General features: G+C 67.8%; 55 protein-coding genes and 1 tRNA gene. 36 read left to right on the forward strand and 20 right to left on the reverse strand.

Features of this window, described 5'->3' with window-relative positions; genetic code table 11:
- Positions 1-256: 256 nt before the first annotated feature.
- A complete protein-coding gene (gene mnmD / locus IP78_RS06045; protein WP_054110805.1) occupies positions 257-2,017 on the forward strand; it encodes a tRNA (5-methylaminomethyl-2-thiouridine)(34)-methyltransferase MnmD in 1,761 nt (586 codons plus the stop codon).
- A 31-nt stretch (positions 2,018-2,048) separates the two neighbouring features.
- Complete coding sequence (locus IP78_RS06050) at positions 2,049-2,444, forward strand: DUF6491 family protein (RefSeq protein ID WP_054110806.1); 396 nt, start codon at positions 2,049-2,051, stop codon at positions 2,442-2,444.
- A gap of 4 nt (positions 2,445-2,448) precedes the next feature.
- Here the strand turns inward: IP78_RS06050 and scpA are convergent, their stop codons facing one another.
- From scpA to IP78_RS06080, 6 genes are all read right to left on the reverse strand, one after another.
- A complete protein-coding gene (gene scpA, locus IP78_RS06055; RefSeq protein WP_054110807.1) occupies positions 2,449-4,593 on the reverse strand; it encodes a methylmalonyl-CoA mutase in 2,145 nt (714 codons plus the stop codon).
- Between the two features lie 156 nt (positions 4,594-4,749).
- A complete protein-coding gene (locus IP78_RS06060) occupies positions 4,750-6,138 on the reverse strand; it encodes a methylmalonyl-CoA mutase family protein (protein WP_054110808.1) in 1,389 nt (462 codons plus the stop codon).
- A 67-nt stretch (positions 6,139-6,205) separates the two neighbouring features.
- On the reverse strand, positions 6,206-7,558 hold the full coding sequence (locus IP78_RS06065; protein ID WP_054110809.1) for an amidohydrolase family protein: 1,353 nt from the start codon (positions 7,556-7,558) through the stop codon (positions 6,206-6,208).
- A complete protein-coding gene (locus tag IP78_RS06070) occupies positions 7,558-9,039 on the reverse strand; it encodes an amidohydrolase (protein WP_054110810.1) in 1,482 nt (493 codons plus the stop codon). The genes IP78_RS06065 and IP78_RS06070 overlap by 1 nt, the downstream gene beginning before the upstream one ends.
- Positions 9,040-9,208: 169 nt before the next feature.
- A tRNA-Ala gene (locus tag IP78_RS06075) sits at positions 9,209-9,284 on the reverse strand.
- 162 nt (positions 9,285-9,446) lie between these two features.
- Entirely contained in the window at positions 9,447-9,902 is a 456-nt protein-coding gene (locus tag IP78_RS06080; protein ID WP_029418175.1) for a TIGR02300 family protein, read from the reverse strand.
- A gap of 151 nt (positions 9,903-10,053) precedes the next feature.
- Between IP78_RS06080 and aroA the strand changes: the two genes are divergently transcribed.
- The 5 genes from aroA to mscL all read left to right on the forward strand — a co-directional run bounded on the left by aroA (position 10,054) and on the right by mscL (position 14,853).
- Positions 10,054-11,349 (forward strand): 3-phosphoshikimate 1-carboxyvinyltransferase, encoded by a 1,296-nt coding sequence (aroA, locus tag IP78_RS06085; protein ID WP_054110850.1) that lies wholly within the window; start codon positions 10,054-10,056, stop codon positions 11,347-11,349.
- On the forward strand, positions 11,346-11,990 hold the full coding sequence (gene cmk, locus IP78_RS06090; protein ID WP_054110811.1) for a (d)CMP kinase: 645 nt from the start codon (positions 11,346-11,348) through the stop codon (positions 11,988-11,990). The genes aroA and cmk overlap by 4 nt, the downstream gene beginning before the upstream one ends.
- 146 nt (positions 11,991-12,136) lie before the next feature.
- Positions 12,137-13,840 (forward strand): 30S ribosomal protein S1, encoded by a 1,704-nt coding sequence (gene rpsA, locus IP78_RS06095; protein WP_054110851.1) that lies wholly within the window; start codon positions 12,137-12,139, stop codon positions 13,838-13,840.
- A 247-nt stretch (positions 13,841-14,087) separates the two neighbouring features.
- Positions 14,088-14,378 carry an integration host factor subunit beta gene (locus IP78_RS06100; protein ID WP_054110812.1) on the forward strand — a complete coding sequence of 97 codons (291 nt, stop codon included), beginning with the start codon at positions 14,088-14,090 and terminating at the stop codon, positions 14,376-14,378.
- Between the two features lie 52 nt (positions 14,379-14,430).
- Positions 14,431-14,853 carry a large-conductance mechanosensitive channel protein MscL gene (gene mscL, locus IP78_RS06105; protein ID WP_054110813.1) on the forward strand — a complete coding sequence of 141 codons (423 nt, stop codon included), beginning with the start codon at positions 14,431-14,433 and terminating at the stop codon, positions 14,851-14,853.
- Here the strand turns inward: mscL and IP78_RS06110 are convergent.
- Together IP78_RS06110 and IP78_RS06115 are read right to left on the reverse strand one after the other, a co-directional pair.
- Positions 14,850-15,971: a GNAT family N-acetyltransferase gene (locus IP78_RS06110; RefSeq protein WP_054110814.1), complete on the reverse strand. Its 1,122-nt coding sequence runs from the start codon at positions 15,969-15,971 to the stop codon at positions 14,850-14,852. The genes mscL and IP78_RS06110 overlap by 4 nt on opposite strands.
- Positions 15,972-16,086: 115 nt before the next feature.
- Positions 16,087-16,869 carry a methyltransferase domain-containing protein gene (locus IP78_RS06115; protein WP_054110815.1) on the reverse strand — a complete coding sequence of 261 codons (783 nt, stop codon included), beginning with the start codon at positions 16,867-16,869 and terminating at the stop codon, positions 16,087-16,089.
- Between the two features lie 97 nt (positions 16,870-16,966).
- On the opposite strand from IP78_RS06115, the gene IP78_RS06120 reads away from it, so the two are divergent.
- The 4 genes from IP78_RS06120 to IP78_RS06135 are packed head-to-tail and all read left to right on the forward strand — an operon-like array spanning position 16,967 to position 19,973.
- On the forward strand, positions 16,967-17,590 hold the full coding sequence (locus tag IP78_RS06120; RefSeq protein WP_054110816.1) for a hypothetical protein: 624 nt from the start codon (positions 16,967-16,969) through the stop codon (positions 17,588-17,590).
- Between the two features lie 2 nt (positions 17,591-17,592).
- A complete protein-coding gene (locus IP78_RS06125; RefSeq protein WP_054110817.1) occupies positions 17,593-17,895 on the forward strand; it encodes a transcriptional regulator in 303 nt (100 codons plus the stop codon).
- Between the two features lie 45 nt (positions 17,896-17,940).
- A complete protein-coding gene (locus IP78_RS06130) occupies positions 17,941-18,720 on the forward strand; it encodes a tyrosine-protein phosphatase (RefSeq protein WP_054110818.1) in 780 nt (259 codons plus the stop codon).
- Between the two features lie 8 nt (positions 18,721-18,728).
- The gene (locus tag IP78_RS06135) at positions 18,729-19,973 is read left to right on the forward strand and encodes an anthranilate synthase component I family protein (RefSeq protein WP_231680937.1); all 1,245 of its coding nucleotides are present in this window, start codon (positions 18,729-18,731) and stop codon (positions 19,971-19,973) included.
- On the opposite strand, the gene IP78_RS06140 is transcribed toward IP78_RS06135, so the two are convergent.
- From IP78_RS06140 to IP78_RS06150, 3 genes are all read right to left on the reverse strand, one after another.
- Complete coding sequence (locus IP78_RS06140) at positions 19,970-20,521, reverse strand: TadE/TadG family type IV pilus assembly protein (RefSeq protein WP_054110820.1); 552 nt, start codon at positions 20,519-20,521, stop codon at positions 19,970-19,972. The genes IP78_RS06135 and IP78_RS06140 overlap by 4 nt on opposite strands.
- Positions 20,521-20,988, reverse strand: coding sequence for a TadE/TadG family type IV pilus assembly protein (locus IP78_RS06145; RefSeq protein ID WP_231680938.1), 468 nt, complete (start codon positions 20,986-20,988; stop codon positions 20,521-20,523). Before IP78_RS06145 ends, IP78_RS06140 begins: the two co-directional genes overlap by 1 nt.
- Positions 20,989-21,066: 78 nt before the next feature.
- A complete protein-coding gene (locus IP78_RS06150) occupies positions 21,067-21,471 on the reverse strand; it encodes a pilus assembly protein N-terminal domain-containing protein (RefSeq protein ID WP_054110822.1) in 405 nt (134 codons plus the stop codon).
- Between the two features lie 364 nt (positions 21,472-21,835).
- Here IP78_RS06150 and IP78_RS15000 point away from each other — a divergent pair, with 364 nt between their 5' ends.
- From IP78_RS15000 to IP78_RS06190, 9 genes are all read left to right on the forward strand, one after another.
- Positions 21,836-22,003 carry a Flp family type IVb pilin gene (locus IP78_RS15000; protein WP_082384880.1) on the forward strand — a complete coding sequence of 56 codons (168 nt, stop codon included), beginning with the start codon at positions 21,836-21,838 and terminating at the stop codon, positions 22,001-22,003.
- 151 nt (positions 22,004-22,154) lie between these two features.
- On the forward strand, positions 22,155-22,661 hold the full coding sequence (locus IP78_RS06155) for a prepilin peptidase (protein WP_369814671.1): 507 nt from the start codon (positions 22,155-22,157) through the stop codon (positions 22,659-22,661).
- A 135-nt stretch (positions 22,662-22,796) separates the two neighbouring features.
- A complete protein-coding gene (cpaB, locus tag IP78_RS06160) occupies positions 22,797-23,729 on the forward strand; it encodes a Flp pilus assembly protein CpaB (RefSeq protein WP_054110824.1) in 933 nt (310 codons plus the stop codon).
- A gap of 8 nt (positions 23,730-23,737) precedes the next feature.
- Positions 23,738-25,294 carry a type II and III secretion system protein family protein gene (locus IP78_RS06165; RefSeq protein WP_082384881.1) on the forward strand — a complete coding sequence of 519 codons (1,557 nt, stop codon included), beginning with the start codon at positions 23,738-23,740 and terminating at the stop codon, positions 25,292-25,294.
- An 8-nt stretch (positions 25,295-25,302) separates the two neighbouring features.
- Entirely contained in the window at positions 25,303-25,974 is a 672-nt protein-coding gene (locus IP78_RS06170; RefSeq protein ID WP_054110826.1) for a CpaD family pilus assembly protein, read from the forward strand.
- Between the two features lie 6 nt (positions 25,975-25,980).
- Positions 25,981-27,534 (forward strand): CpaE family protein, encoded by a 1,554-nt coding sequence (locus IP78_RS06175; protein ID WP_054110827.1) that lies wholly within the window; start codon positions 25,981-25,983, stop codon positions 27,532-27,534.
- Positions 27,535-27,537: 3 nt separating this feature from the next.
- Positions 27,538-29,178, forward strand: a complete 1,641-nt coding sequence (locus tag IP78_RS06180; protein ID WP_231680939.1) for a CpaF family protein — start codon at positions 27,538-27,540, stop codon at positions 29,176-29,178.
- Positions 29,179-29,183: 5 nt separating this feature from the next.
- Entirely contained in the window at positions 29,184-30,164 is a 981-nt protein-coding gene (locus IP78_RS06185; RefSeq protein ID WP_054110828.1) for a type II secretion system F family protein, read from the forward strand.
- Positions 30,165-30,174: 10 nt separating this feature from the next.
- Complete coding sequence (locus tag IP78_RS06190) at positions 30,175-31,182, forward strand: type II secretion system F family protein (RefSeq protein ID WP_082384882.1); 1,008 nt, start codon at positions 30,175-30,177, stop codon at positions 31,180-31,182.
- 4 nt (positions 31,183-31,186) lie between these two features.
- Here the strand turns inward: IP78_RS06190 and IP78_RS06195 are convergent, their stop codons facing one another.
- Genes IP78_RS06195 through IP78_RS06205 form a run of 3 tightly spaced genes read right to left on the reverse strand, consistent with a single transcriptional unit; the run spans position 31,187 to position 33,350 of the window.
- Positions 31,187-31,621: an SRPBCC domain-containing protein gene (locus IP78_RS06195; RefSeq protein WP_054110829.1), complete on the reverse strand. Its 435-nt coding sequence runs from the start codon at positions 31,619-31,621 to the stop codon at positions 31,187-31,189.
- Positions 31,622-31,676: 55 nt separating this feature from the next.
- Positions 31,677-32,966 (reverse strand): MFS transporter, encoded by a 1,290-nt coding sequence (locus IP78_RS06200; protein ID WP_054110830.1) that lies wholly within the window; start codon positions 32,964-32,966, stop codon positions 31,677-31,679.
- A 30-nt stretch (positions 32,967-32,996) separates the two neighbouring features.
- Positions 32,997-33,350: a hypothetical protein gene (locus IP78_RS06205; RefSeq protein ID WP_054110831.1), complete on the reverse strand. Its 354-nt coding sequence runs from the start codon at positions 33,348-33,350 to the stop codon at positions 32,997-32,999.
- A gap of 97 nt (positions 33,351-33,447) precedes the next feature.
- Here IP78_RS06205 and IP78_RS06210 point away from each other — a divergent pair, with 97 nt between their 5' ends.
- Entirely contained in the window at positions 33,448-34,761 is a 1,314-nt protein-coding gene (locus tag IP78_RS06210; RefSeq protein ID WP_054110832.1) for an amidohydrolase, read from the forward strand.
- Positions 34,762-34,767: 6 nt separating this feature from the next.
- Here the strand turns inward: IP78_RS06210 and IP78_RS06215 are convergent, their stop codons facing one another.
- From IP78_RS06215 to rplU, 3 genes are all read right to left on the reverse strand, one after another.
- Positions 34,768-35,301 (reverse strand): GNAT family N-acetyltransferase, encoded by a 534-nt coding sequence (locus IP78_RS06215; RefSeq protein ID WP_054110833.1) that lies wholly within the window; start codon positions 35,299-35,301, stop codon positions 34,768-34,770.
- A gap of 173 nt (positions 35,302-35,474) precedes the next feature.
- Positions 35,475-35,759, reverse strand: coding sequence for a 50S ribosomal protein L27 (gene rpmA / locus IP78_RS06220; protein WP_029418146.1), 285 nt, complete (start codon positions 35,757-35,759; stop codon positions 35,475-35,477).
- 48 nt (positions 35,760-35,807) lie between these two features.
- On the reverse strand, positions 35,808-36,311 hold the full coding sequence (gene rplU / locus IP78_RS06225) for a 50S ribosomal protein L21 (RefSeq protein ID WP_054110834.1): 504 nt from the start codon (positions 36,309-36,311) through the stop codon (positions 35,808-35,810).
- Between the two features lie 317 nt (positions 36,312-36,628).
- Here rplU and IP78_RS06230 point away from each other — a divergent pair, with 317 nt between their 5' ends.
- The 12 genes from IP78_RS06230 (at position 36,629) to ctaD (ending at position 47,302) form a co-directional block, all read left to right on the forward strand.
- Positions 36,629-37,063, forward strand: a complete 435-nt coding sequence (locus tag IP78_RS06230) for a hypothetical protein (RefSeq protein WP_054110835.1) — start codon at positions 36,629-36,631, stop codon at positions 37,061-37,063.
- Positions 37,064-37,128: 65 nt separating this feature from the next.
- Complete coding sequence (uvrC, locus tag IP78_RS06235) at positions 37,129-39,027, forward strand: excinuclease ABC subunit UvrC (protein ID WP_054110836.1); 1,899 nt, start codon at positions 37,129-37,131, stop codon at positions 39,025-39,027.
- A gap of 26 nt (positions 39,028-39,053) precedes the next feature.
- Positions 39,054-39,359, forward strand: a complete 306-nt coding sequence (locus tag IP78_RS06240) for a YdeI/OmpD-associated family protein (protein WP_054110837.1) — start codon at positions 39,054-39,056, stop codon at positions 39,357-39,359.
- Positions 39,360-39,412: 53 nt separating this feature from the next.
- A complete protein-coding gene (locus IP78_RS06245; protein ID WP_054110838.1) occupies positions 39,413-40,036 on the forward strand; it encodes a carbonic anhydrase in 624 nt (207 codons plus the stop codon).
- 35 nt (positions 40,037-40,071) lie between these two features.
- A complete protein-coding gene (locus tag IP78_RS06250) occupies positions 40,072-40,317 on the forward strand; it encodes a type II toxin-antitoxin system Phd/YefM family antitoxin (RefSeq protein ID WP_054110839.1) in 246 nt (81 codons plus the stop codon).
- Positions 40,314-40,775 carry a PIN domain-containing protein gene (locus IP78_RS06255; RefSeq protein WP_054110840.1) on the forward strand — a complete coding sequence of 154 codons (462 nt, stop codon included), beginning with the start codon at positions 40,314-40,316 and terminating at the stop codon, positions 40,773-40,775. Before IP78_RS06250 ends, IP78_RS06255 begins: the two co-directional genes overlap by 4 nt.
- A 1-nt stretch (position 40,776) precedes the next feature.
- On the forward strand, positions 40,777-41,415 hold the full coding sequence (gene pgsA, locus IP78_RS06260) for a CDP-diacylglycerol--glycerol-3-phosphate 3-phosphatidyltransferase (protein ID WP_054110841.1): 639 nt from the start codon (positions 40,777-40,779) through the stop codon (positions 41,413-41,415).
- 7 nt (positions 41,416-41,422) lie between these two features.
- Positions 41,423-42,739 carry a cyclopropane-fatty-acyl-phospholipid synthase family protein gene (locus IP78_RS06265; RefSeq protein WP_054110842.1) on the forward strand — a complete coding sequence of 439 codons (1,317 nt, stop codon included), beginning with the start codon at positions 41,423-41,425 and terminating at the stop codon, positions 42,737-42,739.
- Positions 42,740-42,782: 43 nt separating this feature from the next.
- Positions 42,783-43,442: a hypothetical protein gene (locus IP78_RS06270; RefSeq protein WP_054110843.1), complete on the forward strand. Its 660-nt coding sequence runs from the start codon at positions 42,783-42,785 to the stop codon at positions 43,440-43,442.
- Between the two features lie 9 nt (positions 43,443-43,451).
- Positions 43,452-44,423 carry a cation diffusion facilitator family transporter gene (locus tag IP78_RS06275; protein WP_054110844.1) on the forward strand — a complete coding sequence of 324 codons (972 nt, stop codon included), beginning with the start codon at positions 43,452-43,454 and terminating at the stop codon, positions 44,421-44,423.
- Positions 44,424-44,600: 177 nt separating this feature from the next.
- Positions 44,601-45,602: a cytochrome c oxidase subunit II gene (gene coxB / locus IP78_RS06280; protein ID WP_054110845.1), complete on the forward strand. Its 1,002-nt coding sequence runs from the start codon at positions 44,601-44,603 to the stop codon at positions 45,600-45,602.
- Between the two features lie 20 nt (positions 45,603-45,622).
- The gene (gene ctaD / locus IP78_RS06285; protein WP_054110846.1) at positions 45,623-47,302 is read left to right on the forward strand and encodes a cytochrome c oxidase subunit I; all 1,680 of its coding nucleotides are present in this window, start codon (positions 45,623-45,625) and stop codon (positions 47,300-47,302) included.
- 200 nt (positions 47,303-47,502) lie between these two features.
- Here ctaD and apaG read toward each other — a convergent pair whose 3' ends face one another.
- Entirely contained in the window at positions 47,503-47,907 is a 405-nt protein-coding gene (gene apaG, locus IP78_RS06290; RefSeq protein ID WP_054110847.1) for a Co2+/Mg2+ efflux protein ApaG, read from the reverse strand.
- 89 nt (positions 47,908-47,996) lie between these two features.
- Between apaG and IP78_RS06295 the strand changes: the two genes are divergently transcribed.
- On the forward strand, positions 47,997-49,019 hold the full coding sequence (locus tag IP78_RS06295; protein ID WP_054110854.1) for a 2'-deoxycytidine 5'-triphosphate deaminase: 1,023 nt from the start codon (positions 47,997-47,999) through the stop codon (positions 49,017-49,019).
- A 274-nt stretch (positions 49,020-49,293) separates the two neighbouring features.
- Here the strand turns inward: IP78_RS06295 and IP78_RS06300 are convergent, their stop codons facing one another.
- Complete coding sequence (locus IP78_RS06300; protein WP_054110855.1) at positions 49,294-50,559, reverse strand: MFS transporter; 1,266 nt, start codon at positions 50,557-50,559, stop codon at positions 49,294-49,296.
- Positions 50,560-50,585: 26 nt separating this feature from the next.
- Positions 50,586-51,068, reverse strand: coding sequence for a cupin domain-containing protein (locus IP78_RS06305; protein WP_054110848.1), 483 nt, complete (start codon positions 51,066-51,068; stop codon positions 50,586-50,588).
- 41 nt (positions 51,069-51,109) lie between these two features.
- On the opposite strand from IP78_RS06305, the gene dapE reads away from it, so the two are divergent.
- Both dapE and infC read left to right on the forward strand, forming a co-directional pair.
- On the forward strand, positions 51,110-52,300 hold the full coding sequence (gene dapE, locus IP78_RS06310; RefSeq protein WP_054110849.1) for a succinyl-diaminopimelate desuccinylase: 1,191 nt from the start codon (positions 51,110-51,112) through the stop codon (positions 52,298-52,300).
- 125 nt (positions 52,301-52,425) lie between these two features.
- Positions 52,426-52,731, forward strand: a 306-nt coding sequence (gene infC, locus IP78_RS06315) for a translation initiation factor IF-3 (protein ID WP_082384883.1), incomplete at its 3' end; no start/stop codon positions are given.

Consider the following 52,731-nt stretch of genomic DNA (forward strand, 5'->3'; position numbering starts at 1 on the left):
CACGGACGCTGCCGCGACCGCCGACGCCGCCGCTGCTGATGCCGCCGCCGCCGCTGGCGACGCCGCTGCCGCCGCTGGCGAAGCCGCTGCCCCGGCCGCCGATGGTGCCATGGCTCCGGCCGCTCCGGCCGCTGAAACGCCGGCCGCCTAAGACCTTTTGGTCTTTTGATGCTTCGACGGGTTCATGCCCGTCGGGAGAAGGGGTCGCTACGGCGGCCCCTTTTTTTTTGTCCGATCCCCGGCGTAAGGACCGGCCGTGACCGACGCGCGCGATCCCCGACTGATCTGGACCGAGGCGGGCGAACCGCGCTCGGGCCGCTTCGGTGACGTCTATTTCTCCGCCGAGGACGGTCTGGCCGAGAGCCGGGCGGTGTTCCTTGAGGGCTGCGGCCTGCCCGGGGCTTGGGACGGACGGCGACATTTCACTGTCGGTGAGCTGGGCTTCGGCACGGGCCTGAACATCGTCGCCCTGCTCGATCTCTGGTCCCGCATGCGGCCGCCGGGTGCCCGGTTGAATGTCTTCTCCATCGAGGGCTATCCGCTGTCCCGAGACGAGGCTGCCCGAGCCCTGTCGCGATGGCCGGAGCTCCGGTCGATCGTCGGTCTTCTGATTTCGCGCTGGCCCTCATCGACACCGGGGTTCCACAGGGTCGATCTGCCAGAGCTGAATGCCGTGCTCGACGTCGCCGTCGGCGACGCGGCTTGGGCGCTGGCGCAATGGCAAGGACGGGCCGACGCCTGGTTTCTCGATGGCTTCGCGCCCTCGACCAATCCGGACATGTGGTCCGACGCCGTGCTGGGCTGTGTCTCTGCCCGCTCGGCACCGGATGCCCGCCTGGCGACCTTCACGGTCGCCGGAGCCGTGCGGCGCGGGCTGGCGGAGCGGGGTTTCACGGTCGACAAGCGACCCGGCCACGGGCGCAAGCGCGAGCGACTGGAGGCGCGTCGCGCCGGTTCGCCGGTCGAGGTCTCAAGCCTGTCCAAGGTGGCCATTCTCGGCGCGGGCGTCGCGGGCGCGGCGGTTGCGCGCGCCTTCCGCGATCAGGGGATAACGCCGGTGGTGGTGGCCGATGCCGTCGGGGCCGGGGCCTCGGGCTTTCCGTCGGCGCTGGTCACGCCCCGCTTCGACTTGGGTGATGCAGAGGTCGCAACCCTGTTCGCCCAGGCGCTGGAACGGGCGGGGACGCTTTATCGCGCCATCCCGAACGCCGTCGTCGCCGAGGGCGTGATTCAGCGCCCCGCGATGGAGCGCGACGCCGCCCGGTTCGCCAAGGTGGCGGCGCAGGCCTTGTGGCAACCGGGCTCCATGACGGCCCATACCGATGGCTCGCTGAGCATGACGGAGGCTCTGACGGTGTATCCGAGGGCGATCCTCGAGGCCTGGCTGGACGGCGTGGATCCTATCCTGGGTCGCGTCAAGCGCGTGTCGGCGACGCCCTCCGGCTGGTCGATCCGTTTGGCCTCGGGCGCATCGGTCGAGGTGGACGCCGTGGTCATCGCCGCCGGGTGGGGCCTGTCGGCCCTGCTCGGCGACCTCGCGATCAGTCCTGTTCGCGGACAGGCCGACTGGATCGAGGCTGAGCCGCCGCTGGCCCAGGCCTGGGGCGGCTATGTCGCGCCGACGGCGGACGGCTTTCTGTTCGGGGCGACCCATGACCGGGGCGACACAGCGACGGATGTCCGGGCCGGCGACACCGAGCGCAATCTGGCGACGCTCGCGGGGCGGCTGCCGGACCTCGCCGAGCGGGCACGGAAGGCTCCGGTGCAGTCCCGCGCCGCCGTCCGGGCGACGACGCGGGACCGGCTGCCGCTGGCCGGAGCCGTTCCGGGGCGGACGGGCCTGTTCGTGCTGGGCGGACTGGGCTCGCGCGGCTTCTGTCTCGCGCCCCTGCTGGCCGAACATGTGGCGGCGCTTGTCCTCGGTCGGCCATCGCCCCTGCCGTTTGGCATCGGGCGACGGATCGACCCCGGCCGTCCGCTGGCCCTTGCGCAACCGCTCGGTCGAGAGGACGCTTAGGCCCTAAGGCTTAGAGCTTAGGGAGAGTGCCATGCGTCCGTCTTTCCTGTTTGTCGCGTCTGCACTGGCGCTCGCCGCCTGCGCGCCCGTGGACGGTGCCGATATCCCGCGATCCTCGGAGCCGCGCGCCTGCTTCCTCGTGCAGCAGGTCACCAGCTTCCGCTCCGACGGCCGCCAGAGAGTTTATGTCCGCACCATCGGCGATGAGGTGTTCCGTCTGGACGCCATTGCCTGTCCGGGTCTGGAAACGAACTTCCAGATCGGTCTGGAGCCTGGTCTGGGCTCGTCCAGCCGCCTTTGTCAGGGTGACACGGTCCGGCTGATCGCGCGCGGCTATACCTCCGATGTCCAGTCCTGCCCCGCCCGTGTCGGGCCGCACCTGACCGAGGCCGAGGTCGCCGCCCTGCCAGCGCGCGACCGGCCCTGAGGCATCAGGGCTTCTGGGCGTAGCCTAGCCGCTGGTTCAGCTTCTCGATCAGGTCGATGGCCGTCTCGGCGATGACCGAGCCGGGCGGATAGACGGCCGCCGCGCCCATGTCGATCAGGGGCTGGACGTCGTCCGGCGGGATGACGCCGCCGATGGTGATCATGATGTCGGGCCGCCCCAGCCGCTCCAGCTCGGCCTTCAGCTCGGGCAGGAAGGTCAGGTGGCCGGCCGCCAGCGACGAGGCACCGACAACGTGGACGTTCTTCTCGACCGCGTCCCTGGCGGCCTCGGCCGGGGTCTGGAACAGGGGCCCGGCGGTGACGTCGAAGCCGAGGTCGCCATAGGCCGTGGCGACCACCTTCTGGCCACGGTCGTGCCCGTCCTGGCCCAGCTTGGCGATCAGGATGCGCGGCGGCCCGCCGTCGTTCTCGACGAAGGCGGCGACCATGTCGCGGGCTCTGGACACGCGGGCGTCGGACCCGGCCGCCTTGCCATAGACGCCCGACACCGTCTCGACCGTGGCGACGTGGCGGCCGAAGGCGGCTTCCAGCGCGTCCGACATCTCGCCGACGGTGGCATGGGCGCGGGCGGCGCGGACGCAGAGTTCCAGCAGGTTCTCAGTTCCGCGCGCGCCTTCGGTCAGGGCGGACAGGGCGGCCTGCGTCGCTGTTTCGTCGCGTTCGGCGCGGAGCCGCTGCAGCTTCTCGATCTGGCGGGCGCGGACCTCGGCGTTGTCGACCTTCAAGACCGGGATGTCGTCGGGGATGTCCGACAGGTAGCGGTTCACCCCCACCACCGTCTGCTGGCCGGTGTCGATGCGGGCCTGGGTGCGGGCGGCGGCCTCCTCGATGCGGCGCTTGGGCAGGCCGGCTTCGATAGCCCTGGCCATGCCGCCCAGCGACGCCACCTCGGCCATGTGGGCGCGGGCGCGCTCCGCCAGATCATGCGTGAGGCGCTCGACGTAGAAGCTGCCGCCCCAAGGATCGATGACGCGGGTCAGGCCGGTCTCCAGCTGAAGCAGCAGCTGGGTGTTGCGCGCGATGCGGGCCGAGAAGTCGGTCGGCAGGGCGAGCGCTTCGTCCAGCGAGTTGGTGTGGAGAGACTGGGTCTGGCCGCCCGCCGCCGCCATGGCTTCGACCATGGTGCGGCTCACGTTGTTGAACACGTCCTGCGCCGCCAGCGACCAGCCCGAGGTCTGGCAGTGGGCGCGAAGGGACAGGGATCGGGGGTCCTTTGGCGCGAACTCGGCCTGCACGGCCTCGGCCCACAGCAGGCGGCCGGCGCGCAGCTTGGCCACCTCCATGAAGTAGTCCATGCCGACGGCCCAGAAGAAGCTCAGGCGCGGCGCGAACCGGTCCACGTCCATGCCCGCCGCCACGCCCGCGCGGATGTATTCCAGCCCGTCGGCGAGGGTGTAGGCCAGCTCCAGATCGGCGGACGCCCCCGCCTCCTGCATATGGTAGCCCGAGATGGAGATGGAGTTGAACTTGGGCGTCTCCTTTGCCGTCCACTCGAAGATGTCCGACACGATCCGCATGCTGGGCGCAGGCGGATAGATGTAGGTGTTCCTGACCATGAACTCCTTGAGGATGTCGTTCTGGATGGTGCCGGTCAGGGCCGCGTGCGCCACGCCCTGCTCCTCGGCCGCGACGACATAGAGGGCCAGGACCGGCAGGACCGCGCCGTTCATGGTCATGGACACCGACATCTGGTCCAGCGGAATGCCGTCGAACAGGGTCCGCATGTCCAGGATGGAGTCGATCGCGACGCCTGCCATGCCGACGTCGCCCGCCACGCGGGGATGGTCGGAATCGTAGCCCCGGTGGGTGGCCAGGTCGAAGGCGATCGAGAGCCCCTTCTGACCGGCGGCGAGGTTCCGCCGATAGAAGGCGTTCGACGCCTCGGCGGTGGAGAAGCCCGCGTACTGGCGGATGGTCCAGGGGTTGGACGCATACATGGTCGGATAGGGCCCGCGCACGAACGGCGCAAAGCCGGGCAGGCCGTCGGCGTGGGTCACGCCGTTCAGAGCGTCGGGGCCATAGGCGGGAGCGATGTCGATGCCCTCGGGCGTCGAGGCGGCCGGGCCGGCGGGGACGCTCAGCGGCGAGAGGTCGAGCGTGGCGCGGGTCAGGTCGGGGTGTTCAGACATCGGCCCCTCCCCACACTCCGCTCATCCCGGCGAAAGCCGGGACCCAGTTCTTAAGTGGGGCACCACGCGTCGATTGATGGCGGCGGCAGAGCCCCGCCGCCCGAGCTCCCAAAGCACTGGGTCCCGGCTTTCGCCGGGATGAGCGGAAGAAAACATTCATGCCGCCTCTCCCTCGAAGGCTTCGGCCCAGCGGACGGGGGTCATGGGGGCGCAGCGGTCGCCGTCGCCGGGCGAGGGCGGCGGCGGATCGGCGTCAACCGAGACCGGTCGGGGATCGGCATCGACGAATTTTGTCACGCCGACCAGGTGGGTGCCGCCCTCGCCGAAGGTCCTGGCGAGCGTCGACCGGCTCTGGGCCACGCGCTGCTGGATCGCGCCACCGTGGAGCGAGGCGATCAGGCCGCCTTCGCGCTCGATCCTCTGGAACTCGGCCCAGCCGGCCTCGGCCAGGTCACGGGTGCGGTGGTCGAGGAACCAGGACCCGGCGGCCGGATCGGCGACGCGGCCCAGACGCGCCTCCTCCATCAGGACCAGTTGGGTGTTCCTCGCCTGACGCCGGGCAAACGCATCGGGACAGCCCCGGGCGCGGCTGAAGCCGTCCAGCACCACGGCCTCGGCCCCGCCGACGGCTCCGGCGAACCCGGCGGCGGTCAGGCGCAGCAGATTGGGCCAGGGATCGCGGCTGCTGAGCATCCGCCGCGACGACCGCGCCTCGATGACGGCGGGCGTCTCGTGCCCGAAGGCGCGGCCGAGCGAGCGCCACATCAGCCGCAGCGCCCGGACCTTGGCCAGGCTGTCGAAATACTCGGCATCGACGCTGACGCCGAGCACCGTGCCCGCCAGCGCCCGCTCGATCGGCAAGCCTGCGTCCACGGCGGCGCGGACATAGGTCGCGGCGGCGGCCAGGGCGAAACCCAGCTCCTGGCCGTGCGACCCGCCCGCCTCGTGCGAGGCGCGGCCGGTGGCGAGGAAAAAGCGCGCCTGCGGATAGGCGCCGGCGTGGCGCGCGGCGGTGTTGGCGGCCAGCTCGATGTGGGCTGCGATGGGTCGAGGTGCGCCGCCCGCCCTGGCGAAGGTGGTCACGGGGTCCATGTGGAACAGCAACTGGGCGCGCGGCGAGCCCTTGGCGGCGACCGCGAGCGCATTGGCCGCGTCCGGTCCGTCGATCCCGGCTTCGAGCGCGACCGGGGCCAGCTCCATCGCCACGCCGTCCAGCGCGCGCGACAGAGGCTCGGAATCCGACAGGACCGCGCCCGCCAGAATGACCGACGCCGCTCCGCCCTCGAGGTCGGTCAGGACGGCGGCGTTGACCGCTTCGGGGTCATCACCCTCGACCAGGGTGCGCAGGTCCCAGGGGCGGCCGTCGGCGTCAGCGGCGCGGGGCGCGAAGACCGGCTCCACGGCATTGGCGCGGCCATACAGCGGCCGGACCGTCAGACCGTCGGCGTCGAGGTGGACCAGCCCCTCCAGCAGCCTGCCCTTTAACGCCTTTTCCGCCTCCGCGCGCCAGTCGGTCGGCGTTGGGGTGGGGAAGGGCTGGGTCAAGGCGGGCTCCGGGAAACGGCGAGGCGGCCCTTTTGCGACCGCCCGGCCGTCTCGTCCAGACCGGGCGCTAGTTCCCGTAGGCCAGCGGCATGCCGCCCGCCGGACGCCCGCCGTTGCGATAGCGGTCGCGCAACAGGATCTGGCGGCTGGTCAGGTCCTGTTCCTGGCCGTTGATGAACTGGGCCGTGACCGAACTCAGCGGCTCCAGCGGGTCGCCGTCCCAGACCACCACGTCGGCCGCCGCGCCCGGACGCAGCTCGCCGAACTGGCCGCCCATGCCGAAGATGCGGGCCGGATTGACGGTGAGCGCCGCGATTGCCGCCTCGAACGGCAGGCCGTGCGACACCGCGTTACCGGCATTGAAACGCGCCTCGCGCGCCCGGTGCACGCCGTTGCCCTTGATGGCGATGACCACACCCGCGGCGTTCAGGGCCGCCGCGTTCTCCATCCGCGCCGCCCGGGTCTCGAGGTTGCCGGGCAGGTTGTCGATGGGGTTCAGCAGCACCGGCACGCCCGCCGCCGCGATCTGCGAGGCGACCAGCCAGCCCTCGTCGGCGCCGTCCAGGATCAGGTCGATGCCCTCCTCCTCGGCCAGACGCAGGACCTGCAGGATGTCGGCCGCGCGGCGCACGGTGACGATCAGGGGCATGGAGCCGTTGGCCACGGGGATCAGAGCCTCCAGATCCGCGCGCGACAGCGACAGGTCGCGGATGCCCGCCCGGTCATAGGCGGCGCGATTGCGGGCATAGAGGCGGACCTCGGCCAGGGTCTCCTTGAACTGGACGAACTGAGCCCCGCGCGCCCCGCCCGCGATGCCGGCTCCGGCCTCGCCGAAAGGCGCGGCCATGGCCACGCGCGGACGGACCAGGATGTCGGTCCCCGACGCCAGATGGATCACCGAGGCCTGTCCCGCGAACAGGCCGGGCGACTGCAGGCCCGCCGCGCCCAGACCGGCGAAGTCCGAATCGTCGACATGGTGCGAATGACCGCCTCCGCCCCCGCCGTGGCTGGGGATCACTACCGCGCGGGTGATGCCGCCCAGCCGCGCGACCGGCAGGGTGAAGGACCACGGATCGAGCCCGTAGGACACGTCGAACGAGGCCGAGATGGAGTTGGCGCTGTTGGACAGGTCGTTCGAGCCATTGACCGAGGAAATCTCCGAGGCGCCCAGACCGGCGTCGACGGCGACCAGGCCCGGCGTCACCACCCTGCCGCGCGCATCGATGACGCGGGCGCCGGACGGAGCCGCGCCCGTGCCGACCGAGACGATGCGACCGTTCTGGATGACGACAGTGCCGTTCTCGATGACGGAAGTGCCCGTCAGGACGCGACCGCCGGTGATGGCGGTCAGCTCTTGCGCCAGGACTGGCGTGGCGACGAGCGCGGCGGCCAGCGCCGCGAGCGAGATGAGGCGGCGCATCAGCGGGCTCCCGGAGCGATGTTGGCGGCGGCGATGCCGTAACCCGGCTGGCCGAGCTCGAAGTCGGACAGGGGCTGGTAGCGCGGATCGGCGCGGTCGAAGGTCAGGGCCCCGTCGATGTAGACCTGGTCGGCGCGGGCGTAGACGCTGAACGGATTGGCGCTCCAGATCACCACGTCGGCGCGCTTGCCGGGCTCCAGCGAGCCGGTCTCGTCGGCGATGCCGAGCGAGCGGGCGGCGTTCGACGTGATCCAGCTGATGGCGCGTTCCTCGGTGATGTTCATCCCGGCGCGGCGACCGGCGGCGAGGGCCGCGGCGACTTCCTGATTGAGGCGCTGGGTCAGCTGGGCGTCGTCGGAGTGGATGACGGCGCAGGAGCCGGGCTGGGCGTCGACCAGGGCGGCGTTCTCCTCAACCGCGTCCAGAGCCTCCATCTTGAAGCCCCACCAGCCGGTCCACATGTCGGCGCAGATGCCGGCCTCGGCCAGCTGGGGAGCCAGCTTGTAGGCCTCGATGGCGTGGTGAAAGGCGGTGATGCGGAAGCCGAACTCCTCGGCGATGTCCATCATCACGGCCATCTCATCGGCGCGGTAGCAGTGGTTCTGGACCATGATCGAGCCGTCCAGCACGCCGGCCAGGGTCTCGTGCTGAAGGTTGCGGGTCGGTGGCGTTCCCTCGCCGGTCTCGCGCCAGCGGTCCCATTTATCGCGATAGTCCTGGGCCGCGATGAAGGCTGCGCGATAGCCGGCCACGTTGCCCATGCCGGTCGCCGGGCTCTGGTTGCGGTTGCCATAGACACGAGACGGGTTCTCGCCGCAGGCCATCTTCACGCCATAGGGGGCACCCGGGAACTTCATCCCCTGCATGGTGATGGACGGGACGTTTCGGACCGTCACCGAGCGCCCGCCGAACAGGTTGGCCGAACCGGGCAGGATCTGGAGGGTGGTCACGCCGCCCGCGCGGGCGGTGTTGAAGCCGGGGTCCTGGGGCCAGATGGAGTGTTCGGCCCAGACCTGGGCGGTGTTGGGGCTGGTCGCCTCATTGCCATCGCTCATGCCGGTCACGCCGGGCGAGGGATAGACGCCGAGGTGGCTGTGCACGTCGATGATGCCGGGGGTCACGAACCGGCCGCGCGCATCGACGACGCGGTGGCCGCCGGGCACTGGGGTGTTGGCTCCGCCGATCGCGGTGATGCGGCCGTCAGTGATGACGACGACGCCGTTCTCGATCCTCTGGTCCGTGCCGGTGAAGATCGTCGCGCCGACGATCGCCATATTGTCCCGGGGCAGGGGCTCATAGGTCGAGGGGAAGGGATCGGGATTGGCGGCGTAATCGAGTCCCGCTGGCAGGGCGCGCGCCTCGCGCCGGGGGGTCTCTGCGTCGCCGCCGCTGGAGCCGCCGTCCGTCGTCGCGCAGGCCGACAACGCGAGCGCGCAGGCGACCACCGCGAGGCTGGCGCTTCGCAAGGAACCTCGAAACATGAAAAGCCTCCCCTGTCGCGTCGGGCCGACGCATAACGCGGGGGATTACAAGGGCCTCAGGAGCCGTCCGTCAAAGGCCGAAACATTACTTGTCTGTAACAAAAGCGCGAACATCACGCGCGCCAAAGGCGCGGTCCAAGTCCCGGGGATCAGATCACGTTTCGGGAAATGGTGGAGCTAAGCGGAGTCGAACCGCTGACCTCTTGAATGCCATTCAAGCGCTCTACCAACTGAGCTATAGCCCCGAACCTTTCGGTCGGATCGCCGGGCGGAAAACCGTCCCCCGGCGAGGCCGCGGAACCTATGTCAGGCGATTTTGCTGATCAAGCCCGCCGCAGGGATTTATTTTCGACCCCCGCGAGGGCCGCCGGAGCGGGCGTGAAACCCGCTCCGAAACCGGGTCGCGATCAGTCGTCGTCCTTGCCCGGCTTGACCACGTCCTCGTCGAAGGCGTCGTCGTCCTCGTCCTCGAGGAAGGGCACGGAATCGTCGTCGTCGTCGGCGAGGACGTCGTCGTCATCGTCGCCCGCCTCGCCCATGCCGGGCTCCTCGGTCGGATCGACCGGCGCCTCGTCGTCGTCGTCGGGCGTCAGGATCGGCTCATGGCCCTCCTCGTCGATCTCGGGGGTGACGGTCTCTTCTTCTTCCTCGTCGCCGTCCGTCGACTTGTCGGCGACCTGATCCTCGGCCTCGTCGGCGGCGTAGCCGCCCGGACGGCCGCGACGGTTGCGCAGCTTGATGGCCTCTTCAGGGTCGAACTCGGTGGCGCACTTGGGGCAGTGGGCGGGGCGCTTGTTGAGGTCGTAGAACTTGGCCTGGCAGTTCGGGCAGACCTGCTTGGCGCCGAGTTTGGGATCAGCCACGGGGCGATGCCTTATAATGGGGGGCGGGAGAATTCGGGCGCGTCCCTTGCCACCCCTTGGGGCCGCTGTCAAAACCCCGATCCGGCTTGGCCCCGAGCGCCGCCGTCCCTCTATCCATCCGGAGCCCGAGCGGGTGAGCCACGCCCTCCATCTGACCGCGCGTCCGTCCTCCGGCTTGAAGGGCGTCGTGCGCGCGCCGGGCGACAAGTCGATGTCGCACCGGGCGATGATCCTGGGGGCGATGGCGACGGGTGTCACCGAGGTCGAGGGCCTGCTGGAAGGCGACGACGTTCTGGCCACCGCGCGGGCGGCCGAGGCGTTCGGCGCGACGGTAGAGCGCTTGGGCCAAGGGCGCTGGCGGGTCACCGGGCGAGGCGGCCTGACGTCGCCGGCGGGCGTGATCGACTGCGGCAACGCGGGGACCGGCGTGCGGCTGCTGATGGGGGCGGCGGCGGGATATGATCTGACAGCAACGTTCGACGGCGACGCCTCCTTGCGGAAACGGCCGATGGGGCGGGTGACCGATCATCTGGAACGGATGGGGGCGCGGTTCCAGTGGAGCGGGGCCAAGGGCCTGCTGCCCGCGACTGTGACCGGCGGGCGACTGAGCGCGATCGACCACGTGCAGACCGTGGCCTCGGCCCAGGTGAAGTCGGCGATCCTGCTGGCGGGCCTGAACGCCGAAGGAGTGACCTCCATCACCGAGCCTGAGAAGAGTCGCGACCATACCGAGCGGATGCTGACAGCGTTCGGGGCCGATGTGGACGTCGAAGAGCGGGGCGAGGGCTGGGTCATCCGGCTGAAGGGCCGGCAGCCGCTTACAAGCACGCCGGTCGCGGTGCCCGGCGACCCCTCCTCGGCGGCCTTTCCGCTGGCGGCCGGGCTGATCGTTCCGGGGTCGGAGGTGACGGTCGAAGGAGTGATGCTGAACCCGCTGCGCACCGGCCTATTCGACACCTGGCGCGAGATGGGGGGCGACCTGACGATCTCGAACCGCCGCGTTTCCGGCGGCGAGGTGGTTGGCGACATCACCGCGCGGCATTCGGCGTTGAATGGCGTGGTCGTGCCCGAGAGCCGCGCGGCCTCCATGATCGACGAATATCCGATCCTGGCCGCCACGGCCGCCTTCGCCCAGGGGCAGACGGTGATGCGCGGCGTCGGCGAGATGCGTGTCAAGGAAAGCGATCGCATCCGCCTGATGGTCGATGGCCTGCGCGCCTGCGGGGTGGTGGTGGAAGAAGAGCCGGAAGGCTTCATCGTCTCGAGCGGCCCCGTGCCAGGCGGGGCGACGGTGCACACCGCGCACGACCACCGCATCGCCATGAGCCATCTGGTGCTCGGGCTGGCGGCGCAAGGCGAGGTGATAGTGGACGAGCCGGAGATGATCGCGACGAGTTTTCCGGGGTTTGTCGAGATGATGCGTGGGCTGGGAGGAAGCGTCGAATGACCGATCGCTCCCTCGTCATCGCCGTCGACGGCCCGGCCGCCTCGGGTAAGGGGACGATCGCGTCGCGGTTGGCGGCGCACTACGGCCTGCCGTTCCTGGATACCGGCCTGCTCTATCGAGCGGTTGGGGTCGATCTGCTGAGCGGCGGGCGGGATCTGTCGGATGCGCTCGCGGCGGAAGAGGCCGCGCGCGCGCTGACGCCGGACCGGCTGACGGACGATGCGGCCCTGACGACGGGCGATGCGGGCGAGGCGGCCAGCCGTGTGGCGGGCATACCGGGCGTCCGGGCCGCGCTGCTAGAGCTGCAACAGGCCTTCGCGCGCCAGCCGGGCGGGGCGGTACTGGACGGGAGGGACATCGGCACGGTGATCGCGCCGGATGCCCCGGCCAAGCTGTTCGTCACGGCTTCGCCGGAGGTCCGCGCCCGGCGCCGCTGGAAGCAGCTGAACGAGCGCGGCGACGTCATCACCTATGAGGCCATGCTGGCCGACATCCTGCGCCGCGACGAACGCGACGCCGGACGGGGGGCCGCGCCCATGGTCCAGGCACCGGACGCGGTCTTGCTCGACACCACCGAGATGGATATAGAGGCCGCCTTCGATGCGGCCCGCCGTATCGTCGAGGCGGCGCGCGCTCGATAAGAGCCAATCCAACGCACCCAACCTCGGCTTCCGCGGGCGTTCTGGCTCATCCGCCTCGCCTCGGCCTGTCTACCCAAAGCCATCTCAACCTCGCGCAGGGCCGAACGGTCGTGCGCCTTCAGCCTTTCCTCCAACCCCAGAGTTTCATGACCGACACCCTTTCCCCCTCGCGCGACGATTTCGCCGCGCTTCTCGACCAGAGCCTCGGCGGCCGCGACCTTGGCGAAGGCCAGGTCGTCCACGGCCGCGTGGTCGGCGTCGAGAAGGACATCATCATCATCGACGTCGGTCTGAAGACCGAAGGCCGCATCCCGGCCCGCGAGTTCGGCATCGGCGAAGGCGCCGTGATCCCCAAGGTCGGCGATGACGTCGAGGTCTATCTGGAGCGCGTCGAGAACGCCCTGGGCGAAGCGGTCATCAGCCGCGACAAGGCCCGCCGCGAGGAAGCCTGGACCCGTCTGGAAGTCGTGTTCGCCGACGGCCAGCCGGTCAACGGCGTGATCGTGGGCCGCGTGAAGGGCGGCTTCACCGTCGATCTGGGCGGTGCCTCGGCCTTCCTGCCCGGCTCGCAGGTGGACATCCGTCCGGTCCGCGACGTCGGCCCGCTGATGGGCAAGGAACAGCCCTTCGCCATCCTGAAGATGGACCGCCCCCGCGGCAACATCGTCGTCTCGCGCCGCGCCATCCTGGAAGAGGCCCGCGCCGAGCAGCGCACCGAACTGGTCGGCCAGCTGCAGGAAGGCGAAGTCCGCGACGGCGTGGTCAAGAACATCACCGACTACGGCGCCTTCGTGGATCTGGGCGGCATCGACGGCCTGCTGCACGTCACCGACATGAGCTGGAAGCGCGTGTCGCACCCGTCGCAGGTCCTGGCCGTCGGCGACACCGTCAAGGTCCAGATCGTCAAGATCAACCCGGACACCCAGCGCATCAGCCTGGGCATGAAGCAGCTGCAAAGCGATCCGTGGGACGGCGTCGAAGCCAAGTACCCGCCAGGCGCCAAGTACACGGGCCGCATCACCAACATCACCGACTACGGCGCCTTCGTTGAGCTGGAAGCCGGGGTCGAGGGCCTGGTCCACGTCTCGGAAATGTCCTGGACCAAGAAGAACGTCCATCCGGGCAAGATCGTCTCCACCTCGCAGGAAGTGGACGTGGTCGTGCTGGACGTCGACGCCTCCAAGCGCCGCATCTCGCTGGGCCTCAAGCAGGCCCAGGACAATCCGTGGGACGCCTTCGTGGCCGCCCATCCGATCGGCTCGACCGTCGAGGGCGAGGTCAAGAACGCCACGGAGTTCGGCCTGTTCATCGGGCTCGACAACGACATCGACGGCATGGTGCACCTGTCGGACCTGGACTGGAACGTCTCGGGTGAAGAGGCCATCCAGCGCTATCGCAAGGGCGAGATGGTCAAGGCCAAGGTGCTGGACGTCGACGTCGAGAAGGAGCGCGTCTCGCTGGGCATCAAGCAGCTGGGCGGCGATCCGATCGGTGAGGGCGACACCTACAAGAAGGGCCAGATCGTCACTGTGACGGTCACCGCCATCGAGACCGGCGGCGTCGAGGTCAAGTTCGGCGACGACACCGCCCCGGTCACCAGCTTCATCCGCAAGTCGGACCTGTCGCGCGACCGCAACGAGCAGCGCACCGAGCGCTTCTCGGTCGGCGACCGCGTCGACGCCATGATCACCACCGTGGACAAGGCCACGCGCCGCATCTCGGTGTCGATCAAGGCGCTGGAGATGAAGGACGAGCAGGAGGCCATCGAGCAGTTCGGCTCGTCGGACTCCGGGGCGTCGCTGGGCGACATCCTGGGCGCGGCCCTGCGTGAGAAAGCCGGCAAGGAGTGATCCTGGCGGCTTGATCCTTTCAAGCCACTGATCCGGTGACGGAACTTGGGGCGGTCGGAGCAATCCGGCCGTCCTTTGTCTTGCGCGCCAGAATCCGTATGCGGTTTGGGCCGATTAACGCATTTTCCGGGCCCGTGAGCGCCGATCAGGCCTTTTTCGCCCGGCGAGCGAAGGCTAGGGTGGCCTTGCAACCCGGTTGAAGTTGCACCCGTATTTGCTCTCCAGAGCGGGAAGGGCGGGGGCCTGAATGATCAAATCCGAGCTGATCGAGAAACTGGCGGCCGAGAACACCCACCTGACCCACGCCGAGGTCGAGCGGGTCGTGAATGTCGTGCTGGGCCGAATGACCGGGGCCATGGCCGAAGGTGGCCGGGTCGAGCTGCGCGGCTTCGGCGCGTTTTCCGTGCGGTCGCGGCCGGCGCGCGCGGGTCGTAATCCCCGCACTGGCGAGACGGTGGATGTGCCGGCGAAGTCCGTGCCCTTCTTCAAGAGTGGGAAGGAGCTGCGCGAGCGGTTGAACGCGGGCGGCGACGCATGACCCTTAAGCAGCGAGGTTCCGCGAACCGAGCGTTAGGGTCGAGGGTGGTCTGATGGGACTGCTCGGCGAGTTCAAGGAATTCGCGGCGCGCGGCAACGTCGTCGACCTGGCGGTCGGCGTCATCATCGGCGCGGCCTTCGGCAAGATCGTCACCAGTCTGGTCGAACAGGTAGTGATGCCGCCGGTCGGCCTGGTGCTGGGCCGCGTCGATTTCTCGAACCTGAAGTGGGTGCTGGCACCCGAGGATCCGGCGACGGAGGCGATCGAGGAAGTCGCCATCCAGTACGGCGCCTTCATCAACACCGTGATCCAGTTCTTGATCGTGGCCTTCGTGGTGTTCCTGATGGTCAAGGCGATCAACAATCTGCGCCGTGCCGAGGCGGCCAAGCCCGACCCGGCGCCCGCCGCGCCCACGCCGACCGAGACGCTCCTGGCGGAAATCCGAGACGAACTGAAGGCGCGGCCCAAGGACTAGGCAGCGCGTTCCGACTGGACAGCGGTCAGCGGCACGGGTCTGAGGCACATCTGATAGTCGCCGTCGAACGGGGTCGGAGCCCAGGTGTCGACGCCCTCGACGCCCGGCTCGAAACGGACATGGCAGTGGCCCCAGCCGCCCTCGCGGCGGGCGGACGCGGCCAGCGGTCCGAGCTGGCGCAGCAGGACCTCGTTGACGACCTGGATGCGGACCTTGGCGGCGCCGAGCGCGCGGGCGTTGGCCAGAAGCGCCTGCGTCAGGGCGGGCACGGCGCGCGGTTCGTCGCGGAGGGCGACAAGGTCGAGGATTTCCAGCACCGGCGGTTCGATGATGCTGGCCTTGGCCATCATGGCCATCGCATAGCCCGTGATCGCCCTTCCGCGGTTGAAGGCGAGGACCAGGGGTTCGATCGTCCGGTCGGGATCGGCGAGGCGCCAGCGGAGGGTGGCGGGACTGCGATCGGCGATAATCCGGGCTTCGGCTTTCAGCGCGTTCCAGAAATCGCCGAAGCGTGACCGGTCATTCAGGTCTGAAAGGACCACGACGCCAGTGGGCAGAACCAGCGGGCCGTGGTCGACGAGATGGCGGTTCAGGAAGCGCTCCTGGCGCGGGTCAACGAGACGGGGCGCGTGACGGTCCACCTCGCGCCACAGCCGTCCGGCGGCACAGGTGACGGTGTCCAGCCTCCACGCCAGCTTAAGGGCATGGGTGCGGGTGGGCCAGGGCCTCAATCCATAGCGCGGAAACAGAGGGCTCGACTTGGGATTGGCGTTGAAGGTGTAGCGGGCGAACATTCCGGGCTGCTCGGCGAAGGCCCGCAACAGCATGCGGCTGTGGCCCCGCGCAGACGGCTGGACCACGATGGAATAGCCACTGGTTCCAAACAACCCGGCCTCTCCGCGCCAGAACCTCTGGACGAAGTTCCCGGTGTAGCCGCGCGGCTGCCCTTCGCCGTCGATCAGAAGCCAGCCGGCCGGGGCTTCCGCCTCGATCCGCGCGGGATGGTTCAGCAACCACCGCCACCCGGCCTCGCTGCGGCGCGGCCATCCGACGGATGCGTGGAGCGCCCTGAGGGCTGGAGCGTCCTGATCCAGCACAGGTCTAACCGAAAACGACATGGTGGGCGTTCCTGGATGGGACGAAAGGTCCCCTCTGTCCTCACCCGTGCACGAAGCGGGCCAGTTGCGTAATCCAGGGTTGTTCGGGCCCGGCCGTGTTCAGGCAGCGCCGATGTCAAGGCTTTCGGAACAGATACAGCCCAAAACCCAGATAGCTCCTGCCGAAGTCGAAGGTGGTCCGGATCTGGTCTGCGCGCAACTTCAGCGCGTCCCGACCTTCGGCCTCGGGATGGGCGTCGAGCCAGGCGCGGACCCGGGCGTCGGTGCCGCCGAAGAAGTCGTCCCAGACGCCCTGTGGGGACATCTCGGCCCAGACGCAGTCCAGACCCGCGGCCGAAGCGGCCGCCTTCCAGCCGTCGTCGCTGTCATAGACCCCCGCCGCCTCGATGATCTGGCGGAGCGGTCCCGGCGGTTCGGCCGTCCAGGTCAGATCCCCCCAAAGCAGATAACCGGGTCGCGACAGGCGGGTCGCGAGCGTTCGGAAAATGCCTTCGGCCGTCGCGACTTCAGGTCCCGCGATCCGGGTCGTGCCGAGCGCTACCATCATCTTGGCCGGCGCGAGGGCGTCGAGAACTTGAGGCGCCATGCCCTCGACCGCCGTCACCCGGTCCGCCAACCCCTCGGCGCGGACCCGCTCGCCGATGCGGGAAATCATGACCGGGTCCCGCTCGATCGCATGGACCTGATAGCCGAAGCGACGCGCCAGAGCCGCCGAGACGCCGCCGGTGCCCGCCCCGATGTCGAGCACCCGGGCCCCGGCGGCGAGGCCGCTACGCTCGGCAGCGGCGAGCACCGCCTCGATCGTGACCGGGTTGGCGATATCGAGGCCGACGTAGGCGATGTGGTGATACTCTGGAGCCATACGGCGGTTGTAGCGGCCCAGCAGCGGCCGGAACATAAAAAGTGCTTTACATTGCAAAGCAGAGAGAGCACAGAAGCGGCATCCGCGCGCAAATCACCAGCGCCGGCGGGCAAACTCTTCAAGGATCATCTCCATGAGCGACACGAGAGACGAACTGACCGACATCGCCTGGCTGAAGGGCCTGGCCGAGGAAGGCGCCAAGGCCCCGATCAAGGGGGCGTCCATCCTGTTCGCTGCGGGCCTCATCTTCGGCACGGCGAGCGTGCTTCACTGGGCGATCGCGGCCGAGATTCTAACCCTCGCGCCTGCCGCCTATATGGCCATGTGGGGCGTGACGGCCCTGGTCTTCCTGGCGACGCTGGTCGTTTTGATCGGACGGCTCAAGCGCGAAGGCGGGGTCGAGACGGCCACAAATCGCGCGTTCGGCATCGTCTGGTCCGCCCTCGGATGGGGCCTGTTCAGCCTGTTCACGTCCCTGATCGTCGCCGACCTGGCGCGCGCGGGTCGCTCCGATCTGGCTCAGTGGTCGCTGATCGTCCCCTCGATCGTCATGGCCTTCTACGGCATCGGCTGGGCGGTGACGGCGACGATGACGCGGTCAAGGCCCCTATGGATCCTGGCGCTGGCGTCGTTCGCGGCCGCGCCTGCGCTCGCGGTCCTGTCCGGGACGGAATGGCAATACCTGGCCTATGCCGGGGCGCTGTTCGGCCTGATGGCCCTGCCCGGTTTCCTGATCATGCGGTCGGCGAGGGCCTGAGCGTGCCGGACGATTTCGACATCGGCCGCATTGACGACGTGATCCACGGACGGATGCGGCTGGGCATCATGGCGACCCTGTCGGGGGTGGAGAGCGCGGACTTCGCCACGCTGAAGGCTCGGCTCCAGGCGACGGACGGGAACCTGTCGGTGCACTTGAGGAAGCTGGAAGAAGCGGGCTTCGTCACCGTGACCAAGCGGTTCGTGGGGCGAAAACCCCTGACCGAGGCAGCGATGACGGACGCCGGACGCAAGGCCTTCGTCGCCTACCTGGATGCCATGGCGGGACTGGTTCAGCCGCGCTGATCGGTCCCCCTCGCCCGGTGCCTGCGCCGCCCCTATAGGAAGCGCATGGCCAGCCGCATCCACGCCTTTGACGCGCTCGACAACTTTCGGGACTACGGCGACTACGCCACGACGGCAGGCGGCCATGTCAGACCTGGAGTTCTCTACCGATCGGCTCACCACGCGGGGGTCAGCGAGGGAGACCTGGAGCGGCTGGCGGCGCTCGACTTCGGAGTCGTGATCGACCTGCGCAGGCCTGTCGAGCGCCGTCGCCAGCCCTCGAAGCGGGCGCCCAACTTCAGCGGCGTCGTGATTGAGAGCGACCACGACGAGGTCGGGGAGGCCCCGCACATCACCTTCCTGAAGACTTCCGACCTGACGCCGGAAAGCGGCCGACAGTTCATGACGGCGACCTATCGCGAGCTGCCGTTCGCGCCGGCGCACCTGGACCTGTTCTCGCGTTACTTTCGGGCCTTGGCCGAGAGCGACAGGCCCGTGCTGATCCACTGCGCAGCGGGTAAGGACCGGACGGGCATGCTGGCGGCTCTGACGCATCATCTGCTGGGCGTGTCCGGGGATGACCTGATGGAGGATTACCTTCTCACCAATACGGCCGTAGATCTGGAGGCGCGGGCACCAGGCATCGCCGAGCAGATGAAGGCCTTCACAGGGCGGACGGCTTCCCACGATGCCGTAGTGGCCTTCATGGGCGTCGAAGCTGCCTATCTGCATGCGGCCATCGCCGCGATGGTCGAGCGATACGGGTCTATCGACGCCTATCTGGAGCGGGCGCTGGGCGTAGATGCAGGCCTGCGCGACCGGATCGTGGAGCGTTTGTCGGCGTGAGCAGTCGGGTGACGTTGAGGCAGCCGTGGGTCGAGCCGCTGTCCGTCGCAGCGGGACTGAGGGATCACGACGGGCTGCTTTGTCTCTTGTCGGATGGCGGACCAGCGGGGCGATATTCCTTCCTCGCGGTCGAGCCTGAGGATGTGCAGACCGGCCCGCTCGGACCGGAGGCGCTGGGCGACACGTTCGGCGGTCGCGCGCCTGGCCATCGGGTCGCTCTTGTCGCTTACGATTGGGGGGCGCGCCCGGCTACGGGGCCGCGCAAGACGGACTGGCCTGATCTCATCGCGGCGCGGTATTCTACGGTCCTCGTCTTCGATCATGTCGATCGTACGGTTGCCTCGGTCGGGGACCCGGCCCTCGCCAAAGCCTGGCTCCAGGGTGCGCGGCCCGCTTCTGAGTCAGAGTTGCCCGCCGAGAGCTGGGTGGCCGAAGGCAGCGGCCCTGATTACATGGCCGCCGTGGCCGATGTCGTGGCGCGCATCGGTCAGGGCGAGCTGTTTCAGGCGAACATCGCGCGCGGCTGGTCGGGGGCTTTGCGGCGGGATGCCGATCCGTTCGACCTGTTCGTCCGGCTGGCGGCCGGTGCTGCCCCTTATGGCGCGTTCTGGCGCATGGGCACGCGGGCGCTGGTTTCCAACTCGCCCGAGTTGTTTCTGACCTTCGATCCTCTTAGCCGACGGATCGAGACCAGGCCCATAAAGGGTACTCGTCCCCGCTCGGCCGATCCGACCGAGGACGCAGCATGCGCGGCCGAGCTGATCGCCAGCGAGAAGGATCGGGCGGAAAACCTGATGATCGTCGACTTGATGCGGAACGACCTGGCGCGTGTGTCTGAGGTCGGCAGCGTGAAGGTCGAGCGGCTGTTCGAGCTGGAAAGCTTCGCCACCGTGCACCACCTGGTGTCGACAGTGACAGCCCGCGCCAGGGAGGGTGTCGGGGCCGGAGAAATCCTGCTGGCGGCCTTTCCGCCGGGGTCGATCACCGGCGCGCCAAAGCATCAGGCCATGAAGGTCATCGCCGATCACGAGCCTGCCCGGGGCCCGTGGTGCGGTAGCCTTGTGCATATCGATGACGTTGGGCGGATGACAGCCTCTGTCCTGATCCGGACAGTTGCGTTGTGGCGCGACAATGACCGCTGGCGATTCCGAACCCAGGCGGGAGCCGGGATCACGGCGGGCAGCGATCCGAAAGAAGAATTGGCAGAGACCCAGGTCAAGATCGCTGCGATCCGGACGGCGTTGCTCGGCTAGCAGTCTGAACAGGGGATCCGATCGGTCAGGCGCGGCCGGAGATAATGGATCCCGCCGAAATCGGTTATGCCCGGCAGCAGTCGATCCATCGGGGAATCGTAGGCATAGCGCGTCTCGCCCATGATGATGGTCTCACCATTGGCGATCAGGCCGGCCGGAACCGTTTGTGTTCCCGAGAGCGGCGTCATCCCCCTGCCCCGGCTCCAGTCGACGCGTGCGATGCCATCAGCCCCGCGCGTGATGCTTGTCACGCGCAGCGAAAGCGGCGCTTCAGGAAAGGGCTGCATGATAAGCGATCCAACGTCGAAAATTGCGTCGATATCGGCCCGTGTGGCTGTCGGCGCGCGCGCCACCATGTCGGCAATCTGGGATGTGGTGTGCTGCGCCCGCTTCTGGGCCATGTAGGCTTGGCAGAACTCGGCCAGACCGAAATAGCAAACGATGAGCACGGGGACCACGAGGGCGAACTCGACTGCGGCGACACCGCCGACGTCCCGGACAAAGCGGGCCACGAAGGATCCCGCGAGCCTGACCGCACCACGCACCATCAGAACGGCTCGTTTCGGAATGCGGTGGTGACTGAAATCAAGGCATCGCCCGACTCCAGGCGCGTAAGGCCCCTCGACAACAGCGGCGTGACGACCGGCTGTTGATACCATACCCGAACGAGCATCAAGTCGCCGGCCGCACCCGGATCAAAGCCTGTCTGCGCGGGAACGAACTGGCCATCGACGATCGGGTCTGGCGGATTGGGGTCGCGGAACTGCGGGATCGGACGGACGTCGACGACCGAACGTGTCATGCAGTCGCCTTCGAACACATTCATCGATTGGCACATGGCAGTGCGGAACTGAGCCGCCGAGAAGACTCCGCCCTGGGCCTGACCTGTGCGGACTAGCCGGGACGCCTGCTGCACGGCCGCTTCCAGAGTTGAGTCGACAAGGAAGATGACGCCGAGTTCCAGCACCGCGAAGATCACGAAGAAGAACGGCACGGCGACGATGGCGAACTCCACCGCAGCCGCGCCCTCGCGACGGGGGCGTCGTCCAAACAGATCAATCCGGATCCTTGGTCTTGCCATCAACAAGACCGGTCAGGGGGTGGGGGAAGCCGCGTTGCCGTTGCGCAAGGACGGCGAGCAGGAAGCGGCGCAGGCCATTTCGGTGGCATGGGCCCCGCGCCAGACACGGACCGAGCCGGTCGAGCCGCCGGTGACGACCACCTCGCCCTGGTACAGGGTGCGACCCAGGGCATCGACGGCGACCACTTCGGTGACGCCATATCCCTTGCCCGTGACATACAGGGTATTGGCGTCGACCACGGTCACATCGGCGATCGCAGGGTTCCCGACGATCACCGACGTGGCCGCACCGCGCAGGCTGATCCGGCTGGAGCGGTCGATCTCGACATTGATGGACTGGGCTTGGGCAACGCCGGCGGCTCCCAGCAGGGCTACGGCGGCCAGGGCAGATAGGGTGCGGGCGGTGGGGCCAGCCATGGCGACTCCTTGTATCGTCTGCGCGACGCGCAGGGCCGAGCGCGAGGATTCACGCGAAATCTCTACAAATCCTGAAAGCGCCTGCTCGCAGAAAGCCACTGGCAACTAAGGTTAACTTTATCATAATAAAACGATGACTCGATTCTTGGCTGCTCCAGTCTGTTTGTTCTGCACTACAAGAGAGTATTGTGACGGCAGATTGGTTGTCGGCCTTATTCAAGGTGAATGCGGCAGTAACCACACCCTCTGACGCAGCCTTAACCGATACCGGTGCATGTTCACCCTGCGTTTGGGGGACAAGCGGGCGACCGGAGCCTCCCAGCCATCGTTGCTCGCTTAGCCATTTTACCTGAGAGGAAGTCATATGACCCAGTTCATCAAGAAGTTCGTCAAGGACGAGTCGGGTGCCACGGCCATTGAATACGGCCTGATCGCCGCTCTGATCGCGGTCTTGATCATCACTGCCGTTGGCCTTGTCGGCACGCGCCTTGAGGCCGTCTTCAACGCCATCGCGGATGGTCTGGCGCTCTAAGAGCCTGACCTCTTGAAGCCTCGGAGGCCGGAGCGGAAACGCTCCGGCCTTTTTCTTTTCGCCAGCGCCAGCCGCCCGGCTGAGTGTGTCGGCCAAGACCGACGTGACAAACGTGGCCTTAACTCACTCGTGGCATGGTCGGAGCATGGACATGATGACCTCGCTGCTTCTTCTGCCACTGCCGATCCTGGTCGTGATCGCGGCCCTGACCGATCTGACGCGCATGAAGATCCCGAACTGGATCTCGGCCGCCCTGACCGTGATGTTCGTCCCGGCTGCATTGGCTCTCGGCCAGACCATCCCCGAAGTCGCGCTGAGCCTTGGGGTTGGCGTCCTGGTCCTGGTCGCTGGAATGGCTCTGTTCGCGCTGCGCGTCATCGGAGGGGGCGACGCGAAACTGATGGCGGCGGCGAGTCTTTGGCTGGGGGCGAGCGCGCTCATGCCCTTCCTGATCTGGACCGCTGTCCTGGGCGGCGCGTTCAGCCTGGTCCTGATCGTCGGACGAACCGTGGCGCAGCCCTATGTGGCTGGCGCGCCAGTGTGGGTCTCGACATTGTTTCGGCCCAAGGGTGACATCCCCTACGGCGTTGCAATCTGTGGCGGCGTTCTGATGGCTTATCCCGCAGCCGATCTTTTTGCCCGGGCTTTCGCGGGCTGACGCTTTCTGACCGGCTCTGGGGTGGATAGGAGCCCGTCAGCCGTTTAGGTCCGCGTTAACCCGCGCCCGGCATGGTCGTTAATGGTAGGCCGTCCGCACCGTGAATCGTGCGTCCGGTGGTGCCGGAGACCCACGATGAAGCCCGCACGCATCGCCGTCATCTGTATTGCTGCTGTCTCGGCCATTGGCCTGGCCCTCGTGGTGCGCGCCATGGGCTCGTCCTCTGGAGAGGCTGTCGCGACGGCATCGGCGGAGCCCGCCATGCCCATGGCCAAGGTGCTAGTGGCTGCTCGGGACCTGGCTCCAGGTCAACGCCTGACGGACGCTGACCTGGAATGGAAGGATTGGCCCGCCGCCGAGGTCAACCCCGCCTTCATCACCGATGGCTCCGTTCCCGTGCCCCAACCAACCGCCGAGGGGGCCGCGGAGGCGACCGAGAGTCGCGGGGCGGAAACCGAAGGTGCCGTCGCGCGTGTCGCCCGCGCTGCCACGGAGTTGGCCACTGGCGGCGCCGAGACGGACTACTATGGCTCCGTCGTGCGTGAACCCATTCTGGCCGGAGAGCCCATCGTGGCGCGAAAGATCGTCCGCGCCGGCGACAGTGGCTACATGGCCGCCTATCTGGAACCCGGCATGCGGGCCATGTCGATCGGGGTCTCTGTCGAGACCGCTGCCGGTGGCTTCATCCTGCCCGGCGACCGGGTCGATGTTCTGGTGACTGTCGAACTGCGCGACAACGGCAACGACGGCGGCCAGGCCCGATACGCCACGTCTACGGTGCTTCAGAATGTAAAGGTTCTCGCGGTTGATCAGTCGACGCGGGCCGAGGATGACCAACAGGCCGTGGTTGGCGCGACAGCTACGCTTGAGGTTGCACCTGCCGATGCAGAGGCCCTCGCACTCGCCAAGGCTGCGGGGACCCTCTCGCTTGTGCTGCGATCCTACGCCGACACGGCAGGCCCTTCGGGCCGCGTCCAGCCCCTTCAACGCGCTCGCGCATCTGCACCAGAGTCCCGCACCGTCACGATCTATCGTGCCGGTCAGGCTGAAACGGTGACCGTCCAATGAGGACGCCGATGACCCCCTCAAGAAGGCCAATCCTCGCCTTGACCTGCGCGATCCTGACCGCGTCGTCGCCGATCGCCGCCCCTGCGCTGGCGCAGACCTCCGGAGCCAGCCAGACGGTGGCCGCAGGCTCGGGGCCTCGTCTGATCAACCTGCCGCGCGGTACCTCGTTTGCCGTCGATCTTCCGGCCGACGCCCGCGATGTGATCGTGTCGAACCCGGCCGTGGCTGAGGCCAATGTGCATTCTCCGCGCCGTATCACCGTGATCGGGATAGCGCCGGGCGAGACCGATGCGGTCTTTCTCGATTCAGCGGGGCGCTCGATCCTGACGCTGCGCGTGCGCGTCGACGCGGGCGTGTCGGCGCTTCAGGATACTCTGAGCCGCGTCGTTCCAGGCTCCCAGGTTCGGGCGGAGGCTGTCAACGACAGCATTATCCTGACCGGCATCGTGGGTAGCGCCGCGGAATCCGAACGGGTCGCATCGGTGGCTCGGGCGTTCGTTTCCGCGCCGGAAAAGGTCCTGAACCTCACCAGTATCGCGGCATCCGATCAGGTCACGCTGCGCGTCCGCATCGTCGAGGTCCAGCGAAACGCAATCAAGCAGCTGGGCTTCGATACCGAAGCGATCCTGCGTCAGGTCGGCAACACCCAGTTCCTGCTCGGACAGACGGCCAGTTTTGGTGTCAATGGCAGCTTCCTTGGCGGCCTTGGTATCGGTGCCTCGCGCGACACGACGCAGAATTTCCAGCTCGAGGGACCTTGCGGTCCTGGTTTCGAGGCCGGGACCCTGTGCCCGTTCACTGTGCGCGGGCCCGGAGATGCCGCCAACTGGGACACGGCCCAACCGGGGACGGGCCCCGGCTCCAACGGCCTGAACCGCGGCGAGGCAACGATACGCGCATTCGAGCGGGTTGGCCTGCTGCGGACGCTCGCCGAACCGAACCTGACATCCGTCAACGGGGAGTCCGCCAGCTTCCTGGCTGGTGGTGAGTTCCCCGTGCCGACGGGCCGTGACCGCGATGGCAACATCACCATCGAGTTCAAACCCTATGGCGTCAGTCTCGCCTTCCGTCCCGTCGTTTTGTCAGAGGGACGTATCTCGCTACAGATCTCAACCGAGGTGTCCGAGCTGACGCAGACCGGCGGGATCACTCTGGGAGCGGGGTCTGACAACCCTCTCAACATTGCAGGCTTGAACGTCCGCCGGGTGGAAAACACCGTCGAGATGCCGTCTGGCGGCTCAATGATGATCGCCGGTCTCCTCCAGGAGAGCACCAGACAGGCGATCGATAGCTTTCCCGGACTTGGTGCCCTGCCGGTTCTGGGGCAGCTTTTCCGGTCCCGCGACTACCTCTCCGGTGAGACCGAGCTTGTCGTCATCGTAGAGCCCTTTATCGTCACGCCGACGTCGCGGGATCAGATGCAGACGCCCGCCGACGGGCTGCGGATCGCTCATGACGCGCAGACCCTCTTCTTTGGCCAGCTGAACCAGGCCTACGGGTCTCCGGCTCCGGGTGCCTCGACCGCGCCCGCCTGGTCGGGGCCGGTCGGCTATGTGATCGAATGAGCGCGCCCATGATCCGGACCCTGACTTTCGCCGTCGCATCGGCCCTCGCCCTCTCGGCCTGCGTGGGCCTTCCCGCCGAGGGCACCGGCCCGCAGCCCCTGACGCCGATTTCACGCTTCGCCTTGGCTGTGGAGCCGGGCGTGGAGCGGATCGCCCTCGCCGTTCACGAGACCGGTCCGTCCGCCAACCAAAGCCGCGCGCTCCAGGAGTTGGCCTATCGCTTCTCGGCGGAGGGCGCGCCTGTCCTTCGGGTCGAAGCGCCGTCCGGCGACGATCCCGTGTCGAGCGAAATGGCCTGGAGCGTGCGCAACGCCCTGGAAGGCCTGGGCGTACCCGGTCATCAGGTTCAGGTCGTGACCTATGTCGCGCCGGATCCCCGGGCCCCGGTTCTGGTCGGCTTCGACACGGTGCGCGCGGCCGTCCCGCGCTGCGGAACGACCTGGACCAACCTGGCGCGGACAGGCGCGAACGCCGGGTACGCCAACTTCGGCTGCGCCGTGAACGCCAATCTGGCGGCACAGATCGCCAATCCGCGCGACATCGTAACGCCGCGCGCCATGACCCCGCCCGATGCCGGACGCCGCGCGGTCGTGCTCGATAGATACCGCCGTGGAGAACAGACGGCGGCCGCCACTGAAGCCCTGCTCGAGAACGGACGGGTTTCGGATGCCGTGGACTGACGGTCGATGACCAATGCGTTTGCCTCGCGACCCTATGACCCTCTGGACGACGAGTTCGATGCCGATCTCGACGTCGTGCAGCACGCCGCCCCGACTGTAGAGGTCGGGGACCCCAATCCGCGTGAGCCGCTGCAGTTCACGGTTCCCGGCGGTCATGATCCGAACGCGCCGGTCTCGCAGGGCGGTGCCGTGGTGGCGCACCCCGCGGGCTTGCCGATGACGCAGGGCGGCCTGCCCGCCGGCGCAGGTTACAACCCTGTGGGCGATCTGGTCGCGGGTGCGTCCGCCGCCATTCAACCGCACCCCATGTCGGCGGGTCTTCAGACCGAAGTCACGATCCCGCGCATCGCCATCCACGTCTTCGCCGAACGGCAGGACACCCTAGCCGCGTCGGAACGCGCGGGTCAGGACCGCCGCATGGCGCGCGCCACGACGCAGATCCGGGTCGGCGGTATTCCGGCCGCGGTCGATGCCTACAATCAGGAGCCGACGCCGCCCCTGATCATCGTCGAATGCATGCAGGATCCGGGCACCCTGCTGTGGCAGGTCGATCGCCTCGCCGAGGTCTGCGATGCCGGGACCAAGGTCATCGTCATCGGCGCGACTAACGACATCATCCTGTTCCGGGAACTGATGAAGCGGGGCGTCAGCGAGTATCTGGTCGCCCCGATCCAGCCGCTGCAGCTGATCGCCGCGATTGGCGGACTGTTTTCGGATCCCGCCCAGCCCTTCGTCGGCCGCTCCATCGCCTTCGTGGGCGCGCGCGGCGGATCGGGGGCGTCGTCCGTGGCGCACAACACCGCCTATGCGATGTCCGAGAAGATCGGCGCCAACACCGTCATCGTCGATTACGATCTACCGTTCGGTACGGCGGGCCTCGACTTCAACCAGGACCCGCTGAGCGGCGTGGCTGATGCACTGGGCCAGCCTGACCGTCTGGACCCTGTACTGCTGGACCGGATGATGGTCCGGTGCACGGACAAGCTGAGCCTGTTCGCCGCGCCCGCGACGCTCGACAACGACTGGGAGATCAGCGCCGAGGCCTTCGAGGAGGTCACGACCCAGATCCGGGGAACGGCACCCTTCGTGGTACTGGACCTGCCGCACATCTGGTCGGGCTGGATGCGCCGCACCCTGATCGCCGCCGACGAGGTGGTGGTGGTGGCGACGCCGGATCTGGCGTCCCTCCGCAACGCCAAGAACATGATCGATCTGATCCGCTCGGGTCGGCCGAACGACGCGCCGCCGCGGCTGGTGCTCAATCAGGTGGGCGTTCCCGGCCGGCCGGAGATCTCGGCCAAGGACTTCGGCGCGGCTTTGGGGGTGCACCCCAGCCTGTCGATCCCGTTCGACGCCAAGCTGTTCGGCGCAGCTGCGAACAACGGCCAGATGATCCTGGACATGGGGGCCAAGTCCAAGGCGGCCGAGGCGTTCCAGCTGCTGGCCCAGATCGTGTCGCGCCGAGAACTGCCCGCGCTGGCGGCGCCCGGCAAGCCACCCAAGGCGCCCAAGGGCGAGGGCAAGTCCCTGTTCTCCGGCCTGTTCAAGAAGAAGACCTGATCGGTGTTCGGCAAGCGCACAGGTTCACCCGGCGTCGCGACGGCCCCACCGCCGCCCCAGCCCGCGCCCATGCCCGAACCCGCGGCCGCCTTCGACCACGCCGCCGCCGCGCCCCAGCCCCAGCAGGGCCATCAGACCCAGGCCTTCGGGTTTTCGGCCGAGGGCATCGCGCCCCAGCCCGGCCCGGCCGCCCAGCCCCGGCCCGGCCCGGCAGCCGGAGCCTCCGCCGGCGTGGATCGGCTCGACGCCCTGGCCTCCAAGCCCAAGCCGAAGCCCCAGCCGCAGGCCTCGACCGGCCCTGGCCCCAAGGCTACGCCCGGTTTCGAGCAGCTGAAGAAGGCGCAGGCTGTCGCCGAGATCGTCCGCGAGCAGAGTGACTACTACCACGCCACCAAGACGACGATCTTCAACGCCCTGATGAATACGATCGACCTGGCCCAGCTGGCCCAGCTCGATCCCAAGGCGGCGGCCGAGGAAATCCGCGACATCGTCGCCGAGCTGGTGGCGATCAAGAACGTCTCCATGTCGGTGGCCGAGCAGGAGCATCTGGTCCAGGACATCGTCAACGACGTCCTGGGCTATGGGCCGCTGGAGCCGCTGCTGAGCCGCGACGACATCGCCGATATCATGGTCAACGGCGCGGGCCGCGTCTTCATCGAGGTGGGCGGCAAGGTCCAGCTGACCAACGTCCGCTTCCGTGACAACGCCCAGCTGATGAACATCTGCCAGCGGATCGTCAGCCAGGTCGGCCGCCGCGTGGACGAGAGCTCCCCGATCTGCGACGCCCGTCTGCCGGACGGCAGCCGCGTCAACGTCATCGCCCCGCCGCTGGCCATCGACGGCGCGACGTTGACGATCCGGAAGTTCAAGAAAGACAAGCTGACCATGCGCAACCTGGTGGAGTACAACTCCATCAGCCCGGAAGGCGCGCGGGTCCTGGGCGTCATCGGCGCCTGTCGATGCAACGTGGTTATCTCGGGCGGCACGGGCTCGGGCAAGACGACGCTGCTCAACACCATGACGGCCTTCATCGACCCGACCGAGCGGGTCATCACCTGCGAGGACGCCGCCGAACTGCAGCTGCAGCAGCCGCACGTGGTCCGTCTGGAGACTCGGCCGCCGAACCTTGAAGGCCAGGGCATGATCACCATGCGCGACCTGGTGAAGAACTGTCTGCGGATGCGTCCTGAACGGATCATCGTCGGCGAGGTGCGTGGACCGGAAGCCTTCGACCTGCTGCAGGCCATGAACACCGGCCACGACGGGTCGATGGGCACGCTGCACGCCAACAGCCCGCGCGAAGCCATCAGCCGGATGGAATCCATGATCACCATGGGCGGCTATGGTCTGCCCTCCAAGACCATCCGTGAAATGATCGTTGGATCGGTCGACGTCATCATCCAGGCGGCGCGCCTGCGCGACGGCTCGCGTCGCATCACCCACATCACCGAGGTGGTCGGGCTGGAGGGCGACGTGATCGTCACCCAGGACCTGTTCGTCTACGAGATCACCGGCGAGGACGAGAACGGCAAGATCATCGGCCGTCACCGTTCGACCGGCATCGCCCGCCCCCGCTTCTGGGACCGCGCCCGCTACTATGGGCTGGAGCGCGAACTGGCCGAGGCCCTGGACGCGGCGGAGTAGCGGCGATGCTGGAAGTCCTGGCCGCCATCCTGGCCTTCATCACCATCGGGGGCCTGGGCTGGGTCTTCGTCGGCGGCGACGACAGCTCCGCGCAGGCGGTGAAGCGCGCCGAGGCCATGGGTTTGGGCCAGACCAAGGCTGCGCGGGTCAAGGCCGCGAAGGCGGAAGCGAACACGCCGGAGGCGCGTCGCAAGGCCATCGAGAACCAGCTGAAGGAGGCCGAGCGCAAGGAACGCAAGGCCCGCATGACCATCGCGGCGCGACTGAAGCACGCCGGTCTGGGCATCAGCGTACGGACGTTCTGGATCATCAGCGGCGTTCTGGGCGTCGTGGCGGCTCTGGTGGCCCTGGTGTTCGGTCTCCACATCCTGGTGGCGCTGGGCGCGGGCGTCGCGGCGGGACTGGGCCTTCCGCGCTGGATCGTTGGCTTCGTAGCCAGCGGCCGGATGAAGAAGTTCGGGCTGGAGTTTCCAAACGCCGTTGACGTTATTGTGCGGGGCATCAAGTCGGGCTTGCCGGTTCACGACTGCTTCAAGATCATCGCCAAGGAGAGCCCCGCGCCGCTGGGCCCGGAGTTCCAGACCCTGGTCGAGGGCCTCGGCGTCGGCCTGACCCTGTCTCAAGCGCTGGAGAAGATGTACGAGCGCATCCCGACGCCGGAGCTGAAATTCTTCGCCATCGTCATCGCCATCCAGCAAAAGACCGGCGGCAATCTGGCCGAGGCCCTCGGAAACCTGTCTCATGTGCTCCGAGCCCGGAGGATGATGCGAGAGAAGGTCAAGGCCCTGTCGTCCGAGGCCCTGGCATCGGCCGGGATCATCGGCTCGCTGCCGCCCGTCGTGATGGCGCTCGTGGGTCTGACCACGCCGTCCTACATGGCGCTGATGTTCACCGATATCCGCGGGCAGATCATGCTGCTGGGCTCGGCGATCTGGATGGGCTGCGGCATCTTCGTGATGAAGCGCATGATCTCGTTCAAGATCTAGGGGGCGGGGCATGGGCATGATCGAAGCCATCGTCGAACCCCGCAACCTGCTCAGCATCGGCGTGGGCGTGCTGGTGTTCGCCACCATGATCACCCTGCTGGGGTCGATGACCGGCGGGGTCCAGCTCGACAAGCGGATGCAGGCGGTCTCGACCCGGCGAGACGAGCTGAAGCGCAAGTCGCGCGCCGCCATCGCCGGCGGCCAGGGCGGGCTGCGCCACACCGACGACGGATTCAAGAAGAAGATCGTCGAGCAGTTGAACCTGTCCAAGCTGCTGGAGGACCCAAAGGTCGCCGAGCAGATGATCCAGGCGGGCTTCCGCGGGCCCAGGCCGGTGACGACCTTCTACTTCTTCCGGTTCGCCACGCCGATCTTCTTCCTGCTATTCAGCGCATTTTATCTGTTCTTCATCAATGACTTCGGCCTGCCGCCGATCACCAAGCTGCCGATGATCATGGGCGCGACCGTGCTCGGCTTCTACGGCCCCAACGTCTATCTGCAGAACCGCATCACCAAGCGGCGCCAGTCGATCATGCTGGGCTTTCCCGATGCCCTGGACCTGCTGCTGATCTGCGTGGAATCGGGCATGTCGATCGAGGCGGCGATTGTGAAGGTCAGCCAGGAAATCGGCACGACCTCGGTCGAACTGGCCGAGGAGCTGGCGCTGCTGTCGGCTGAGCTCAGCTACCTGCCCGATCGGCGGATGGCCTATGACGGCCTGGCCAAGCGGACCAACCATCCGGGCGTGCGCGCTGTGGCGACCGCCATGGTCCAGGCTGAGCAGTACGGCACGCCGCTGGCGACCGCGTTGCGGACGATGGCCAAGGAAAACCGGGAGCTGCGTCTGTCGGCGGCGGAGAAGAAGGCTGCGGCCTTGCCGGCCCAGTTGACGGTGCCGATGATCCTCTTCTTCCTGCCGGTGCTGTTCGTCGTGATCCTGGGCCCTGCCATCATCCAGATCCAGGACCAGATGAAGACCCGCGACGGTCAGCAGGCGACTGCGCCGCAGACCGAATAGGGTGTCAGCCCGCTTCCGCGTGGGCCTTCAGGCTCTCGGCCACAGCCTCGCAGGCGGCCTTGAGATGGCGGCGGTTCTTCTCGTGAAAACCCTCTCCACGAAAGCCCCGGAAGATGAAGCCGTTGGCGACGATGCAGCTTTGCGGCTGAAGCTGCTCGATTTCGAAATAGCGAACGGCGTGGAATAGAAAGCCGCGCTTTTCGGTCAGGATCAGCTGGCTCTCCGGCGTCCACTCAGCCACGCCGAGTGTTGCGCGGCGCTCTCCCAGTGCCGGTATGGTCTCGGTGAGGGTCAGGCTGCCGCCAAAGCCGATGCGCCCCTCGACCTGGGTCTCGACCGGGTTCCAGCGGTCCCAGTAGGGAAGGTCGGCGATGAGGGCCCAGATGCGCTCCGCGCTGGTCTGGACGCCGATCCGCCGTTCGATCTTGAAGGTGCTCATCCGGCCGATTTCGCAATCCGGACAGCGGGACGCAAGCGGGGCTTTCGTCGCGTCGTCAGCGGCTGCCTTCCGGTCCGGGCTGGGAGGCGGGTGGCGTCTCCGGCGCAGGCGTATCGATCACATCGGGGTGCGGGTCGCGACGCAGCGTCGGGCTCATCAGGGCCATGACCGTCGCGATGGCGAGCAGCCCGGCATTGGCTCCGAACGGTGCGGCCTCGCCAAGGCCATAGAGCGCCACGCCGATCACAGGTGGCAGAAGGAAGCTGAGGCCCGCGAGTGACATCATCAGACCGGCCACGGCACCCTGTTCTTGCGGCCCCACCGCGAGCGAGGATCCGGCTGTGAAGCCGGGGCGGGCGAAACCGACGCCCATCGAAACCACGGCGTATCCGACCACGACCCCGAAATAGCCCGGCGCGACCATACTGAGCAGATTGCCCGCCAACGCCAGCCCGGCACCCCAGCGCATGAGGGCCAGTGGCTGCATCTTCAGCAGCGGGATCAGGCCCCATTGGACCATGAGCGTGGCAGCGGCGCCGGCGAACATGGCCACGCCGATGAAGGCCTGGGCCTGGGCGGCGGGCAGGCCCGTCTCAGCCATCTCGTCGATGATGTGGAAGCCCAGGACGGCGATATTCACGGCCTGGGCGCTCGTGACCAGAAGGCCGTAGAGCAGGAAATCGCGCACGCGTGGATCGCGCCACAACCCCTTGCCCGCATTGCCCATCCGGGCGGTCGGCAGGCGCACCACGTCGCCGGACGGCAGGCGTTTCCAGACGACGACCAGCACGACCAGGCCGATCAGGGCGAAGGCGTACATGGGTCCGGCCAGGCCAACGATAGGCAAGACGAGAAACGGTGACAGCACCGGCCCGATCACCGTGCCCAGCCCCTGGGCCGAGGCCAGCAGCGACATGGCCTGGGTGCGTTCCTCCGGGCTGGTCCTGTCGGCGACATAGGCCTGGGAGGCGATCGGCGCGGCCGAGCCCAGAACGCCATAGACGGTCCGAGCGACGGCCATGAGGACGAAGGCGGTCAGGGGGGCGAGCCATCCCTCCAGCCCGAAGGTGGCCCCAAGCCCAAATCCGGCCATGGATACGACGAAGCCGGTAAGGCCGATCAGGATGACGTTCTTGCGTCCCGCCCGATCCGACAGTCGCGCCCAGAAGGGCGAGGCCACCGTCCACATCAGAGCCGAGATGGCGAAGGCCGCGGCGACCAGGGTGTCGGCCAGGCCGAACGTCCGCCCGATGTTCGGCAGCACCGACTGCAACCCCATGTTCCCCGCCGCCGCGATCAGGCTGACGACGAACAGGATCACGAAGGCGGGCGAGGTGGGGGACATGGCCTGCCTTACCCCAATCCCGTCCTAGGGTCAGTCCTCGCCGACCACCGTCAGGGTGGGCTTGAGCCGCCGGCCATCATCCAGCCCAAGCCGCGCCTTGACCTCGAACAGGTCGGCGCCGGCGGGCACGATCAGGAGCTGCTTGGGTTCGGCGGCGTTGACGGCGACCACGGCCTTCTTGGGACAGATGTCGAAACATCCCGTCTCGATCACCGCCAGTTCGGCCTTCCTGCCCTTGCCGTCACCCGGCCGAAGATACTTCTTCAGGGCCTTTTTCAGCGACTTGTCGCCATCGGGGCCGAAGCCGCCGTCGAGCTTCTTCTGGCACTTCTTGCAGACCAGGACGACGTCCTTCCAGCGGGTCTTGGTCGTCTTGATCGCCATGTCCAACAGATCGGCTGCGTCGCCCCGATCCGCAAGTCGCTTGCGTCTGCGCAGGGCGTCTGCCCATCATCCAGCCTCGCTTTCAGGGGCCGTCTCCATGATCCGCACCGCAACCCTCGCCGCCATGCTGACGCTGGCCGCGGCGCCCGCCCTGGCTCAGGTCACCGCCGCCGAAGTCCGGACGGCGGCCGACGCCGTGAACGCCGACGTCGTCGCCTGGCGCCGCCACCTGCACCAGAACCCGGAACTCGGGCTGGCCGAGGTTCAGACGGCGGCCTTCGTTGCCGAACGCCTGCGCGGTTTCGGCTTCGACGAGGTGCGCGAAGGCGTGGGCCGCACCGGCGTCGTCGGCATCCTGCGGGGCACAGGCCAGGGGCAGCAGCGGGTCGTTGCGCTGAGAGCCGACATGGACGCCCTGCCGGTGCAAGAGGCCACCGGCCTGCCCTTCGCCTCGACGGCCACCGGGACCTATCTGGGCCAGACCGTGCCCGTGGCCCACGCCTGTGGCCACGACGCCCATGTCGCCATGCTGCTGGGCGCCGCGGAGGTGCTCAGCGGAATGAAGGACCGCTTCTCCGGCACCATCGTCTTCCTTTTCCAGCCTGCCGAGGAGGGCGTGCCGCCCGGCGAGCCGATGGGCGGGGCGCGACTGATGATCGAGGCGGGGGCGCTGGAGAACCCAGAGGTCGAGGCCATCTTCGGGCTGCATGTGGTGCCTGGGCGGCCGGGAACGATCTTCTATCGGCCGCAAGGGTTCATGGCGGCGTCGGATCGCGTGGATATCACCCTGACGGGCCGTCAGACCCACGGGGCCTGGCCGTGGCGGGGCGTCGACGTCATCGCCGTGGCGGGGCAGGTCATCTCGACGATCAATACCCTGACGGCGCGCACCGTCGATCCGACGACGACGCCGACCGTCTTCACCATCGCCACGCTCGACGCCGGTGTTCGCTACAACATCATCCCCGACACGGCGGCCATGTCCGGCACGCTTCGGACCTTCGACCGCGCCCAGCGTCAGGCGCTGGTGGACCGGGCCGGGGCCGCCATCGACCATGTGGCCGAGGCCTATGGCGCGACCGCGGACTTCCGCGTGACCGAGAACGCGGCCCTGGTGTTCAACGACCCGGCCCTGTCCGGCTGGTTGGCGCCGGTGCTGGAGGAGGCGGCCGGAGAGGGCAACGTCAACCCCGCCACCCCGCCGACGACGGTGGCGGAGGACTTCTCCTACTTCCAGAACGAGGTTCCGGGCGTCTTCTATCACCTCGGCGGAACCGCCGACGGCGTCGACCCAGCCACCGCCGCCCCCAACCACTCGCCCCAGTTCGACGTTAACGAGGATGTGCTGGTCGTGGGCGTGCGCGCCCATGTGCTGAGCGCCCTGCGGTTTCTGGAGAGCGGCGGGGCCTGACCGCAATCAGGCCAGCCAGACCATCATGCGCGTATCGACCGGCTCGCCGCGCGCCTTGCTGAAGCGCTTCCTCGTCTCGCCCGTATAGAGAAAGCCCGCCTTTTCCAGCACGCGGCCGGACGCCGGGTTGTCGGCGAAGTGGCCGGCCATGAGCGCGCGCCGCTTCCACCGCTTGCCGGCCCACACCAGAGCGCCCTCCAGCGCCTCGGTGGCGAAGCCTCGGCCCCAGAAGGGCCGACCGATCCAGTAGCCGGTCTCCGGAGCCACATCACTGTCCTCGAACATGCCGATGACGCCGACCGGGCCCTGATCCTCGTGCTCGATCAGGAAGGTGGCGGCCTTGGCCGGGTTCTGGGCCGCGACCTGGACGACGAAGGCCTCCGCGTCGCCCTGACCGAAGGGGTGGGGCATGCGGCAGGTCATGCGCGCGATGTCGGGATCGTTGGCCAGTCGCGCGATCGCAGGGATGTCCTGGGGTCCGGGCGCGCGCAGCAGGAGCCGCCGCGTCTCCACGACCGGAGAGGTTTCAATGACACACATGGGCCGCCTCGCCTGATGACGTGTCCGCCTCCTTGGGGAGGGCTCGGGCGGACTTCGAGGCGGGGAACGCAAACGGGGAGCCTGGTGATCCAGACTCCCCGCGGAATATTTCCCTTGGTCCGGATCGGCTGCTTCTTGGAGAGGAGCAACGCGATCCGAAGGCCGGTTTCGCGTTACTCGGCGGCAAGCGCCTGTTGGTCGTCGTTCGCCGGAATGATCGACACGTAACAGCGGCCGCCACGTTTGGTCTGGAACTGGACCGCACCGGTCGCCGTGGCGAACAGGGTGTGGTCGCGGCCGAGACCGACGTTGGTGCCCGGGTGGAACTTGGTGCCGCGCTGACGCACGAGGATGTTGCCGGCCAGCACGCGCTCGCCGCCGAACTTCTTCACGCCGAGGCGCTTGGACTCGGAGTCGCGACCGTTGCGCGACGAACCGCCGGATTTCTTGTGTGCCATGGGAAGTCTCCCGTTCTCTTACTGGTCTTAGGCTTCGTCGGACGAATCTTAGGCTTCGTCGGACGAAGCGGCGGTTTCGGTCTTGGCGGCGGCCTTCTTGGCCGGAGCCTTCTTGGCGGCCTTCGGAGCCTCTTCGGCGGCCGGAGCGGCTTCCACGCGCGGGGCCAGGCCGCGGGCGCGGGCGTTGATCTCGGCCTTGGTCAGCAGTTCGACCTTGCCGTCCCACTTGGCCTTCTCGCCGGCGCCTTCGATGCCGGTGATGCGCAGGACCGATTCCAGCTGGCGGTGACCGCGCGTGCGGCGATAGCCCTGGCGGCGGATCTTCTTGAAGATCTTCACCTTCTCGCCCTTGCGGGTCTCGATCAGGGTCGCGGCGACGACAGCGCCGTCGATCAGCGGGGCGCCGACGGTGACGCCCTTGTCGCCGCCCAGCATCAGGACTTCGCCGAAGTTCACGGCCGCGCCGGCCTCGCCGTCGAGCTTCTCGACCACGATGGTGTCGCCCGGTTGAACCCGGTACTGCTTGCCGCCGGTTTTGATCACCGCGTACATGTTGAGGCCTCGGCTTAACGCGAAAAAGAATGCGCCCGCCGGAGGACCCCCCGCGGGCGAAGAGCGGCGACATAGACAAGTGCCGCACCCGAGTCAACGCAAATGGCCCGGAGACAGGTTGGAGGGGCTAGTCGGAAGGTGTGCGATACGGCGTGCCCCGACGCATGTCCCGTTGCTGAAAAGCTCCGGAAATTACGAGCAGTCCCATCACCGAAACGTTAGATGCTGTGGAACGGGCGGTGATGCACTGACACGCTGGGCAACCAGACGATGTTGTCCACCGTCGCGAATGTAGGTCATGAATGACAGGACTTCAGGTGTTCGCCCTGATGGGCGCGTGGATCGTCCCGCTCCAGGCGACAGTGCAAGAGGGCTCATCGCCCCTTGAAGTGCTCGGTTATCTGCAACTGGAGACCGGCCGACGATCGGAACGTTACGAAGTTCAACACCAGTTTCAGTGCCAAAGCGGTGGACTTGATATCCGGCTCGAAGAGATCGCTGTGGCTGGAGCGCGCCGGCGCGAGGTCCGGATTATTGAGATCGGCACTCCGACGGGATCGCTTCCGCAATCGGAACTTCAGAAGGTGCAGGCCGCCCTTGACGATTACTGGCTGCTTCTAAGCACGCGCCTCCTCGCGTGTGACGACGGCAGACATGTGATCTGGCTCCAGGGCCGCAAGAGGGGAGGCACCCGGGACGAGTCGCTCTACATTGTCATCGATGGGCTTACTGTCCGTGAGCTGTCGGGCTGAGTCAGCGACGCGCTGTGTTTGCACGAGATGGCCTGTGAACCTCGCCCTCGCTATCTACGTGGGCAATGCCGACAACGCCTTCCTACAGTGACCCCCCGCTTGTCGCCGCCGACCTGATCCGCGACGAGGCCAAGCGCGCGCCCGACAAGCCGGGCGTCTACCGCATGTACGGCGAGGACGGGACCTGCCTCTACGTCGGCAAGGCCAAGTCGCTGAAGAAGCGGATCCTCCAATACGCCCAGGGCCGCTTCCACACCCAGCGCATCGGCCTGATGGTCTCGCTGACCCGCTCGATGGAGCTGGTGGTCACGGCGTCGGAGACCGAGGCCCTGCTCCTGGAATCCAACTTCATCAAGAAGCTGAAGCCCCGCTTCAACGTGGTGCTGAGGGACGACAAGTCCTTCGCCGAGCTGATGATCCGAAAGGACCACCGCGCGCCCCAGGTCCGAAAGCATCGCGGGGCCCACACGACGCCGGGCGACTACTTCGGGCCGTTCGCCTCGACCTGGGCGGTCAACCGCACCCTGACGACCCTGCAGAAGGCCTTCCTGCTGCGCTCCTGCTCCGACAGCGTCTACGAGACCCGCACCCGGCCCTGCATGCTGCACCAGATCAAGCGCTGCTCGGCGCCCTGCACCGGCCTGATCTCGCTGGAGGACTACGGCGATCTGGTCGAAGAGGCCTCGCTCTTCCTGCGCGGCAAGTCGCGCGCCGTCATCGGGCGCCTGTCCAAGGAGATGACGGAAGCCGCCGAGCGCATGGACTTCGAACAGGCGGCGCGGGTCCGCGACCGCATCCGCGCCCTGTCGGCCATCGCCATGGAGAACAGCGTCAACGCCGACGGGGTGGCTGAGGCCGACGTCTTCGCGCTCCACAGCGAGGGCGGCCAGGCCTGCGTGCAGGTGTTCTTCTATCGCGGGGGCCAGAACTGGGGCGGGCGGGCCTATTTCCCGCGCGTGGACAAGTCCGACACCGACCCGGAGATCCTGTCGGCCTTCCTCGGCCAGTTCTACGAGGACAAGCCGGTCCCGCGTCTGATCCTGGTCAACGTCGCGCCGTTCGAGAAAGAGCTGCTGGAAGAGGCCTTCTCGATGAAAGCCAAGCAGGCGGACGGCCGCCGGGTGGTCTCCATCGAGCGGCCGATGCGGGGCGACCGCAGGAGCCTTGTCGATCACGCCCTGACCAATGCGCGTGAGGCGCTCGGTCGCAAGCTCGCCGAAAGCTCGGCCCAGTCCAAGATTCTGGACGAGGTCTGCGAGGCCTTCGGGCTAGAGGCTCGGCCCGAACGCATCGAGGTCTACGACAACGCCCACATCCAGGGATCGAACGCCGTGGGCGGTATGATCGTGGCCGGGCCCGAAGGCTTCCAGAAGTCGCAGTATCGCAAGTTCAACATCAAGGGGACCGACCTGACCCCCGGCGACGACTACGGCATGATGCGCGAGGTCATGCGCCGCCGCTTCTCCCGCCTGGTCAAGGACGAGGAGGAAGGGACCGAGGAAGTCGTGCGACCCGACCTCCTGCTGATCGACGGCGGGGCGGGGCAGCTGGCCGAGGTTCAGGCGGTGCTGGCCGACCTGGGGCTGGAGGACATCACGGCCGTCGGCGTGGCCAAGGGGCCGGATCGCGACGCGGGGCTGGAGCGGTTCTTCGTGCCGGGCAAGCCGCCCTTCATGCTGCCGCTGAAGTCGCCGGCGCTCTATTACATCCAGCGGCTGCGCGACGAGGCCCACCGCTTCGCCAACGGGGCGCATGCCAAGCGCCGCGCGATGGACATCAAGAAGAACCCGCTCGACGAAATCGAAGGCGTGGGTCCCGGCAGGAAACGCGCCCTGCTGCACGCCTTCGGCTCGGCCAAGGGGGTCTCGCGCGCCTCCGTCGTCGATCTGGTCAAGGTCGAGGGTGTGAACCAGGCGCTGGCCGAACGGATCTACGGCTTCTTCCACCCCGAGACGCGGCGCTAGGGTTCGCTGATGTCGGAGCCGCGCGCATGAGCGACTTTTCCCATGGCACGGTGCACGAGGCGGGTCCCGACCTGCGCGCCGCCATTAAGGGCGATGCGGAGGCTCATGCCCTTTGGGAGGCCCTGACGCCGCTCGGCCGCAACGAATTCATCTGCTGGGTCGAGGACGCCAAACAGCCCAGGACCCGCGAGCGCCGCATCGCCCGGACGCTGGAGGAGATGCGCGAGGGCAAGAAACGCCCCTGCTGCTGGGCCGGCTGCATCCACCGCACCGACAAGGCCCCGAGCGCATGGCAGCAGGCGGTGCTGATCGACAAGACGCCGCGCGGCTGAGCCGGGGGTCGGAGGTTGGCAGGCCTCCGCCGGATGGCGTATGCCGCCCGCCCATGACTGACGCTGCCAATGACCCCCTCCTCGCGGGCTACCGCCGCTTTCGCACCGAGCATTGGCCCGAGGCCAAGGCCGAGTATGAGGCGCTGGCCGCCGGCCAGACGCCGCACACCCTGATCGTCGCCTGTTCGGACAGTCGAGCCGATCCCGCCCTGATCTTCGACGCCGCGCCGGGCCAGCTGTTCGTGGTCAGAAACGTCGCCAACTTGGTGCCGCCCTATCAGCCGGACGGCCAGCTGCACGGCGTCTCGGCGGCGCTGGAGTTTGGGGTGAAGGCGCTGAAGGTCCGCCGTATCGTCGTCATGGGCCACGCCCACTGCGGCGGCGTTGCAGCCATGCGGAACGGGGCCCCCGACGACGTTCAGGATTTCGTCGCGCCCTGGATCGAACAGGGCACGCCGGTCGTCCGCCGCGTCGCGGAAACCGCGGACCCGGCCGATGTCGAACAGGCGTCGGAGGAGGCCATCGTGCGCCTGTCGATCCGCAATCTGCGCACCTTCCCCTGGATCGCCGAGCGCGAGGCGGCGGGCGAGCTGGAGCTGACCGGCCTGCACTTCGGCATCGCCGAGGGCATCCTGCGCAAGCTGACCCCGGCCGCGCGGTTCGAACCGCTCGCCTGATTGTCGAAAGTAGTGAAATCCACTACATTGGCGGCATGGAGCGGTCGATCTCAGCCACCGAAGCCAACCGCGAGTTCTCGCGCGTCCTGAGCGAGGTCTCGGGTGGCGCGACCTATGTCGTCACGTCGCACGGCAAGCCGGTCGCCAGGATCGCGCCGGTCACGCCGTCCGCGCTGGACGAAGACGCCAGGAAACGCCGGCTGATCGCCTTTCTCGATGAGATGGCCAGGACGCCGCCCCAGAACATGGGTCCGTTCACGCGCGACGACGGCTACGAGTGAGGGTCGCCCTCGACACCAACATCCTGGTCTATGCGGTCAGCGGGGGCGACGACGCGAGAAACGCGACGGCTCGCGCCCTGCTGAGGGCCCTGCCGCTGTCGGATGTCTGTCTTCCGGCTCAGGTCGCCGGAGAATTCTACACTGTCGTCGTTCGAAAGCTGAAGCGATCGCCGGATGCCGCCATCGCCATGCTGGCCGAGTGGCGGGAAGCTTTCGACATTCGCCCGGCGACGCAGGACGACTTCAGCGCGGCTTTCGAACTGGCCCGGGACCACGAGTTTCAGGTCTGGGACGCCCTCATCGTCAATGTCGCCGCCTCCGACGGCTGTGATCTGCTGTTGTCGGAAGACATGCACGATGGTTTTCGCTATCGCGGCCTGACCATCGTCAATCCGTTTTCCGAGCCGCCCCACCGGCAGCTGAAGCCTCTTTTCGACGCGCTGCCAGAAAGCCCCTGACGTGCCCCACAGCCATCGCGCCAATCCCATCCCCAACATCCTGACCGCGCTGCGGCTGATCGCGGGCGTGGCGATGTTCCTGATTCTGGCCGGGGCGACCGGAGGACTGGGCCCGTTGTCGTCCTATCTGAGCCCGGAGGATCAGTTCGGCCTCTATCGCGCGGCCTTCTACATCTTCGTCGTGGCCGCCTCGACCGACTGGGTCGACGGCTATCTGGCCCGGCGCTGGAACGCCACCACGCGGTGGGGCGCGATCCTGGACCCCATCGCCGACAAGGTACTGGTCACGGGCGCCATCCTGGGCGTTCTGACGTCCGGCAGCGTCCCGGAGATCGCCATTCCGTGCGGCCTGATCCTGTTCCGCGAGTTCGCGGTTTCGGCGCTGCGCGAGACCGTGGCCGGACGGGTGACGCTTGAAGTGACGACGTTGGCCAAATGGAAGACCACGGTCCAGCTGGTGGCGCTGGGCGCCCAGTTGTTCGCGCTCAACTGGGACGGCTTCGGGCTGGAGTTCGACTATCTGCCTTGGTTCCAACAGTTTTCCCTCACCCTGATCTGGTTCGCCGCCATCGCCACGGTGTGGACCGGCTGGCAGTACTTCGACACCGCGCGCCGCTCGCTGGCCGAACCCCAGGACTGAGCCCGCCATGACGCAAGACCGCCGGGTCCAGGCCGCGCGCCGGATCGCCTCGCACATCGCCGAGCACCTGCAGGCCGACCTGTCGCTCCAGCTGTGGACGGGCGAGGTCCTGCCGCTGGGGCCGAACGCGCGCGACGACATCCGCATCGTCCTGACCGACCCCGGCGCGGTTCGGCGGCTGATTCTGAAGCCCAGCCTGATGACCCTGTTCGAGCTCTATGGTGCCGGGGACGTGCGCATCGAGGGCGGCAGTCCGCTGGAGGCGGCCGAGCGCTGGGACCACGGCCGCGCCGTCCACCTGCCGCGTCGCGTCGACAAGAGCCTGATCGCGCGCGAACTGCTGCCCTTCCTGATGGGCGGCCGGACCCGGAGCGTCGGCGATGCCGCCTATGACGTCGAAGGCATGGCCGGCCAGCGTCAGGACAAGGCGGCGCGCAAGGACAAGGATTTTATCCAGTTCCACTACGACGTCGGTAACGACTTCTACGGCCTCTTCCTCGATCCGGAGATGGTCTATTCCAGCGCCTACTACGCCGACGACACGACCTCGCTGGAGGAGGCCCAGACCCGCAAGCTGGACCTGATCTGCCGAAAGCTGCGCCTCAAGCCGGGGCAGAAGCTGCTCGACGTCGGCTGCGGCTGGGGCGGTCTGTCGTGCTGGGCGGCGCGGCACTACGGCGTCACAGTTCACGGCGTGACCCTGTCCGAGGAGCAGCTGGCCTTCGCCCGCGCCAAGGTCGAGCGGCTGGGCCTGTCGGACAGGATCACGCTCGAGCTGCGCGACTACCGCGACCTCGACATGTCGGACCACTTCGACGCCATCAGCCAGGTGGAGATGTTCGAGCACGTCGGCTTCGCCAACCACGACCGCCACTTCCTGGAGATGAAGCGGCTGCTCAAGCCCGGCGGCCTCTATTTCCATCAGGCCTCGGTGCGGCGCGGCGGCAGCGACCCGGCCAATATCGCGCCCCAGACCCACGCCACCCGCGCCATCAGCCGCTTCATCTTCCCGGGCGGCGAGCTGGATACCATCGGCATGACGGTGACCAACCTGGGCCGGCTCGGCTTCGAGGTGCTGGACGTCGAGGACCTGCGTGAGCACTTCCAGCGCACCACGGCGGAGTGGTCGCGCCGCCTGATGGCCCGGCGTAAGGAAGCGGTCGCGATGGTCGGCGAGGAGCGGACGCGACTGTGGCTGATCTTCTTCGCCATGTGCGCCAAGGGCTTCGAGCGGGGGTCCATCCTGGTCTACCAGACGGTCGCCCAACGCCGTCGCGCAGGACCAAGCGGTCTGCCGTTGGATCGACGCAGTCTCTATGCCTGAAAACCCCTCGACCGTTATAAAGTAACGCGCTACAGGGTCGGCGATGTCGCCGTCCGACCTTGAACAGCCGGTCCTGCTCTCGCTCGTCGGGGGTGGGCTCGCGGCGGCCTTCCTGCATGCCGCCCTGCCCACGCACTGGCTGCCGTTCGTGCTGGTCGGGCGGGCGCAGCGGTGGAGTCTGGCGCGGAATCTCGCTGCGGTGACGGCGGCGGGGCTGGCCCATGTGGCCTCGACGGTGTTCGTCGGTAGCCTGATCGTGGCGGCCGGGCTCGTGCTCGACACGGTCATAGAGGGCATTCTGCCCTGGCTTTCGGCGGGTCTGCTGTTCGTTTTCGGCGGCTTCTACCTGATCCGGGCCATGGCGCGCCGACCGGCCACGGCCGGCGGCCCCGGTATGGATCTGGCCGAGCCGACCGTGTCGCACGCGGCCGCCTTCTGGGGCCTGGTCGGGGTCATGGCCCTGTCGCCGGGCGAGGTGCTGTTGCCCATCTACATGTCGGCGGCGGGCGAGGGGGCGGCTGTGCTGGCGGTGCTGACGCTCGCCTTCGCGCTCGGCACGGTTCTGGGCATGACGGTCTTCACCCTGCTGGCTCGCGCCGGGGCCTCGATCCTGCGGCTGGAACGGTGGGCGCGCTACGAGGGGGCGGTGCTGGGCGTCGCCCTGATCGCGATCGGCCTTCTTATCGTGACGCACCAGCACTAGGCTGGAGCCATGTCGGGCGGACACGCACACGCGGACCATGCGCACCACGACCATGATCATCACGACCATGGCCATGACGACGCGCATCATGGCCACCATCATGGCCACCATCACGGGCACGGCCCGGTCGATACCGGCGACTGGCGATATGGCGTGGGTCTGGTCGTCAATCTCGCCTTCGTCGTCTGCGAGGCCATCGCGGGCTTGATCTCAGGCTCGACGGCCCTGCTAGCCGACGCGGGGCACAATCTTTCGGACGTCCTCGGGCTCGCCATGGCCGGCGGCGCGGCGGTCCTGGCCAGGCGCGCGGCGGGACCCAACCGCACCTACGGCTTCGGCAAGGCGACGGTGCTGGCGGCGCTCGCCAACGCCATCCTGCTGATCTTCGCCTGCGGGGCCATCACCTTCGAGGCTGTGCGCCGGATCGCCGAGCCCGCGCCGGTCGAGTCGGGGCTCATCATGGCCGTGGCCGGGATCGGCTTCGTCATCAACCTCGGCACGGCTCTGCTGTTCATGAAGGACCACCACGACCTCAACGCCCGGGGAGCCTATCTGCACATGATGGCCGACGCCGGGGTGTCGCTGGGCGTCGTCGTTTCCGGGGGGCTGATCCTGCTGACGGGCTGGAGCGTGATCGACCCGGCGGTCAGCCTGGTTATCGTCGGCGTGATCCTGCTCGGGACCTGGGGCCTCTTTCGCGAATCGCTGAACCTCGCGCTCGACGCGGCCCCGGCTTCGGTGAACGTCGCAGCGGTCAAGCAGGCCCTGACGGAACTGCCCGGCGTGACGGCCGTCCACGACCTGCATGTCTGGGGTCTGTCCACGACGACAACAGCCCTGACCGCCCATCTTGTTCACGACCGGGGCGATCCCAAGGCTTTGCTGGCCGAGGCCCAGGGGCTGGCCAAGGCCCGCTTCGGCATCGCTCACACCACGTTTCAGCTCGAATCCGACGTCATGCCCGACTGCCCGGATTGCTGACGCTAGGTCAGTCCGGGCCTGCGCCAAATCGCCGGTGCGGCGTCCAATCGCTTGGCAAGCGGGGGTGCGGGCGATAAGGACCGCGTGAAATCGTCGATCCCTGTCGTTTCAGGGGCGACGCCGGGTCCGCGCTTCCCCGCCAGGTCCGGTTTACTGAGCAGGATGAGGAACAATCGCATGCGTCTGGGCAAGCGCGCCCTGAACGGGATCGTCGGCGGCATCGCCACGGCCTCGCTCGCCGCCTTCTTCGCCGCGCCCGCCTGGGCGCAAGACCTGATGGGCCAGCCTACCCCGGGCAATATCGGACTGCAGCCGGCGGCCTCGCCTGTGATGCATCAGGCGACCACCTTTCATAATGCCATCCTGATGCCGATCATCGTCGGAATCTCGCTGCTGGTCTTGGGCCTGCTGGCCTGGGTCGTGTTCCGCTACAACGCCAAGGCCAATCCGACCCCGGCCAAGTGGAGCCACAACACCCTGGTGGAGATCGTCTGGACGGTGTTGCCGGTCATGATCCTGGTCGGCATCTCCCTGTTCTCGTTCCGCCTGCTGTTCGCCTATCATAACATGCCAACGCCGGACCTGACGGTGAAGGCGACCGGCAACCAGTGGAACTGGGCCTATGAGTACCCGGACCAGGGCGTGCCGGAATACATCTCCAACATGCTGCCGGAAGCCGAGGCCCAGGCCCAGGGCGTGCCCTATCGCCTGGCCGTAGATGAGCCCATCGTCGTGCCAGTGGGCAAGACGGTGCGTGTCCTCGTGACCGCCGCCGACGTGATCCACGCCTTCGCCCTGCCGGCGTTCGGGCTGAAGACCGACGCAATCCCGGGCCGGGTCAACGAGACCTGGTTCCGTGCCGAGCGTACGGGCATCTTCTACGGCCAGTGTTCGGAACTGTGCGGCGTCGATCACGCCTTCATGCCGATCCAGATCAATGTCGTGACCGAGGCCGAGTTCGCCGACTGGGTCGCTTCCAAGGGCGGATCGATGACCCCGGCCACCGCCGCCGAGGCTCCGGGCGGAACGGCCGCTCAAGTCGCCGCCGGCACGACCGGCGCCCCGACCGAGGCTCCGGCCGCCGCCGACGCGGCCCAGCCGGCCGTCGCCGAAGCCCCGAACCCCGCCGCGCCCAGCGCTGGAGCGGCCTCCGCTCCAGACGCCGCGCCCGCGCAGTAATCGTCAGACCGAAAACGATCATGGCCACCGACATCACCGCCGACACCCACATCGCTCCCGGGCATGACGCCCATGCGGAGCACGACCACAAGCCGGGCTTCTTCACCCGCTGGTTCCTGTCCACCAACCATAAGGACATCGGGACGCTGTATCTGATCTTCGCCATTATGGCGGGTATCGTTGGCGGGATCCTGTCAGGCTTCATCCGGCTGGAGCTGGCCGAGCCGGGCATCCAGTGGTTCGTGCCCGGGGGCCTGATCGAACAGCTCGGGATCGTCGAAGCCTCCAAGCACGGCTACAACGTCACCGTCACGGCCCACGCCCTGATCATGATCTTCTTCATGGTCATGCCGGCGATGATCGGCGGCTTCGGCAACTGGTTCGTGCCCATCATGATCGGGGCGCCCGACATGGCCTTCCCGCGCATGAACAACGTCTCGTTCTGGCTGCTGGTCTCGGCCTGGGTGCTGCTGTGCCTGTCGCTGTTCGTGGACGGCGGACCGGGTCGCGGCTTCGGCGGCGGCTGGACCATCTATCCGCCGCTCTCGACCAGCGGCCACACGGGTCCGGCCATGGATCTGGCGATCTTCTCGCTGCACGTGGCGGGTGCCTCGTCGATCCTGGGCGCGATCAACTTCATCACCACCATCTTCAACATGCGGGCGCCGGGCATGACGTTGCACCGGATGCCGCTGTTCGCGTGGTCGGTGCTGGTCACCGCCTTCCTGCTTCTGCTGTCGCTGCCGGTTCTGGCGGGCGCCATCACCATGCTGCTGACGGACCGCAACTTCGGCACCAGCTTCTTCGATCCCGCCGGCGGTGGTGATCCAGTGATGTTCCAGCACCTGTTCTGGTTCTTCGGCCACCCCGAGGTCTACATCCTGATCCTGCCGGGCTTCGGCATCATCAGCCACATCGTCTCGACCTTCTCCAAGAAGCCGGTGTTCGGCTACCTGGCGATGGCCTACGCCATGGTCGCCATCGGCTTCGTCGGCTTCATCGTGTGGGCCCACCACATGTACACGGTCGGCATGAGCGTGAACCTTCGCGCCTACTTCATCGCCGCGACCATGATCATCGCGGTTCCGACGGGCGTGAAGATCTTCAGCTGGATCGCGACCATGTGGGGCGGCTCGCTCAGCTTCAAGACGCCCATGCTCTGGGCGATCGGCTTCATCTTCCTGTTCACGGTGGGCGGTGTGACCGGCGTGGTCCTGTCGAACGCCGGCATCGACTACAGCCTGCACGACACCTACTACGTCGTGGCGCACTTCCACTATGTGCTGTCGCTGGGCGCTGTCTTCGCCATCTTCGCGGGCTTCTACTACTGGTTCGAGAAGATGTTCGGCGTGAAGTACAACGAGTTCCTGGGCGCGCTGCACTTCTGGATCATGTTCGTCGGCGTGAACGTGATCTTCTTCCCGCAGCACTTCCTGGGCCTGCAGGGCATGCCGCGCCGCTACATCGACTACCCGGAGGCCTACACCCTGTGGAACCAGGTCTCGTCGTGGGGCTATGCCATCACCGCGGTCGGCGTGGTCGTGTTCCTGATCGTGCTGATCGAGGCGGCCGTCCGTCGCCGCGCCGGTGTCGCCAACCCCTGGGGCGAGGGTGCCACGACCCTGGAATGGACCCTGTCCAGCCCGCCGCCGCATCACCAGTTCAACGAACTGCCGGTCGTCAAGGCCGACAGCCACTAAGAGGATCACAATCCTCACCCGCGTAGCGGGGGAGGGGGACCAGCCGAAGGCTGGTGGAGGGGGCGGCTCCAGAAACGGTGTGCGCTTCCGCCCCCTCCACCATCCTTCGCCAAGTGGCTTCGGATGGTCCCCTCCTTGGCTCGGCTGCGCCGCCCCTGCGTCGACCCCCGTTCCGCTACGCTCCGCGGGGGAGGATTTTCTCAGTTCAGAACGCGCCCGCCGGGAACGTCGAGGCTGAAGGCCGGGATCGTCGCCTCGAAGGAGCGGCCCGTGGCGTCGGCCATCATGAACGCCCCCTCCATCGTGCCGGACGGCGTCGGGAGCGGGCAGCCCGAGGCGTAGGAGTAGCTGTCGCCCGGTGGGATGACCGGCTGTTCGCCGACCACGCCGGGGCCACGCACCGTCTCCACATGGCCGGTGGCGTCGGTGATGATCCAGCGCCGCGCCATCAGCTGGACGGTCTCCCGACCCCGGTTCTCGATCTCGACCTGATAGGCCCAGACCCAGCGGCCCTCGTCCGGATCGGACTGGCCCGCGAGGTAAGCGGGGCGCACGCGGACGACGACGCCCTGGGTTTCGGCTTCGTAAGGCGGGCTGTCGTGCATGGGCCGATGGTCGCGCCGGACTGTGACCGTTTCAAGCGCGGTCGCCCGAAAGCTGTTTCCGGCGCGGATCGCCGTGTATGCGATGGCGCATGACCCTGACCTACGACCGCCCCGGCATCCTGCCGTGCCAGACCATCGAGACCCTGATCGCCACGGGCGCGATCACCTCGGCCACGCCGTTCGACTCCGATCAGGTCCAGCCCGCGTCTCTGGATCTGCGGCTGTCCGACCGCGCCTGGCGCGTGCGGGCGTCCTTCCTGCCCGGACGGCGGCTGGTGAGCGAGCGGATCGCCGATGTGGAGATGCACCCGATCGACCTGTCCAAGGGCGTCGTGCTGGAGAAGGGCTGCGTCTATATCGCCGAGCTGCAGGAGCGGCTGGCCCTGCCGCCGGGGCTGATCGCGCGGGCCAACCCCAAGAGCTCGACGGGACGGGTCGACGTCTTCGTGCGGTTGCTGACCGACCGGGGCGGGTCGTTCGACGACGTGGAGGCGGGATACGAGGGGCCGCTGTATCTGGAGATCGCGCCGCAGACCTTCTCCATCCTGGTGCGGCCGGGCACGCGGCTCAACCAGCTCAGGCTCAAGGCCGGGGAACCGCCGAAGCTGGAGACGCGATCGGTCGGCGTCGACCTGCAGGGCGGGGATATCGTCGGCTTCCGGGGGCGTCGGCACGCGGGCGTGGTCGATCTGGACCATATCGACGGGCATGACCCGAAGGACTTCTGGGAGCCGCTGACCCTGCGGCGCGGCGAGCTGCTGCTGGACCCGGGCGAGTTCTACATTCTTGCCTCGAGCGACGACGTGGAGATCCCGGTCGATCAGGCCGCCGAGATGACGCCGATCGATCCCAGCGTGGGTGAGTTCCGGGTGCATTACGCGGGCTTCTTCGACCCCGGCTTCGGCACGGACGAGGCCCACGGCGCGGGATCGAAGGGGGTGCTGGAGGTGCGCACGCACGACACGCCGTTCCTGCTGGAGCATGGCCAGATCGTCGCCCGGCTGGTCTATGAACCGCTGACGGAGCGGCCGACGCGGCTCTATGGCGAGGGCGGCAGCCACTATCAGCGGCAGGGGCTGAAGTTGTCGAAGCATTTCCGGGCGTGGAGATGAGTTGGCTCCGACGCCTGCTCATCAGACCTAAGCCGCCCGCGGAGGGCGACGAGTATCGCGTTGTGGCCCTGCTCTATAACGCTGTCGGATCGCGGTCCGCCGAGGTCAGGCTTTTCGACTCGGGACAGACTTACATCGTAGAGCGAGAAACGATCGAAGGCGTTCTCGTAGAGCGTCATAATGGCGCAATGGTCGGCCCCTTTGCCTCTCCTCAGAAGGCGGAGCGCTTCATTACGTCTACCGACTGGTTCAATGAGGGTGTTCCACCATCGGCCTAGACCAGCCGATCCGCCTTTCTGAGGTCAGGGAACAGCCTGGCCCACAGCCCCGTCGCCCCCAGTGCCCCGATCCCTCCGAACACCGCCGCGCCGATGGGGCCGAGGAAGCGGACCATGACGCCGGAATAGGCCTCGCCCAGTTCGTTGGAGGCACCGATGAACAGCATCGACACCGACGACACCCGGCCGCGCATGTGGTCGGGGGTGGAGAGCTGGATCAGGGTCTGGCGAATGTTGACGCTGATCATGTCGGCCGCCCCGCCGATGAACAGCGCCAGCGCCGAGAGCCACACGACCTTGCTGAGGCCGAACGTCAGGGTCGCCAGGCCGAAGACGGCGACCGAGGCGAACATCCAGACGCCGCCCTTGCTTGGGATGGGATAGCGCGACAGCAGCACGGCCATAACCAGGGCGCCCACGCCGAACGAGGCGCGGAGCAGGCCGAAGCCCTCGGGGCCGACCTGAAGGATGTCGCGGGCGAAGATGGGCGTCAGCAACGCCACCCCCGCGAACAGGACGACGATCAGATCGAGCGAGATGGCCCCCAACACGATCTTGGTGTTCCAGACGTAGGCGAGGCCTTCCTTGACCGACTGCCAGCGGCCGGGACCGCCTTCGATGCGCGGAGGCTCGCCGCTGGTGCGCATCAGGAGGAAGCAGAGGAGGCCGACGCCGAAGAGGGCGAGCGAGGTCCCGTAGGCGAGCGGCGTGGACAGGCCGACGATGACGCCGCCGAGCGCCGGGCCGGCGATGGCGCCGGTCTGGAAGGCGATCGACTGGGCGGCGATGGCGCGGGGAAGCGCCGCGCGGCCGACGACCATGGGCAGGAAGGCCTGGCTGGCGGGCGCGAGAAAGGCGCGGGACGCCCCGAAGCCGAAGGCGACGGCCAGAAGGCCCCACAGCGGCGGGTTGCCGTGGAGCGCCATGGCGAGGAAGGCGGCGGCGCAGGTTCCTTCAGCGACGATGGCCAGCATGACGGTGGTGCGGCGGTTCCTGCGGTCCGCCATCTCGCCGGCGGGCAGGGTCAGGGCCAGGAGCGGGATGAACTGGAACAGGCCGACGAGGCCCAAGTACAGGCTGGCCTGTTCGATCGGGTGATCGCGGCGCGCAATCTCATAGACCTGCCAAAGCAGGGCCGAAGACTGGATCTGGATGGCCAGCACCGCCGACAGCCGCCCCAGCCAGATCAGGCGGAAATCGCGGATGGCCCAGGGGTTGGTTCCGTGAGCGGCCAGCGCGGCCTCGGCGGTGGGCTTGGTGATCGGCTCAGGCGCCTCGGGAGAGTCCGTCACGTCACCCGGCCGGCGCTGGTGTCATAGGGCGTGCCGTCCTTGTGGCGATAGGCGGTGTCGCCGTCGCCGGCGATCATCAGGTCGATGTCGGGATAGTCGACCGCGTCCTGATCGGGATTTCGTCCGCCGACCTCAAGGATCACAGCGGGCTCGCTGGAGCGGTTGACCAGGTGATGGCCGTTGGCGACGCCCTTGGGAAAGCCCGCGCACTCGCCCGCGCGCAGCACCGTCTCGCCGTCATTGTCGATCAGCACGACTTCGCCCGAGACGACCCAGACGAACTCGTCCTCGGCTGTGTGCCAGTGCCGCTGCGACGACCAACCGCCGGGCGGAAGGATCAGGCGGTTGACGCCGAACTGGGTCAGGCCGACGGCGTTGCCCAGTCGCCGACGCCGACGTTCGCGGCAGGGGGCGTCGAAGGGCGGCGGATAGGCCGTGCCGTTGCGTTCGGGGGCTGCGTCGATGTCGATCTTGGGCATGGACTTCTCGCGGCTGCGAAGTCCCCCTAAAGCATGGTCGCATGAGCGGCGCATCCCCCATCATCGATCCCGTCCAGCTGACGCGCGACCTGATCCGCCGACCCTCGGTCACGCCCGCCGACGAGGGCGCGATGGACGTGCTGGAGCGGGTGCTGACGGGGCTCGGCTTCACCTGCCGCCGCATGGCCTTCGAGGGACCGGGCGGAGAGGGCGTGCACGCCCGGATCGAGAACCTCTATGCCCGGCTGGGCACGGCGTCGCCCAACCTCTGTTTCGCGGGACATACCGACGTGGTGCCGACGGGGGATGCCGGGGCCTGGTCCTCGGCGCCGTTCGAGGCGGAGGTGAAGGACGGCGTCGTCATCGGTCGAGGCGCGGTCGACATGAAGGGCGGGATCGCCGCCTGGGTCGCGGCGGTGTCACGGGTGCTCGCGGATGGACCGCCGAAGGGCTCGCTGTCCTTCCTGATCACGGGCGACGAGGAAGGCCCGGCGCTGCACGGGACCAAGCGGGTGGTCGAGGCTCTGGCCGCCGAGGGCGAGGTGATCGACGCCTGCGTGGTGGGCGAGCCGTCGTCGCTGCAACGGCTGGGCGACACCATCAAGATCGGGCGGCGCGGGTCGCTGAACACCTGGATCACCGTCCACGGCAAGCAGGGGCATGTGGCCTATCCGGACCGGGCGGCGAACCCGGTGCCGGTGCTGGTGCGGCTGCTGGCGCGGCTGGACGCCCATGGACTGGACGATGGGTATGAGGCGTTTCAGCCCTCGAACCTGGAGCTGACCACCATCGATGTCGGCAATCCGGCGACGAACGTCATTCCGGCCGAGGCGAAGGCGCGGCTGAACATCCGCTTCAATCCGGCCCAGACCGGCGACGGCCTGATCGACTGGCTGAACCGGGAGGCCGGGGCGGTGCAGGCCGAGACGGGGCTTCAGATCACGTTGGACCATATGTGTTCGGGCGAGGCTTTCCTGACGCCGGAAGGCTGGTTCACAGGCGCGGTGCAGGACGCGGTCGAGGCGGAGCTGGGCATCCGGCCGGAAGCCTCGACGACGGGGGGCACATCGGACGCCCGCTTCATCCGCGCCCTGTGTCCGGTGCTGGAGCTGGGACTGGTCGGCCAGACCATGCACCAGATCGACGAGCGGGCGCCCGTCAGCGAGATCGAGGCCCTGACAGGGGCCTATCGGCGGGTCATCGAGATGGTCTTCGCCCGCGCGGAACCTTGAAGAGACGGCCTTTCCCGGTCATATAGGAACGGCGAGGGAACGCGGCGGATGACCGCGCGCTGTCCCTTGAGACGCGCAAGACACTTTTTGAACCACATAAGGAACCGACGCCCATTCGCCGTCCGATGAACCAGCCGCCCGTGAAAGACGGGCCGCCCATGAACCAAGACATCCGCGCCCCGCGCGTCCTGCTGATCGACCAGCACGGGGAAAAGCAGGGTGTGATGCCGACCTCCGCCGCTCTGGAGGCCGCCGAGGAGGCGGGGCTGGACCTGGTTCAGATCGTGTCGACGTCCGAGCCGCCGGTGGCCAAGATCCTCGACTACGGCAAGTTCCGTTTCCAGGAGCAGAAGAAGAAGGCCGAGGCGCGCAAGCGTCAGAAGGTCGTCGAGCTCAAGGAAATCAAGCTGCGCCCCAACATCGACGTCCAC

Origin of the sequence: Brevundimonas sp. AAP58 (genome assembly GCF_001295975.1) — a bacterium.
Taxonomy (GTDB): Bacteria; Pseudomonadota; Alphaproteobacteria; order Caulobacterales; family Caulobacteraceae; genus Brevundimonas.

What these genes read in the sequence shown, in the direction of transcription:
- IP78_RS06050 (WP_054110806.1), top strand. Translation starts at nt 2,049, where the DNA reads ATGCGTCCGTCTTTCCTGTTTGTCGCGTCTGCACTGGCGCTCGCCGCC.
- scpA (WP_054110807.1), bottom strand. Translation starts at nt 4,593, where the DNA reads ATGTCTGAACACCCCGACCTGACCCGCGCCACGCTCGACCTCTCGCCG.
- IP78_RS06065 (WP_054110809.1), bottom strand. Translation starts at nt 7,558, where the DNA reads ATGCGCCGCCTCATCTCGCTCGCGGCGCTGGCCGCCGCGCTCGTCGCC.
- IP78_RS06070 (WP_054110810.1), bottom strand. Translation starts at nt 9,039, where the DNA reads ATGTTTCGAGGTTCCTTGCGAAGCGCCAGCCTCGCGGTGGTCGCCTGC.
- cmk (WP_054110811.1), top strand. Translation starts at nt 11,346, where the DNA reads ATGACCGATCGCTCCCTCGTCATCGCCGTCGACGGCCCGGCCGCCTCG.
- rpsA (WP_054110851.1), top strand. Translation starts at nt 12,137, where the DNA reads ATGACCGACACCCTTTCCCCCTCGCGCGACGATTTCGCCGCGCTTCTC.
- IP78_RS06100 (WP_054110812.1), top strand. Translation starts at nt 14,088, where the DNA reads ATGATCAAATCCGAGCTGATCGAGAAACTGGCGGCCGAGAACACCCAC.
- mscL (WP_054110813.1), top strand. Translation starts at nt 14,431, where the DNA reads ATGGGACTGCTCGGCGAGTTCAAGGAATTCGCGGCGCGCGGCAACGTC.
- IP78_RS06110 (WP_054110814.1), bottom strand. Translation starts at nt 15,971, where the DNA reads ATGTCGTTTTCGGTTAGACCTGTGCTGGATCAGGACGCTCCAGCCCTC.
- IP78_RS06115 (WP_054110815.1), bottom strand. Translation starts at nt 16,869, where the DNA reads ATGTTCCGGCCGCTGCTGGGCCGCTACAACCGCCGTATGGCTCCAGAG.
- IP78_RS06120 (WP_054110816.1), top strand. Translation starts at nt 16,967, where the DNA reads ATGAGCGACACGAGAGACGAACTGACCGACATCGCCTGGCTGAAGGGC.
- IP78_RS06130 (WP_054110818.1), top strand. Translation starts at nt 17,941, where the DNA reads ATGGCCAGCCGCATCCACGCCTTTGACGCGCTCGACAACTTTCGGGAC.
- IP78_RS06140 (WP_054110820.1), bottom strand. Translation starts at nt 20,521, where the DNA reads ATGGTGCGTGGTGCGGTCAGGCTCGCGGGATCCTTCGTGGCCCGCTTT.
- IP78_RS06150 (WP_054110822.1), bottom strand. Translation starts at nt 21,471, where the DNA reads ATGGCTGGCCCCACCGCCCGCACCCTATCTGCCCTGGCCGCCGTAGCC.
- IP78_RS15000 (WP_082384880.1), top strand. Translation starts at nt 21,836, where the DNA reads ATGACCCAGTTCATCAAGAAGTTCGTCAAGGACGAGTCGGGTGCCACG.
- IP78_RS06155 (WP_369814671.1), top strand. Translation starts at nt 22,155, where the DNA reads ATGATGACCTCGCTGCTTCTTCTGCCACTGCCGATCCTGGTCGTGATC.
- cpaB (WP_054110824.1), top strand. Translation starts at nt 22,797, where the DNA reads ATGAAGCCCGCACGCATCGCCGTCATCTGTATTGCTGCTGTCTCGGCC.
- IP78_RS06165 (WP_082384881.1), top strand. Translation starts at nt 23,738, where the DNA reads ATGACCCCCTCAAGAAGGCCAATCCTCGCCTTGACCTGCGCGATCCTG.
- IP78_RS06170 (WP_054110826.1), top strand. Translation starts at nt 25,303, where the DNA reads ATGATCCGGACCCTGACTTTCGCCGTCGCATCGGCCCTCGCCCTCTCG.
- IP78_RS06175 (WP_054110827.1), top strand. Translation starts at nt 25,981, where the DNA reads ATGACCAATGCGTTTGCCTCGCGACCCTATGACCCTCTGGACGACGAG.
- IP78_RS06185 (WP_054110828.1), top strand. Translation starts at nt 29,184, where the DNA reads ATGCTGGAAGTCCTGGCCGCCATCCTGGCCTTCATCACCATCGGGGGC.
- IP78_RS06190 (WP_082384882.1), top strand. Translation starts at nt 30,175, where the DNA reads ATGGGCATGATCGAAGCCATCGTCGAACCCCGCAACCTGCTCAGCATC.
- IP78_RS06195 (WP_054110829.1), bottom strand. Translation starts at nt 31,621, where the DNA reads ATGAGCACCTTCAAGATCGAACGGCGGATCGGCGTCCAGACCAGCGCG.
- IP78_RS06200 (WP_054110830.1), bottom strand. Translation starts at nt 32,966, where the DNA reads ATGTCCCCCACCTCGCCCGCCTTCGTGATCCTGTTCGTCGTCAGCCTG.
- IP78_RS06205 (WP_054110831.1), bottom strand. Translation starts at nt 33,350, where the DNA reads ATGGCGATCAAGACGACCAAGACCCGCTGGAAGGACGTCGTCCTGGTC.
- IP78_RS06210 (WP_054110832.1), top strand. Translation starts at nt 33,448, where the DNA reads ATGATCCGCACCGCAACCCTCGCCGCCATGCTGACGCTGGCCGCGGCG.
- IP78_RS06215 (WP_054110833.1), bottom strand. Translation starts at nt 35,301, where the DNA reads ATGTGTGTCATTGAAACCTCTCCGGTCGTGGAGACGCGGCGGCTCCTG.
- rpmA (WP_029418146.1), bottom strand. Translation starts at nt 35,759, where the DNA reads ATGGCACACAAGAAATCCGGCGGTTCGTCGCGCAACGGTCGCGACTCC.
- rplU (WP_054110834.1), bottom strand. Translation starts at nt 36,311, where the DNA reads ATGTACGCGGTGATCAAAACCGGCGGCAAGCAGTACCGGGTTCAACCG.
- uvrC (WP_054110836.1), top strand. Translation starts at nt 37,129, where the DNA reads ATGCCGACAACGCCTTCCTACAGTGACCCCCCGCTTGTCGCCGCCGAC.
- IP78_RS06240 (WP_054110837.1), top strand. Translation starts at nt 39,054, where the DNA reads ATGAGCGACTTTTCCCATGGCACGGTGCACGAGGCGGGTCCCGACCTG.
- IP78_RS06245 (WP_054110838.1), top strand. Translation starts at nt 39,413, where the DNA reads ATGACTGACGCTGCCAATGACCCCCTCCTCGCGGGCTACCGCCGCTTT.
- IP78_RS06250 (WP_054110839.1), top strand. Translation starts at nt 40,072, where the DNA reads ATGGAGCGGTCGATCTCAGCCACCGAAGCCAACCGCGAGTTCTCGCGC.
- IP78_RS06265 (WP_054110842.1), top strand. Translation starts at nt 41,423, where the DNA reads ATGACGCAAGACCGCCGGGTCCAGGCCGCGCGCCGGATCGCCTCGCAC.
- IP78_RS06270 (WP_054110843.1), top strand. Translation starts at nt 42,783, where the DNA reads ATGTCGCCGTCCGACCTTGAACAGCCGGTCCTGCTCTCGCTCGTCGGG.
- IP78_RS06275 (WP_054110844.1), top strand. Translation starts at nt 43,452, where the DNA reads ATGTCGGGCGGACACGCACACGCGGACCATGCGCACCACGACCATGAT.
- coxB (WP_054110845.1), top strand. Translation starts at nt 44,601, where the DNA reads ATGCGTCTGGGCAAGCGCGCCCTGAACGGGATCGTCGGCGGCATCGCC.
- ctaD (WP_054110846.1), top strand. Translation starts at nt 45,623, where the DNA reads ATGGCCACCGACATCACCGCCGACACCCACATCGCTCCCGGGCATGAC.
- apaG (WP_054110847.1), bottom strand. Translation starts at nt 47,907, where the DNA reads ATGCACGACAGCCCGCCTTACGAAGCCGAAACCCAGGGCGTCGTCGTC.
- IP78_RS06295 (WP_054110854.1), top strand. Translation starts at nt 47,997, where the DNA reads ATGACCCTGACCTACGACCGCCCCGGCATCCTGCCGTGCCAGACCATC.
- IP78_RS06305 (WP_054110848.1), bottom strand. Translation starts at nt 51,068, where the DNA reads ATGCCCAAGATCGACATCGACGCAGCCCCCGAACGCAACGGCACGGCC.
- dapE (WP_054110849.1), top strand. Translation starts at nt 51,110, where the DNA reads ATGAGCGGCGCATCCCCCATCATCGATCCCGTCCAGCTGACGCGCGAC.